Origin of the sequence: Bradyrhizobium sp. CIR18 (genome assembly GCF_014198295.1) — a bacterium.
Taxonomy (GTDB): domain Bacteria; phylum Pseudomonadota; class Alphaproteobacteria; order Rhizobiales; family Xanthobacteraceae; genus Bradyrhizobium.
This window is the reverse complement of sequence record NZ_JACIHF010000014.1, coordinates 171,116-223,654: the sequence shown is the minus strand read 5'-3', so window position 1 is coordinate 223,654 and position 52,539 is coordinate 171,116. Positions and strand designations below refer to the sequence as shown.

General features: G+C 64.2%; 51 protein-coding genes, 1 tRNA gene and 1 pseudogene (1 of these 53 running past the window's edge). 27 read left to right on the top strand and 26 right to left on the bottom strand.

Annotation, left to right across the window (positions count from 1 at the left end; genetic code table 11):
- Positions 1 to 266: 266 nt before the first annotated feature.
- Positions 267 to 1,208, bottom strand: a complete 942-nt coding sequence (locus GGD65_RS32225) for an amino acid ABC transporter substrate-binding protein (RefSeq protein WP_018316428.1) — start codon at positions 1,206 to 1,208, stop codon at positions 267 to 269.
- A gap of 9 nt (positions 1,209 to 1,217) precedes the next feature.
- Positions 1,218 to 2,516, bottom strand: a complete 1,299-nt coding sequence (locus tag GGD65_RS32220; protein WP_179732066.1) for a dicarboxylate/amino acid:cation symporter — start codon at positions 2,514 to 2,516, stop codon at positions 1,218 to 1,220.
- 213 nt (positions 2,517 to 2,729) lie between these two features.
- On the opposite strand from GGD65_RS32220, the gene GGD65_RS32215 reads away from it, so the two are divergent.
- From GGD65_RS32215 to GGD65_RS32195, 5 genes are all read left to right on the top strand, one after another.
- Positions 2,730 to 3,731, top strand: coding sequence for an NADP-dependent oxidoreductase (locus GGD65_RS32215; RefSeq protein WP_183237877.1), 1,002 nt, complete (start codon positions 2,730 to 2,732; stop codon positions 3,729 to 3,731).
- Positions 3,732 to 3,875: 144 nt separating this feature from the next.
- On the top strand, positions 3,876 to 4,721 hold the full coding sequence (locus tag GGD65_RS32210; protein ID WP_179732068.1) for a cysteine rich repeat-containing protein: 846 nt from the start codon (positions 3,876 to 3,878) through the stop codon (positions 4,719 to 4,721).
- Between the two features lie 120 nt (positions 4,722 to 4,841).
- On the top strand, positions 4,842 to 5,057 hold the full coding sequence (locus GGD65_RS32205; protein WP_183237876.1) for a hypothetical protein: 216 nt from the start codon (positions 4,842 to 4,844) through the stop codon (positions 5,055 to 5,057).
- Between the two features lie 191 nt (positions 5,058 to 5,248).
- Positions 5,249 to 6,388 (top strand): FAD-dependent monooxygenase, encoded by a 1,140-nt coding sequence (locus tag GGD65_RS32200; RefSeq protein WP_018316433.1) that lies wholly within the window; start codon positions 5,249 to 5,251, stop codon positions 6,386 to 6,388.
- Complete coding sequence (locus tag GGD65_RS32195; protein ID WP_183237875.1) at positions 6,385 to 7,998, top strand: benzoate-CoA ligase family protein; 1,614 nt, start codon at positions 6,385 to 6,387, stop codon at positions 7,996 to 7,998. Before GGD65_RS32200 ends, GGD65_RS32195 begins: the two co-directional genes overlap by 4 nt.
- A 162-nt stretch (positions 7,999 to 8,160) precedes the next feature.
- On the opposite strand, the gene GGD65_RS32190 is transcribed toward GGD65_RS32195, so the two are convergent.
- Entirely contained in the window at positions 8,161 to 8,673 is a 513-nt protein-coding gene (locus GGD65_RS32190) for a MarR family winged helix-turn-helix transcriptional regulator (RefSeq protein WP_183237874.1), read from the bottom strand.
- Positions 8,663 to 9,295, bottom strand: coding sequence for a maleylacetoacetate isomerase (gene maiA, locus GGD65_RS32185; RefSeq protein WP_183237873.1), 633 nt, complete (start codon positions 9,293 to 9,295; stop codon positions 8,663 to 8,665). The genes GGD65_RS32190 and maiA overlap by 11 nt, the downstream gene beginning before the upstream one ends.
- 180 nt (positions 9,296 to 9,475) lie before the next feature.
- Between maiA and gtdA the strand changes: the two genes are divergently transcribed.
- Positions 9,476 to 10,516 carry a gentisate 1,2-dioxygenase gene (gene gtdA, locus GGD65_RS32180; RefSeq protein ID WP_183237872.1) on the top strand — a complete coding sequence of 347 codons (1,041 nt, stop codon included), beginning with the start codon at positions 9,476 to 9,478 and terminating at the stop codon, positions 10,514 to 10,516.
- Positions 10,517 to 10,637: 121 nt separating this feature from the next.
- On the opposite strand, the gene GGD65_RS32175 is transcribed toward gtdA, so the two are convergent.
- From GGD65_RS32175 to GGD65_RS32160, 4 genes are all read right to left on the bottom strand, one after another.
- Positions 10,638 to 11,459 (bottom strand): ABC transporter permease, encoded by an 822-nt coding sequence (locus tag GGD65_RS32175; RefSeq protein ID WP_026201672.1) that lies wholly within the window; start codon positions 11,457 to 11,459, stop codon positions 10,638 to 10,640.
- Complete coding sequence (locus GGD65_RS32170; protein WP_018316439.1) at positions 11,452 to 12,225, bottom strand: ABC transporter ATP-binding protein; 774 nt, start codon at positions 12,223 to 12,225, stop codon at positions 11,452 to 11,454. The genes GGD65_RS32175 and GGD65_RS32170 overlap by 8 nt, the downstream gene beginning before the upstream one ends.
- Before the next feature lie 187 nt (positions 12,226 to 12,412).
- Complete coding sequence (locus GGD65_RS32165) at positions 12,413 to 13,417, bottom strand: ABC transporter substrate-binding protein (protein ID WP_183232077.1); 1,005 nt, start codon at positions 13,415 to 13,417, stop codon at positions 12,413 to 12,415.
- 35 nt (positions 13,418 to 13,452) lie between these two features.
- On the bottom strand, positions 13,453 to 14,817 hold the full coding sequence (locus tag GGD65_RS32160; RefSeq protein ID WP_183237871.1) for an FAD-dependent oxidoreductase: 1,365 nt from the start codon (positions 14,815 to 14,817) through the stop codon (positions 13,453 to 13,455).
- Positions 14,818 to 14,928: 111 nt separating this feature from the next.
- Between GGD65_RS32160 and GGD65_RS32155 the strand changes: the two genes are divergently transcribed.
- From GGD65_RS32155 to GGD65_RS32145, 3 genes are all read left to right on the top strand, one after another.
- The gene (locus tag GGD65_RS32155; RefSeq protein ID WP_183237870.1) at positions 14,929 to 15,813 is read left to right on the top strand and encodes a LysR family transcriptional regulator; all 885 of its coding nucleotides are present in this window, start codon (positions 14,929 to 14,931) and stop codon (positions 15,811 to 15,813) included.
- Between the two features lie 148 nt (positions 15,814 to 15,961).
- The gene (locus GGD65_RS32150; RefSeq protein ID WP_179732087.1) at positions 15,962 to 16,234 is read left to right on the top strand and encodes a hypothetical protein; all 273 of its coding nucleotides are present in this window, start codon (positions 15,962 to 15,964) and stop codon (positions 16,232 to 16,234) included.
- A 44-nt stretch (positions 16,235 to 16,278) separates the two neighbouring features.
- The gene (locus GGD65_RS32145; protein WP_183237869.1) at positions 16,279 to 16,527 is read left to right on the top strand and encodes a hypothetical protein; all 249 of its coding nucleotides are present in this window, start codon (positions 16,279 to 16,281) and stop codon (positions 16,525 to 16,527) included.
- Between the two features lie 34 nt (positions 16,528 to 16,561).
- On the opposite strand, the pseudogene GGD65_RS32140 reads toward GGD65_RS32145, so the two are convergent.
- Positions 16,562 to 17,361, bottom strand: a pseudogene (locus GGD65_RS32140) (enoyl-CoA hydratase-related protein).
- Positions 17,362 to 17,509: 148 nt separating this feature from the next.
- Here GGD65_RS32140 and GGD65_RS32135 point away from each other — a divergent pair.
- The gene (locus GGD65_RS32135; RefSeq protein ID WP_183232091.1) at positions 17,510 to 18,484 is read left to right on the top strand and encodes a ketopantoate reductase family protein; all 975 of its coding nucleotides are present in this window, start codon (positions 17,510 to 17,512) and stop codon (positions 18,482 to 18,484) included.
- Between the two features lie 3 nt (positions 18,485 to 18,487).
- Here the strand turns inward: GGD65_RS32135 and GGD65_RS32130 are convergent, their stop codons facing one another.
- The gene (locus GGD65_RS32130) at positions 18,488 to 19,165 is read right to left on the bottom strand and encodes an alpha/beta family hydrolase (RefSeq protein ID WP_183237868.1); all 678 of its coding nucleotides are present in this window, start codon (positions 19,163 to 19,165) and stop codon (positions 18,488 to 18,490) included.
- Positions 19,166 to 19,291: 126 nt separating this feature from the next.
- Between GGD65_RS32130 and GGD65_RS32125 the strand changes: the two genes are divergently transcribed.
- Positions 19,292 to 20,437 carry an acyl-CoA dehydrogenase family protein gene (locus GGD65_RS32125; RefSeq protein WP_018316447.1) on the top strand — a complete coding sequence of 382 codons (1,146 nt, stop codon included), beginning with the start codon at positions 19,292 to 19,294 and terminating at the stop codon, positions 20,435 to 20,437.
- Between the two features lie 353 nt (positions 20,438 to 20,790).
- Positions 20,791 to 21,906 carry a hypothetical protein gene (locus GGD65_RS32120; protein WP_183237867.1) on the top strand — a complete coding sequence of 372 codons (1,116 nt, stop codon included), beginning with the start codon at positions 20,791 to 20,793 and terminating at the stop codon, positions 21,904 to 21,906.
- Positions 21,907 to 22,022: 116 nt separating this feature from the next.
- On the opposite strand, the gene GGD65_RS32115 is transcribed toward GGD65_RS32120, so the two are convergent.
- From GGD65_RS32115 to GGD65_RS32105, 3 genes are all read right to left on the bottom strand, one after another.
- Complete coding sequence (locus tag GGD65_RS32115; protein ID WP_183237866.1) at positions 22,023 to 23,162, bottom strand: amidohydrolase/deacetylase family metallohydrolase; 1,140 nt, start codon at positions 23,160 to 23,162, stop codon at positions 22,023 to 22,025.
- Positions 23,163 to 23,292: 130 nt separating this feature from the next.
- Complete coding sequence (locus GGD65_RS32110; RefSeq protein ID WP_183237865.1) at positions 23,293 to 24,420, bottom strand: DUF2252 family protein; 1,128 nt, start codon at positions 24,418 to 24,420, stop codon at positions 23,293 to 23,295.
- A 263-nt stretch (positions 24,421 to 24,683) separates the two neighbouring features.
- A tRNA-Arg gene (locus GGD65_RS32105) sits at positions 24,684 to 24,760 on the bottom strand.
- Positions 24,761 to 24,902: 142 nt separating this feature from the next.
- Here GGD65_RS32105 and GGD65_RS32100 point away from each other — a divergent pair.
- The gene (locus tag GGD65_RS32100) at positions 24,903 to 25,256 is read left to right on the top strand and encodes a VOC family protein (protein WP_183237864.1); all 354 of its coding nucleotides are present in this window, start codon (positions 24,903 to 24,905) and stop codon (positions 25,254 to 25,256) included.
- Between the two features lie 106 nt (positions 25,257 to 25,362).
- On the top strand, positions 25,363 to 25,656 hold the full coding sequence (locus GGD65_RS32095) for a GYD domain-containing protein (RefSeq protein ID WP_018316453.1): 294 nt from the start codon (positions 25,363 to 25,365) through the stop codon (positions 25,654 to 25,656).
- A 57-nt stretch (positions 25,657 to 25,713) separates the two neighbouring features.
- On the opposite strand, the gene GGD65_RS32090 is transcribed toward GGD65_RS32095, so the two are convergent.
- From GGD65_RS32090 to GGD65_RS32070, 5 genes are all read right to left on the bottom strand, one after another.
- Positions 25,714 to 26,670 (bottom strand): tripartite tricarboxylate transporter substrate-binding protein, encoded by a 957-nt coding sequence (locus GGD65_RS32090; protein ID WP_183237863.1) that lies wholly within the window; start codon positions 26,668 to 26,670, stop codon positions 25,714 to 25,716.
- A gap of 125 nt (positions 26,671 to 26,795) precedes the next feature.
- Positions 26,796 to 27,167 carry a dimethylsulfonioproprionate lyase family protein gene (locus GGD65_RS32085; RefSeq protein WP_183237862.1) on the bottom strand — a complete coding sequence of 124 codons (372 nt, stop codon included), beginning with the start codon at positions 27,165 to 27,167 and terminating at the stop codon, positions 26,796 to 26,798.
- Between the two features lie 17 nt (positions 27,168 to 27,184).
- Entirely contained in the window at positions 27,185 to 28,072 is an 888-nt protein-coding gene (locus GGD65_RS32080) for a hypothetical protein (RefSeq protein ID WP_183237861.1), read from the bottom strand.
- 135 nt (positions 28,073 to 28,207) lie between these two features.
- Positions 28,208 to 28,846, bottom strand: coding sequence for an RraA family protein (locus GGD65_RS32075; protein ID WP_092261277.1), 639 nt, complete (start codon positions 28,844 to 28,846; stop codon positions 28,208 to 28,210).
- Positions 28,847 to 28,865: 19 nt separating this feature from the next.
- Positions 28,866 to 30,383 (bottom strand): AMP-binding protein, encoded by a 1,518-nt coding sequence (locus GGD65_RS32070; protein ID WP_183237860.1) that lies wholly within the window; start codon positions 30,381 to 30,383, stop codon positions 28,866 to 28,868.
- 241 nt (positions 30,384 to 30,624) lie between these two features.
- Between GGD65_RS32070 and GGD65_RS32065 the strand changes: the two genes are divergently transcribed.
- Positions 30,625 to 31,245 carry a hypothetical protein gene (locus GGD65_RS32065; protein ID WP_183237859.1) on the top strand — a complete coding sequence of 207 codons (621 nt, stop codon included), beginning with the start codon at positions 30,625 to 30,627 and terminating at the stop codon, positions 31,243 to 31,245.
- A gap of 126 nt (positions 31,246 to 31,371) precedes the next feature.
- On the opposite strand, the gene GGD65_RS32060 is transcribed toward GGD65_RS32065, so the two are convergent.
- Together GGD65_RS32060 and GGD65_RS32055 are read right to left on the bottom strand one after the other, a co-directional pair.
- On the bottom strand, positions 31,372 to 31,584 hold the full coding sequence (locus GGD65_RS32060) for a hypothetical protein (RefSeq protein WP_018316460.1): 213 nt from the start codon (positions 31,582 to 31,584) through the stop codon (positions 31,372 to 31,374).
- Between the two features lie 16 nt (positions 31,585 to 31,600).
- Complete coding sequence (locus tag GGD65_RS32055) at positions 31,601 to 32,608, bottom strand: 2-dehydropantoate 2-reductase (RefSeq protein ID WP_183237858.1); 1,008 nt, start codon at positions 32,606 to 32,608, stop codon at positions 31,601 to 31,603.
- Positions 32,609 to 32,770: 162 nt separating this feature from the next.
- Between GGD65_RS32055 and GGD65_RS32050 the strand changes: the two genes are divergently transcribed.
- Positions 32,771 to 33,352 (top strand): YidB family protein, encoded by a 582-nt coding sequence (locus GGD65_RS32050; protein ID WP_020508623.1) that lies wholly within the window; start codon positions 32,771 to 32,773, stop codon positions 33,350 to 33,352.
- A 42-nt stretch (positions 33,353 to 33,394) separates the two neighbouring features.
- Positions 33,395 to 33,667: a GlsB/YeaQ/YmgE family stress response membrane protein gene (locus GGD65_RS32045; protein ID WP_018316463.1), complete on the top strand. Its 273-nt coding sequence runs from the start codon at positions 33,395 to 33,397 to the stop codon at positions 33,665 to 33,667.
- Positions 33,668 to 33,853: 186 nt separating this feature from the next.
- Here GGD65_RS32045 and GGD65_RS32040 read toward each other — a convergent pair whose 3' ends face one another.
- Positions 33,854 to 34,639: an SDR family NAD(P)-dependent oxidoreductase gene (locus GGD65_RS32040; RefSeq protein WP_183237857.1), complete on the bottom strand. Its 786-nt coding sequence runs from the start codon at positions 34,637 to 34,639 to the stop codon at positions 33,854 to 33,856.
- 260 nt (positions 34,640 to 34,899) lie between these two features.
- On the opposite strand from GGD65_RS32040, the gene GGD65_RS32035 reads away from it, so the two are divergent.
- The 3 genes from GGD65_RS32035 to GGD65_RS32025 are packed head-to-tail and all read left to right on the top strand — an operon-like array spanning position 34,900 to position 37,971.
- Positions 34,900 to 35,964, top strand: coding sequence for an acyl-CoA dehydrogenase family protein (locus tag GGD65_RS32035; protein WP_092261283.1), 1,065 nt, complete (start codon positions 34,900 to 34,902; stop codon positions 35,962 to 35,964).
- Positions 35,965 to 35,980: 16 nt separating this feature from the next.
- A complete protein-coding gene (locus tag GGD65_RS32030) occupies positions 35,981 to 37,141 on the top strand; it encodes an acyl-CoA dehydrogenase family protein (protein WP_183237856.1) in 1,161 nt (386 codons plus the stop codon).
- A gap of 17 nt (positions 37,142 to 37,158) precedes the next feature.
- On the top strand, positions 37,159 to 37,971 hold the full coding sequence (locus GGD65_RS32025) for an enoyl-CoA hydratase/isomerase family protein (RefSeq protein WP_183237855.1): 813 nt from the start codon (positions 37,159 to 37,161) through the stop codon (positions 37,969 to 37,971).
- 195 nt (positions 37,972 to 38,166) lie between these two features.
- Here the strand turns inward: GGD65_RS32025 and GGD65_RS32020 are convergent, their stop codons facing one another.
- The 4 genes from GGD65_RS32020 to GGD65_RS32005 form a co-directional block, all read right to left on the bottom strand.
- The gene (locus tag GGD65_RS32020; RefSeq protein ID WP_183237854.1) at positions 38,167 to 40,281 is read right to left on the bottom strand and encodes an acetate--CoA ligase family protein; all 2,115 of its coding nucleotides are present in this window, start codon (positions 40,279 to 40,281) and stop codon (positions 38,167 to 38,169) included.
- 166 nt (positions 40,282 to 40,447) lie between these two features.
- Positions 40,448 to 41,194 carry a hypothetical protein gene (locus GGD65_RS32015; RefSeq protein WP_183237853.1) on the bottom strand — a complete coding sequence of 249 codons (747 nt, stop codon included), beginning with the start codon at positions 41,192 to 41,194 and terminating at the stop codon, positions 40,448 to 40,450.
- Between the two features lie 2 nt (positions 41,195 to 41,196).
- Positions 41,197 to 41,988: an enoyl-CoA hydratase gene (locus GGD65_RS32010; RefSeq protein WP_179732132.1), complete on the bottom strand. Its 792-nt coding sequence runs from the start codon at positions 41,986 to 41,988 to the stop codon at positions 41,197 to 41,199.
- A gap of 137 nt (positions 41,989 to 42,125) precedes the next feature.
- Positions 42,126 to 43,334: an ABC transporter substrate-binding protein gene (locus GGD65_RS32005; protein WP_018316471.1), complete on the bottom strand. Its 1,209-nt coding sequence runs from the start codon at positions 43,332 to 43,334 to the stop codon at positions 42,126 to 42,128.
- Between the two features lie 309 nt (positions 43,335 to 43,643).
- Here GGD65_RS32005 and GGD65_RS32000 point away from each other — a divergent pair, with 309 nt between their 5' ends.
- The gene (locus GGD65_RS32000) at positions 43,644 to 44,492 is read left to right on the top strand and encodes a thermonuclease family protein (protein WP_183237852.1); all 849 of its coding nucleotides are present in this window, start codon (positions 43,644 to 43,646) and stop codon (positions 44,490 to 44,492) included.
- A 131-nt stretch (positions 44,493 to 44,623) separates the two neighbouring features.
- Positions 44,624 to 46,015 carry a M48 family metalloprotease gene (locus tag GGD65_RS31995; protein WP_244550774.1) on the top strand — a complete coding sequence of 464 codons (1,392 nt, stop codon included), beginning with the start codon at positions 44,624 to 44,626 and terminating at the stop codon, positions 46,013 to 46,015.
- Positions 46,016 to 46,150: 135 nt separating this feature from the next.
- On the opposite strand, the gene GGD65_RS31990 is transcribed toward GGD65_RS31995, so the two are convergent.
- Positions 46,151 to 47,479, bottom strand: a complete 1,329-nt coding sequence (locus GGD65_RS31990) for an MFS transporter (protein WP_183237851.1) — start codon at positions 47,477 to 47,479, stop codon at positions 46,151 to 46,153.
- A gap of 180 nt (positions 47,480 to 47,659) precedes the next feature.
- On the opposite strand from GGD65_RS31990, the gene cyoA reads away from it, so the two are divergent.
- The 5 genes in view from cyoA to GGD65_RS31965 are tightly spaced (at most 12 nt apart) and all read left to right on the top strand, a layout consistent with a single transcriptional unit that may run on beyond the window.
- A complete protein-coding gene (cyoA, locus tag GGD65_RS31985; RefSeq protein ID WP_183237850.1) occupies positions 47,660 to 48,820 on the top strand; it encodes a ubiquinol oxidase subunit II in 1,161 nt (386 codons plus the stop codon).
- A 12-nt stretch (positions 48,821 to 48,832) separates the two neighbouring features.
- On the top strand, positions 48,833 to 50,830 hold the full coding sequence (gene cyoB / locus GGD65_RS31980; protein ID WP_028141835.1) for a cytochrome o ubiquinol oxidase subunit I: 1,998 nt from the start codon (positions 48,833 to 48,835) through the stop codon (positions 50,828 to 50,830).
- Positions 50,831 to 51,460: a cytochrome o ubiquinol oxidase subunit III gene (cyoC, locus tag GGD65_RS31975; protein WP_018316478.1), complete on the top strand. Its 630-nt coding sequence runs from the start codon at positions 50,831 to 50,833 to the stop codon at positions 51,458 to 51,460. It abuts the gene before it with no gap.
- On the top strand, positions 51,457 to 51,837 hold the full coding sequence (gene cyoD / locus GGD65_RS31970; RefSeq protein ID WP_183237849.1) for a cytochrome o ubiquinol oxidase subunit IV: 381 nt from the start codon (positions 51,457 to 51,459) through the stop codon (positions 51,835 to 51,837). Before cyoC ends, cyoD begins: the two co-directional genes overlap by 4 nt.
- On the top strand, positions 51,834 to 52,539 hold the 5' portion of the coding sequence (locus GGD65_RS31965; protein ID WP_183237848.1) for an SURF1 family protein. Its footprint extends 146 nt past the window's final position; the window shows 706 of its 852 coding nt (coding positions 1-706); its start codon is at positions 51,834 to 51,836; its stop codon lies off the right edge, out of view. Before cyoD ends, GGD65_RS31965 begins: the two co-directional genes overlap by 4 nt.

Below are 52,539 nucleotides of genomic sequence, written 5' to 3'. Positions count from 1 at the left end.
CAAAGCTCGGCTGTCCTGTCCGCTTCACCGCCATCGATACCTCCAAGGCTTTGCCCTAGGGAATCACAACTGGCGGATTACGCAACAGGCCCCCTTGTGGGAGAGGGTGGCTCACCGCGTAGCGGTGAGACGGGTGAGGGGTCTCTCTCCGCGAGTGAAACTTCTGCGTCTGAATTTGCGGAGCTAACCCCTCATCCGGCGCTTCGCGCCACCTTCTCCCACAAGGGGAGAAGGGAAGGCATCGAGCCTGCGGCACGACACGAACGCTAATTATTCGCGCTCGCTGAATCGTCCATCGCCCTGAACGCCTCTTCCAGCTGCAGCGAGATCGGCACGTTCAGACGTTCGCCGGTGGGAAGCCTCGCGGTGAACCATTTGTTGTAGAGCGGGACGAGATCGCGGTTGGAGCCGAGCTTGCGGAAGGCACGTTCGACCACGGCGGAGAGCTGCGGCTCGCCCTTCCTGAACATGATGCCGTAGGGGTCATAGGACAAATAGTCCCCGACCACCCGAAAATACTCCTGCGCCTTGTGGCGCGCGATCAGGCCGTAGAGCAGGATGTCGTCGGTCGCGAATGCATCAGCCTTGCCGTCGTTCACCATCTGAAACGACTGCTCGTGATCCGGCGCGGTCACGATGTTGAGGCCGAGCGAGAGCTTCTTGTCGACGGCGTGTATCGCCTGCTCGTTCGTCGTACCCTTGGTCACCACGACGGTCCTGCCCTTCAGGTCCGCAACACCGGAAATTGCCGCTCCCTTCGGCACCATCAGCTTGGTGCCGGCGACGAACATCAGGGGCGAGAAGGCGACGCGCTTGCCGCGCTCGGCATTGGCGGTGGTCGAGCCGCATTCCAGGTCGATCTTGTTCTGCAGCACGGCGTCGATGCGGTCGTCCGAGGTGACCTTGACGTAATCGATCTTCAGATTGGGATCGTCGACCTCGATGCCGATCTCCTCGACGATGGCCTCGCAGAGCTCGAGGCTGTAGCCGATCGGACGGCCCGACTGGTCGAGGAAAGAGAACGGCGGCGAGCTCTCGCGATAGCCGAGCCGCACCGTGTGCGCTTTCTTGACGGCCGCCAGCGTCGGGCTGAGCCCCTCGCCGCCGGTCTGCGCGCGAGCCGAGGTCGCGAACAAGGAGGTCGCGAGCAACGATGCTGCGAGCAACAACCCGCCTGAGGTCAGTGACCTCGCCAGTGTCTGGCGCATGGTTCGCTCCTACCCATGGCTGGCCATCGCGGGCACTTCGCCCGGCACCATATCCTCGGGCACGACGTCGCCGGGTCCGAGCTCGTGCTCGGGCCCGAGCTCGCCTTCCCATTTGGCTACGACCGAGGTCGCGAGCGTGTTGCCGATCACGTTGGTGGCGCTGCGGCCCATGTCGAGGAAGGTATCGATGCCCATGATCATCAACAGGCCCGCCTCGGGAATGTTGAACTGCGCCAGCGTCGAGGCGATCACCACGAGCGAGGCCCGCGGCACGCCGGCGACGCCTTTCGAGGTGATCATCAGCGTCGCCAGCATCGCAAGCTGCGTGCCGAGCGGCATGTCGATGTGGTAGCTCTGCGCGATGAAGACGGCCGCGAAGGTGCAGTACATCATCGTGCCGTCGAGATTGAAGGAATAGCCGAGCGGCAGCACGAAGCTCGAGATCCGCGACGAGGCGCCGAAGCGGTTGAGCGCCTCGAGCGTCTTCGGATAGGCCGCCTCCGAGCTCGCGGTCGAGAACGCGATCATCAGCGGCTCGCGGACCAGCTTCAAGAGATGGCTGTAGCGCGGGCCGATCACGATGAAGCCGACGATGACCAGGATGGTCCACAGGATCGCCAGCGACAGATAGAAGCCGCCCATGAACACGACGAGCTTCCAGAGCACCAGCAGGCCGTTCTTGGCGACCGTCGCCGTGATGGCGGCCCACACCGCGAGCGGCGCGAACAGCATCACGTAGCTCGTCACCTTCAGCATGATGTGGCCGATGTCGTCGATCAGCGCCAGGATCGGCTTGGAGCGCTCGGGCATTGCGCCCATCGCCACCGAGAAGAACACCGCGAAGATCACGATCTGCAGGATCTCGTTCTGCGCCATCGCGTCCGCGATCGAGGTCGGGATCAGATGGGTCAGGAATTTCTCGATCGAGAAGGCCGAGACCGGCAGGCCGGTCGATTGGCCCGCCGCAGGCAGCGTGCCGGGGAAGTTGGCGCCGGGCTGCAGCAGGTTGACCATGATCAGGCCCAGCAGCAGCGAGACGAAGGAGGCGCTGACGAACCAGCCCATTGTCTTGGCGAAGATGCGGCCGAGCTTGGAGCCCGAGCCCATATGCGCGATGCCGCCGACCAGGGTCGCGAACACCAGCGGCGCGATGATCATCTTGATCAGGCGCAGGAACATCATGGCGATCAGGTTGATCGAGGACGCCCAGTCGGCGCGCGTGTCGGGCAGGAAGTTGTAGATTGCCGATCCCATGATGATGCCGAGCACCATCGCGGCCAGAATGTATTGCGTGAACCTGTTCGACATCGCTTACCCCCCACGTACACCGGCGCTTCATGATGTCGCAGTTATCACAACGACGCAACACGCTTTGCGTGTGATCGCGTTTTCAGGATGTTCCCGTTGTGAAATGGAACGCCGCGATCTAGCCTTCATGCAGCGCACAACACATGCGGCCTGCACGTTTTGTTTGCTGCGGCTGCATCAATAATCGTCAAGACAATCAAAGAGGGAAACGCCATGAGCGGCAACATCAATCACCAGATTCTGCTGGTCGAAAAACCCAGCGGCAAGCTCGGCCCCGAACATTTCAAGATGGTGGAGAGCACAGTGCCGGAGCCGAAGGACGGCGAAGCCTTGCTGCGTGTGCGATACATTTCGCTCGACGCCGCCAACCGCGCCTGGATGCACGGCGCGACCTATCGCTCCGCGGTCGAGGCCAACAGCGTGATGGCTGGCGGCGCCATTGCCGAGGTCGTCAGCTCGAAGGCCGAGGGGCTTGCGGCGGGCGACATCGTGTTCGGTGACACCCGCTGGCAGGAATTTGCCGCGGTGCCGGCAAAGCATCTCACCAAGATGCCGAAGCTCGAGCCGATGACGCACCTGCTCAGCGTGTTCGGCATCGCCGGCCTCACCGCCTATTTCGGCCTGCTCGAGATCGGCAAGCCCAAAGAGGGTGAGACCGTCGTGGTCTCCGCGGCCGCGGGCTCGGTCGGCTCAATCGTCGGGCAGATCGCCAAGATCAAAGGATGCCGCGTGATCGGCATTGCCGGCGGCGCGGACAAGTGCAGCTGGCTGACCTCCGAGCTCGGCTTCGATGCCGCCGTCGACTACAAGGACGGCGCGGTGTTCAAGGCGCTGCGCGCAGCTGCACCCAAGGGCATCGACGTCTATTTCGACAATGTCGGCGGCGACATTCTGGAAGCCTGCCTGCCGCAGATGAACAATTATGGCCGCATCGCCTGTTGCGGCGCGATCTCGCAATATGACGGCGCGCCCTCCGCGCACGGCCCGCGCGGCGTGCCCGGGCTGATCGTGGTGAAGCGGCTGGTCATGCAAGGCTTCATCGTGATGGATTACATGAAGGAGAGCCAGCGCGCGCTCGCCGAGCTCCAGGGCTGGGTCAAATCCGGCAAGCTGAAGGTGCAGGAGGACATCATCGATGGCCTCAAGAACACGCCGAAGGCGCTGATCGGATTGCTCGCGGGCGAGAACCGCGGCAAGCGCATGGTCAGGCTCTGACGGCGCAATTGCACCGGCATAATTGACTTGCGGGTGACGTCAAAGCGGCGAATGATGCTGCTTGCGAGGCGTCACTCGCGAAGATTGCGATTACATCACATTTTGAAAGTCGTCGGCGTGACCGACGGGGCAGGAAATCACCAGATGTTCAACACGTTGAAACAGGCATCGACGCGCAAGGCGTTGCTGGCGGCCGCGCTCTTCGCAACTGCAACAGGCGCGTTCGCGCAAGCACCGACCGAGGCCCAGAAGAGCGCCATCCGCTCCGCATGCCGTTCGGATTTCATGGCGCATTGCTCGAGCGTGACGCCCGGCGGCGTGGAAGCGTATCAATGCCTGGCGAAGAACATGTCCAGCCTGTCGGCGGGATGCCAGACCGCGGTTCGCGCCGTCGAACCGGCGAAAACCGAAGCTGCCCCCGCCGCGCCGAAGACCGAGGCCGCGCCCAAGGCGGAAACGGCGCCAGCCGCACCGAAAGCAGATGCCGTCCCCGCGGCAAAGCCGGCTGCCGCACCCGCGCAGAAGGCCGCGGCCACCAAGCAGCCGAGCAGCGCGCAGGTTGCGGCGGTCAAGAGCGCGTGCCGCGCCGACTATCCCAAGGTGTGCGCCAGCGTGCCGCCGGGCGGCGCGGCGGCACTCGAATGCCTTGAAAAGAACAAGGCCAGAGTTTCACCGGCCTGCGAGAAGGCCGTGAGCGCCGCAGCCGGCGGTGGCGCTGCCGCAACGGCGGCGCCCGCGGGTGCGGCTCCCGCAGCAGCAGCCCCGGCGGCGGGAGCCGCGCCGGCGGCAGCGCCAGCCGTGATCGTGTTGCGTCCGTTGCTGCCGCGCGAAGAGCTGTTCATCCTGAGGTCGGCCTGCGGCGCCGACATCCGCACGCTCTGCGCCGGCGTCGCGCCCGGAGGCGGCCGCATCATTCAATGCATTTCCAACAGGGCTGCCTCGCTGTCGCCGGCGTGCAAGGACGTGCTCGCCCCATTCGCGGCGAGATAACGCGGCGCACGCGTCAAGCGCGACAATGACAAACGGCGTGCGCATGAATTTTCGCACGCCTGCAACGACAAATCTTTTGCAGATATCCGATTTCGATCACGACAAGCCCGGGAGGACCACATGCGTTCATTGCTGCTCGTCGCTTCTGCACTGCTTGCCTTCGCTGCGACCATGACCTTCGAGGCCACCGACGCCAATGCGGTGGTGTGCGCACGGGGCGTCTATCGCGCCGGCTGCGCCGGGCCGAACGCGGCCGTCGTGGTCCGCAAGCCGGTTCCCACCGTGCGCTGTACCAGGGTGCTGGTGAACGGGGTCTACGTGAAGCGCTGCGTCTGACGGTGCGGATGGCCAAGCCGGCGCGGTTTGGCTATGATTCGGACCTGACGGTTTCGGACACGCGTAAAAATTGTGTCCGAAGATGCGCTTTGGCGCGCCTGCGCTGGCCGATAATTCCGCTGGCGCGGGACGCCGGAGCACATTAGTCTACCCCTAGATAGTAAGTATACTGTCAATTAGGGAGGCAGACGTTGCGGATCGCCGTGATTGGCGGAGGGCCCGGTGGGCTCTACTTCGCCTATCTCTGGAAGAAGCGTCACCCCGAGGATCAGGTCGACCTGTTCGAACAGAACCCGGCCGACGCGACCTGGGGCTTTGGCGTCGTGTTCTCCGACCAGGCGCTGGAATTCCTGCGTGCCGACGACCCCGAGACGGTCGACGCGATCGCACCGCACATGGAGAGCTGGGAGAACATCACGCTGAACCTCGGCGGCGACAGCGTCGCCATCGACGGGGTCGGTTTCTCCTCGATCGGGCGGCTCGAGCTGCTGCGGTTCCTGCAGCAGCGCGCGCTCGACGTCGGCGTCACCCCGCGCTTCGACACGCAGATTCATGCCATCGACCAGCTCAACGGCCATGATTTGATCGTCGCTGCCGACGGCTTGAACTCGCAGGTGCGCCGCGCCTTCGAGGGAGATTTCGGCACCTCGCTGTCCTACTCCTCCAACAAGTTCGTCTGGTACGGCACCTCGAAGCGCTTCGACACGCTGTCGCAGACCTTCGTGAAGACCGACCGCGGTGCCTTCAACGCCCATCACTACCGCTACTCGCCGGCCATGAGCACCTTCCTGGTCGAATGCGACCACGCGACCTGGCAGGCCTATGGCTTCGCCTACAAGGACGTCGAGCAGTCCAAGGGCGTCTGCGAAGAGGTGTTCGCGGACACGCTTGGCGGCCATTGCCTCGTCTCCAACAAATCGGTCTGGCGCAACTTCCCCTGGGTCTGGAACGAGCATTGGTCGTTCAAGAACATGGTGCTGATCGGCGATGCCCTGCATTCGGCGCACTTCTCGATCGGCTCGGGCACGCGGCTCGCGATCGAGGACGCCATCGCGCTGGTCAAGGCGCTGGAATCGGATGCGCATCTTGCGACCGCCCTGCATCGCTACCAGGCCGCGCGAAAACCGGTGGTGCAGAAGCTCGTCAACGCCGCGCGCACCAGTGCCTTCTGGTACGAGCATTTTGCCCAGCACATGCAGCAGGACCTGATGGACTTCGCCTATAGCTACATCACCCGCTCCGGCCGCATCGACGATGCACGCCTGCGCCACATGTCGCCGGGCTTCATGGCGCGTTACGAGGCCGCCAAGAACGGTGGGGGCGAGGCATGAGCAACGAGATCTTCGACCAGGTGCCTGCCGACAGCGAAGGGGCGCGCGAGATCGGCTTTGCCGTTCCGGAACTCTATAACGCCAGCCGCGTGCTGTTCGACAATCTCACCAAGGGCCGTGGCGACAGGATCGCGCTCATGGGTCCGGCAGGCACACGGACCTATGCCGAACTCTGCGACGAGGCTTGCCGCTGGGGCAACGGTTTTGCATCGCTCGGCCTGAAACGCGGCGACCGCGTGCTGCTGTTCCTCGACGACACGCCGACCTATCCGGCCGCGTTCTTCGGCGCGGTGCGGGCCGGCTTCGTGCCGCTCCTGATCAACACCCTGACGCCGCCGAATTTGCTGCAATTCTACCTCGCCGATTCCGGCGCCAGCGTTGCGGTGGCGGACGCTGAATTCGCGCCACGCTTCAATGCCGAGGCCTGCAAGGATACGCGCCTGCGCACGCTGATCGTCGCCAATGGCGAGGCGGGCGATCACGCCGCGCCGAGCGCGCTCGCGGCGACGGACTGGCTCAAGCAATTCCCGGCCAAGGTGGCGGAAGCGGAGACGCATCGCAACGAGATGGCGTTCTGGATGTACTCGTCCGGCTCGACCGGCCGGCCCAAGGGCATCGTGCATCTCCAGCACGACATGGCCTATAGCGAGCTCGCCTTTGCGCAGAACGTGCTGAAGCTGACGCCTGATGACATCTGCTTCTCGGTGCCAAAGATCTTCTTCGCCTACGGCTTCGGCAACTCCGTCACCTTCCCGTTTTCGGCAGGCGCGGCAACGCTGCTGCTGCCGGGGCAACCGAAACCCGCCGCGATCTTCGCAGCGATCGAGCAGTACAGCCCGACGGTGTTCTTCGGCCTGCCGACGCTCTACACGTCCCTGACCAAGGCCGAGGGCGCGCAACAGACCAACTTCTCGTCGCTGCGCATGTCGCTCTCCGCTGCCGAAGTGCTGTCGGCGGAGGTCTTCAACGGCTGGAAGACGCTCACCGGCCTGGAGATCGTCGAAGGCCTCGGCTCGACCGAGGTGCTGCACATCTACCTCTCCAACAGGCCCGAGCAGAAGAAGTTAGGGGCCGCGGGCCTGCGCGTGCCCGGCTACGAGGTCGCGCTGCGCGACAAGGACGGACGCGATGTCGCCGACAACGAGGAAGGCATCTTGTGGGTGCGTGGCGATTCCAACACGCCGCTGTACTGGAACCGGCCGGACAAATCCGCCGAAACCATCCGCGAGGCGGGGTGGATCTACACCGGCGACCGCTTCATCCGCGACGCCGACGGCTTCCACTTCTTCCGCGGCCGCGCCGACGATCTGATCAAGATCTCGGGCCAATGGGTTTACCCGCTCGAGGTCGAGCTGTGCCTCGCCGACCATCCCGATATTCGCGAATGCGCCGTGTTCGCCACCGAGCTGCCGGACCGTCGCATGACGCTGAAGGCGGTGGTGGTGATGAACAACCGCGCGGCCAACTCGGGCGAGACGACACGGCGGCTGCAGGACTATGTGAAGGGCAAGCTGCTTCCTTACAAATATCCGCGAGAGGTGATCTTCACCGACGAGCTGCCGAAGACGGGCACGGGCAAGATCGATCGGCAGGCGCTGCTGCGGATGTGAGGCGAGGACGGTGACACACGCACAGCAATCGTAGGGTGGGCAAAGCGGAGCGTGCCCACGTCTTCTGATCGTTGGAGAAAGATCGTGGGCACGGCGCAAGGGCGCCTTTGCCCACCCTACGAGATCTGAGTGTCGGGCGCGAACATCGCCTCACACCCCTCCTCAACCCGCCTTCCCGAGATGCTCCAGCGCATCCTCGGCCCGCAGCGGCACGCGTGAGGCCTCGTTGTTGAGATCGACGAGCTGGACCAAGAGCCCCATCAGCGTCTTGCGATCGGCGGGCTTCAGCGGCTCCAGCATCCGCGCCTGGGCGCGTTCGACGGCGGGGATGATCTCGCGCAGGATCGCGGCGCCGGATTTGGTCAGATGAAGCAGCTTGATCCGCTTGTCTTCCAGCGCCGGCTTGCGCTCGACATAGTCCTTGGCCTGGAGACGCTCGATCACGCTGCCGAGCGTGGAGCGGTCGAAGGCGATCACCGCCGACAGCCGCGTCGCGTCGATGCCGGGATGGGTGTGGATCGCGATCAGGGCCGCATATTGCACCGGGGTCAGATCGAACGCCTTGCACTCCTCCATGAAGATCGAGACCGCGATCTGCTGCATGCGCCGGAACAGATAGCCCGGCGCGGCATAGACCGCGTCGATCGTGATCGGCGGAGGCGGCTTACTCGGCATCGGGCTGCTTCTCCGGTGCGGCATTGGCAAACGCGGCGAGCGCCTTTGCGGCCGCCTCTGCCGCGAGCAGGCGCGGATAGGCCGACACGTCGACGCCGAAACGGCGGGCATTGGCGAGCTGCGGCACCAGGCAGAGATCGGCGAGCGTCGGCACATCGCCGAAGCAGAACGGGCCGGGCTCGTCCTTGATCAGAGTCTCGCAAGCCGACAGCCCTTCGCGGTTCACCCAGGCGGCCCAGTCCTGGACCTTTTCTTCGGGCAAGCCAAGCTCGCGCAGCCGGCCCAGCACTTTCAGGTTCTGCACCGGATGGGTGTCGCAGGCGATCGCCAGCGCGAACGCCCTCACCTTGGCACGCCGCAGCGGATCCTTCGGCAGCAGCGGCGGATTGGGATGGGTCTCGTCGAGCCATTCGATGATCGCGACCGATTGCGTCAGCACCGCGCCGCCGTCGTTCTCCAGCGTCGGCACGAGACCTTGCGGGTTAATGGCGAGATAAGCGGGCGCGCATTGCTCGCCCTTGCGCAAATGATGCGGCAGATGCTCGGCTTCAAGGCCCTTGAGGTTCAGCGCGATCCGCACCCGATAGGCAGCGCTGGAGCGGAAATAGCCGTGCAGCTTCATCGGAACCCTCCCTGCTTTTTTGTCATTCCGGGGCGATGCGCCGGCACCGAACCTGGAATCTCGAGGTCCCGGGTTCACGCTTCGCGTGCCCCGGAAAGACAGCCTTATCACTATCCGTCACATTGACGCTACCTAGATCGTCAGTATACTGTCAATCAACAAACGAACGGGAGCGCCGCCATGGAAGCCGTGACCAAGACGCCGGAACGCGAGGCGTTCTACAAGAAGATCGACGGCGAGAATCTCACCGCGCTGTGGACGGTGATGAGCGATCTGATCACACCGGAGCCGAAAAGCGCCTGCCGGCCGCACCTCTGGAGATTTGACGTCATCCGCGACTACATGACGGAGGCCGGCAAGCTGATCACCGCCAAGGAAGCCGAGCGGCGCGTGCTGGTGCTGGAGAATCCCGGCCTGCGCGGCCAGTCCAAGATCACGACCTCACTCTATGCCGGCGTGCAGATGGTGGTGCCCGGCGACGTCGCGCCGGCGCACCGACACAGCCAGTCGGCGCTGCGCTTCGTGCTCGAAGGCAAGGGTGCGCATACCGCGGTTGACGGCGAGCGCACCGCGATGGAGCCCGGCGACTTCATCATCACGCCGTCGATGACCTGGCACGACCATTCCAACGAGACCGATCAGCCGATGTTCTGGCTCGACGGCCTCGACATTCCGCTGGTGCAGTTCTTCGACTGCTCCTTTGCCGAAGGCTCCAAGGAAGACCAGCAGAAGATTACGAGACCGGCCGGCGACAGCTTTGCCCGCTACGGCCACAACCTGCTGCCGGTCGACGTCAAGCGGAGCTCGAAGACCTCGCCGATCTTCAGCTATCCCTACGCCTACACCCGCGAGGCGCTGGAGAAAGCCAGGACGAGCCAGGAGTGGGACGCCTGCCACGGGTTGAAGCTGAAGTTCAGCAACCCCGAGACCGGCGATTTCGCCATGCCGACCATCGGCACGTTCATCCAGCTGCTGCCCAAAGGTTTTAACACCGCGCGCTATCGTTCGACCGATGCCACCGTGTTCTGTCCGATCGAAGGCCGTGGCCGCAGCCGCATCGGCGATGCCGTGTTCGAATGGGGCCCGCGCGATCTGTTCGTGGTGCCGAGCTGGCAATGGGTCACGCACGAAGCGGATGAGGATGCCGTGCTGTTCAGCTTCTCGGATCGTCCGGTGCAGCAGAAGCTGGATTTGTTCCGCGAAGATCGCGGGAACGCGTGAGGCACGCCGGTCTCGTAGGGTGGGCAAAGGCGCACTTGCGCCGTGCCCACGTCTTCGCGACTCATGAAGGAATGGTGGGCACGCTTACGCTTTGCCCACCCTACGGCAGCGCGGATTGTGGCTACCGCCAGTGCAACAGCCTAAGCTCCAGCCAGCCGATCACCTTCCCGACCGCCAACCCGAACACCGACAAAATCACCACGCCCGCGAGCAGCTGATCGGTCTGCATCAGATTGCCGGCCTGGAGCACGAAGGCGCCGATGCCGTATTGGGCGCCGATCATCTCGGCGCTGACGACGAGGAGCAGCGCGACGGAGGCGGTGATGCGGAAGCCGGCGAGGATCGCGGGCAGCGCGCCGGGCCAGACCACCTTGCGCACGATGGTGGCGAAGGGAACATTGAAACTCTGCGCCATGCGGATGAGGTTGCGCGGCACCGCATCGACGCCGCTATAGACCGAGATCGCGGTCGAGAAGAACACGCCGAGCGCGATCGTCGCGATCTTCGGCTCTTCGCCGATGCCGAGCCACAGGATCAACAGCGGCAGCAGCGCGATCTTCGGGATCGGGAACAGCGCCGAGATGAAGGTGATGCCGACACTGCGCGCCAGCCGCGACAGGCCGATGGCAAAGCCGACGGCGACGCCGGCCGCCGTCCCCAGCAGCCAGCCGACGCCGATGCGCAGCAGCGAGGCCGACAGATGCTGCCAGAGCGCGCCTGAGATCGCGAGCTGATAGATCGCCCGTGCGATCGCCGACGGCGCAGGCAGAAACAGGGGATTGACGAGGCCGGTGCTGCCCGCCGCCTGCCAGATCGCGATGACGAAAGCGAGCGCGATCCAGCCGCCGAAACGGCTCGACGCGGGCACGAAGCCTGCGCCACGAAAGCGAACGCGCCGCGTCGCGCTATCCTTCGCCGTGTCAGCCGCCGCGCGATCAAGCATGCTGGACCTCGCGCTCGGCATCGATGGCTTCGTTGCGGATCAGCGACCAGATCTGGTTCTGCAGCGCCAGCAGTTTTTCGCGCGCCGCAGCTTCGCCGCGCTCGCTGCGCGTCATCGGCACCGTCACGACCTCGCGGATGCGGCCGGGCCGCCGCGACAGCACCACGATGCGATCGGCCAGCCGCGCGGCCTCTTCGAGATTATGGGTGACATAGACCGCGCCCATGCCGCCATCGGCGAGCAGGCGGACGAAATCCTCCATCAGGAGTTCGCGGGTCTGCGAATCCAGCGCCGACAGCGGCTCATCCATCAGCAGAATGGCGGGCTTCACCGCGAGCGCGCGCGAGATGCCGACGCGCTGGCGCATGCCGCCGGAGAGCTGCTTTGGGTAGGTTTTGCGGAAATCGGTCAGGCCCGTGCGGCGCAAGGCATCGTCGACCAGCGCGCGGCGCTGCGTGGCCGAGAGCTGGGTGTGCAGCAAAGGGAATTCAACGTTCTCCTCCACGCTCGCCCAGGGCAGCAGCGCAAAATCCTGGAACACGAAGGTGAGCGGATTGAGGCTGTCCGCCGGCGGCGCGCCGCGCAGCTCGGGCGCGCCGGAGGTCGGCTGCAACAGGCCACCCAGTATGGACAGCAGCGTGCTCTTGCCGCAACCGGAGGGCCCGACGATCGCCACCACCTCGCCGGCGCTCACCGTGAAGGAGACGTCGTCGAGCACGGCGAGGTCGCCGAAGCGGTGGGAGATGTGGTTGGCGATCAGGTCCATGGGGAACCTTCAACTCTCAACCCGTCATCCTGAGGTGCGAGCATTGCGATGCGTATGCATCGCGATGAGAGCCTCGAAGGATGAACGGCCGAGGCGCATCCGGGCCGTACGCCCTTCGAGGCCCACCTTGCGGCACGCCGCAAGGTGGGCACCTCAGGGTGACGGGGATAGTTGGGAGTACGGGGCATCAATCCGCCTTCACATAGTCCTTCGCGATGATCGCATTCGCGTCAAAACCCTTGTCGGCAAAGCCCTGCTCCTGGAGCCATTTGATCTGGTTGTCGACGTTCTTCACGTCGAGCTTGCCGTCGGGATCGATATAGGCGCAATTGCCGACCACCTGCTCGACCGGGAGATTGGTGTACTTCGCGATGATCTCCAGCAGCGGCTTGGTCTTGTCGTTGATCGGGGCGACGCCGTCCTTCATCGCGGCGAGGATGACGTCGTGATATTCGCGGTCGGCCTTGGCGAGTGCGCCGAGCAGCTTTGTCACCAGCGCCTTGTTGGTCAGCGTCTTCGGCGAGGCGAACACCGCACCCAGCTGCCAGGGCGTCTCGTCCCCGACCCACCCTAAGAATTTCGCGCCGCCTTCATCCGTGAGCTTGCGCGCGGTCGAGATCGGCAACAGCGCCGCATCGACGGTCTCGCCTTTCAGTGCGGCCGCCGCATTCGACAGCGATTGCAGCGGCACGATCTTCACGTCCGCAAGCTTGAAGCCGTATTTGTCGGCGAGCAGGCCGAGCGAATAGTGAAAGCTGGATCCGACCTGCGTCATCGCCACGCGCTTGCCGGCAAGATCCTTCGGCGTCTTCAATCCGGCCGCGTAAGCGTTGTTGCTGGCGAAATAGCCGATCAGGGGGTAGCCGGGCTTCTCGCGGCTCATGCCGCCGATGACCTTCAGCACGCCCTTGCCGGCGAGATTGTAGAGACCGGCGGTGAAGGCGGTGATGCCGAAATCGACGTCGCCCGAGGTCGTCGCGACCGCGATCGGCTGCGCCGCGTCGAAGAATTTCAGCTCCACCTCGAGGCCGGCCTCGCGGAAATAGCCCTTGTCCTGCGCGATGAAGACAGGCGCGGAGGACGACAGACGGAGCACGCCGATCCTGGCCTTCAGCGCATCCTCGGCATGGGCTGTGCCCATCGCCATGATCGCCAAAAGACTGGCTGCCGCGAGCCGCGCAATTCCGATCATCCCGTTTCCTCCGCCGTCGTTTATCTTGCAGTCCGTTACAGGCCCTCGGGCACCGGCTGGTCCCGTCCGATGAAGGCGCCCTGTTGTTTCAACGTTTCCTGCAACTTTTCAATGGGGATTTCGCGCGGGATCCGGTTTCCGGAGAGCGCCAGCGCAGCGGCGGAACCGGCCGCCTCGCCCATCACGAAACAGGCACCGGAGACCCGCGCCGCCGACTGCCCCTCATGGGTCATGGAGGCGCAGCGGCCGGCAACCAGCAGGTTGTCGACGCCTTCGGGCACCAGCATGCGGTAGGGCAGCTCGTTATAGCCGCGCGATTCCGGGATCGGCGGGAAGGTGAAGACGACGTCGCCGGGAACATGGGCCTCGATCGGCCAGCCATTGACGCCGATGGAATCCTCGAAGGAGGCACAGCCGAGCACGTCCTCGCCGCTGAGCTGGTAGCCGCCCTGGATGCGACGGGTCTCGCGGATGCCGAGCTGCGGCGGCAAATCGACGATGTAGGATTTTTCAAAGCCCGGCACGGTGCGCAGGAACTCGTACGCGGCGAGCGCCTGCTTGCGGCCCTCGATCTCGCCGCGGGTGAGATCGTCAGGCTCGACGCCGTTGATGGCGTGGCCATCCTCGCGCGCCACTTGCGTAAAGTTCACCCGCCATTCGATCCCGGATTTCTGCGGCCGCACGATCGCGCTTTTGCGCGGGAATGTGTGCGTGCCGGCCGCGAGCGCCTTCTCCATCAATTGCGGGATGGTGCGCCAGGCATCGCCGGCCTTGTCGGGGTCGATGCCGTTGAGACGGAGCATCATCGAGGGGTACATGGGATGGCCGTGCGCGTCGCCGATCTCGAACGGTGCGCCGGCCCAGACCGCGAGGTCACCATCGCCGGAGCAGTCGATGAAAATCTCCGATCGCACCGCCTGCCGGCCGGCCTTGGTCTCGACCATCAGCGCGTCGATGCGGCTGTTGTCGCCCATCACGACGCCGGCGCCGAGCGCGTGGAAGAGGATGTGCACCCTGTGGCTTGCGAGAAGTTGATCGGCCGCGATCTTGTAGGCCGCGGTGTCATAGGCCTGCGCAAAAACCTTGCCGAGAATCAGATGCGGGGTGTTGAGGCCGTTCAGCCGATCGATCCGCGCCAGCAGCTCGGACGCCATGCCCTGCACGAGGCGATGGGCCTGACCGTAGACATTGCCATGCAGACCGCAAAAATTTGTGACACCGGCCGCGGTGCCCATGCCACCGAGAAAGCCGTAGCGTTCGACCAGCAGCGTCTTTCGCCCCGCGCGCGCCGCTGAAGCCGCAGCCACGATGCCGGCCGGGCCGCCGCCGAGGACGACGACTTCATATTCGCCATAGAGCGGCACCTGGCGTGCCGGTTCTTCGATCATTGTGGCCCGCATGGCGCGTCCCTTCCCAAATTCCTTTGCTTGGGAGCGACTATGAATTAGCTCGCACCGAGGTACAATCCACCAAAATACGCGATCAGCTTTTGCAAATCGAGAAAGGTCGACATGGACATCCTCGTGAACCTGCAAGCCTTTCTCGCCACCGCGGATGCCGCCGGCTTCTCGGCCGCAGCACGCAAACTCAATGTCTCGACCTCGGTGGTGGCAAAACGCGTCACGCAGCTCGAGGCGCGGATCGGCACGGCACTGTTTCACCGCTCGACCCGGCAGTTGCGACTGACCGAGGCCGGACAGCGCTATGTGCATCGCGCACGCGGCGTGGTGACCGATGCGACCGACCTGCTCTCACGCATGGGCGAGAAGGGCCACGATCTCGTCGATCACCTGCGCATCAAGGCACCGACCTCGCTGACCGTCGCTCGGCTCGCCGACGCCTTCAGCGCGTTCCAGACCCAGAACCCGAAGCTGAAGCTCGACATCGTGCTGATCGATCGCCCGGTCGATCCCGTCACCGAAGGATTCGACATCGCCATCGGCGCCTTCCCGCATTCCTTCGGCGGCGTCGTCGACGAGCCGCTCTGCGCATTGAAGCGGCTGCTTTGCGCCTCGCCCGCTTATTTGAAAAAGCACGGCACGCCAAAGCATCCGCGCGATCTCGTCGAGCATCGCTGCCTCAGCTTTCTGCCCACCGGCCCGGAATGGATCTTCGACGGACCGCGCGGCCGCATCAGCATCCAGGTCAGTCCGCTGCTCTCCTCCAACGAGGGCCATGTGCTGGCGCGCAGCGCGATCGCCGGCAATGGTATCGCGCTGATGTCGCATTACCTCGTCGCGGATGCCTTGCGCGACGGCACGCTCAAGCCGGTGCTGCGCGACTTCCCGATTCCGGAATTGTGGGTGAAGGCCGCGATCCCCGAGCGGCGCCGCAACGCAGCGGCGGTGCAGGCGCTGCTGACGCTGCTGAAAACGTCACTGGCGCCATCGCTGTAGGCCGGATCATTTGTGAGAGGGCCGTAGCCCGCATGGAGCGCAGCGGAATGCGGGGACACCGGCCCCGGATTACGCTTCGCTTCATCCGGGCTACACGCCCGCCAAAAGACGGTTGCCCGGGAATGACAGACCTGACAGAAGTGCCCGCATGGATTCGCTACTCTTGAAATTCGCCTTGCCCGCCCTGACCGCTCTCGCGATCTCAACCACCGCTGCCTCGGCCCTGGAGCAGAACTGCCGCTTCATTCAAACCAAACCCGAGCGTGAAGCCTGCTACAAGCGGCAGGAGGACGAACTCGCCGCAAAGCGCAAGCCCGTTGCGCCTGCCAATGACGGCCAAACACTCGAAACGCTGCGCCAGATGCGGCAGGACGACGACGCCGTCTATCGCAGCATCAACAACATCTGCCGCGGCTGCTGAGCGGACCGCATTTCCTTCATATTGGCGATTGCTGAGACCACAAAATGAAGCTGGTGAAGGTGTTGGACCCGATAGAGATCGTCTCTCCCTCTACGGGGAAACCGGAGCAACGGCGTATCGCAATACTACAGCGCGACGATGGGCATTTCACCTTCGCTGAAGAATACTCGTATAGATCGGAACATGAAGATGAAGTCATTGCCGAAGGTTGGCAACAGCTTCCTCCCGAGGGTATCTTTGAGAGTGCAGAGGTAGCAGAGGTCGAAGGTCGGTCCGCTCCTCGACAGACATAAGCGATAGTCAAGGAAGGCCGGAGGCCTGCAGGCTTCATGAGCCACCACTCCAATTCCCCGCCCGCTTCTCGGCGAACGAGGCCAGCCCTTCTGCAGCCTCCGCGCTCTGGCGCTTGAGTGAATGCAGCTGCACGAGCCGCGTGTAGGCGGCATCGTCCACCGCCATGCCGCCGAACGAGCTTTCCAGCGCGAGCTTCTTGGTCTCGGACATCGCCTCCGGTCCGTTGGCGAGCAGCTGCTCGACGACCTTCGCGCCTGCGGCTTCGAGATCGGCGAGCGGCACCACCTCGTGGACAAGGCCGATGCGGCGGGCGTCCTCAGCGCCGAAACGCTCGCCGGTCAGCGCGTAACGCCGCACTTGCCGGACGCCGATGGCGTCGCAAAGCTGCGGGATGATGATCGCGGCGGTCAGGCCCCAGCGCACCTCGGTGATCGAGAACAGGGCATTGTCCGCGGCGATCACGACGTCGCAGGCCGCGATCACGCCGGTGCCGCCGCCGAAGCAGCCGCCTTGCACCAAAGCGACCGTCGGGATCGGCAGCGTGTTGAGCCGCTGCACGGCTTCGAAGGTCGCGCGCGAGGCCGCCTCGTTCGCCTCTGCCGATTGCGGCCGCACGCCGTTGATCCATTTCAGGTCGGCGCCGGCCTGGAAATGCTTGCCGTTCCCCTCAGCACGACGACGCGAAGATTCGGCTTTTTGCCGAGATCGTCCATCGCCGCGAGCACGCCCGCGATCAACGCGCCGTCATAGGCGTTGTTGACCTCCGGCCGGTTCAACGTGACGGTCGCAACCCCACGCTCATCGAGGGTCCACAGCACGGGGCTGGCAGTCATCGGCGATCCTCCGGTTGTTTGCTGCGCACTATGGCCGATGCAGCGCATGCCGATCCATATCTTTCCAGCGTGGGGCGGCCGCGTCCATCGCATGGCGGCTTGTGTCATGCTGCCGCCCGGTGGCACCAAGGGACAGGACGGAATCATCATGCGCATCTGCATTTTCGGCGCGGGCGCCGTCGGCAGCCACATCGCGGTCCGGCTGGCGCGCGCCGGTCATGACGTTTCGTGCGTGATGCGGGGGGCGCATCTGGAGGCGGTCCGGGCAGGTGGCCTCAAACTGCGCGTCGGTGATTCCGAGGTCTCCGCCAAGGTGAACGCCTCGGGCGATCCGGCCCAGCTCGGGCCGCAGGACGTCGTGATCTCGACGTTGAAGGCCACCGCGCTCCCGGGGTTGGTCGCCAGCATCAAGCCGCTGCTTCAGGACGACACCGCCATCGTCTTTGCCCAGAACGGTATTCCCTGGTGGTACGGGATCGGCCTGCCGCCGCGGCATCCGACACCGCCGGACATTTCCTTCCTCGATCCCGGCGGGCGCTTGCGCAGCTGCATCCCGAAGGAGCGGATCATCGGCGGCGTCGTCTTCTCCTCCAACGAGGTGACGGCGCCAGGCGTGGTGCACAACCTCACCCCGGACCGAAACCGCCTCTTGATCGGCGAATGCGACGACCGCAATTGCGAGCGCATCACCAGGCTTCGCGGCGTCTTCAACGACGCGCGGCTGGAATCACCGCCGGTCGCCGAAATCCGCGAGGCGATCTGGTCAAAGCTGCTGACCAACATGTCGCTGTCGGTGCTGTGCCTGCTGACAGGCCAGACCGCACGCGGCGTGCGCGACGATGCCGCCTTTGCGGAGGTCATCCCGCGCATGCTGAACGAGGCCAACGACATCGCCCAGCACTTCATTCCCGAGGTCAAGCGCGTAACGCGCAGCGGGCCCGCCCCCAACCACAAGCCCTCGCTGCTGCAGGATTACGAGCTTGGCCGCGCCATGGAGATCGACGTGCTGGTGAGGGCGCCCGCCGCCTTCGCGCGCACCGCCGGCCTGTCGACGCCGACGCTCGACCTGATCGCCGCGCTGGCAATCCAGAAGGCGCGCGACAAGGGGCTTTATGCGGCGTGAAGCTCAGGCGAGTTGGTCAATCCAGGCCGCGAGCGTGTCGAGCACTTCTGTGAGCGCCTCTTCATTCGTCCGGCCGGACTTCTTCAGCACCGCGAAGGAATGATCGCCGCCTTCGACCGCGTGCAGAGTCGCCTTCGCGCCGAGCGCCGTGACGACGGGCCTGAGATGGCCGAGATCGGCAAGCCCGTCCCGCGTGCCCTGCAGGAACAGCATGGGGATCGTGACCCCCGCGAGGTGCTCGGCACGCTCGGACGACGGCTTCTTGGCGGCATGCAGGGGGAAGCCGAGGAAGGCGAGCCCTTTGACGCCTTGCAGCGGCGCCTTCGACTGCGCCTGCGAGGTCATGCGCCCGCCGAACGATTTTCCGCCGGCGACAAGCGGCACCTCTGGACACAGCCGCGCCGCCTCCGCGACCGCCGCACGGATGGCGGAGTGCGCGACCGCCGGCTGGTCGGGGCGCCCCTTCTTCTCTTCCATGTAGAGGAAATTGAAGCGGAGCGCCGCGATGCCGCGATCCGCGAGTCCTTCTGCGGTCTTCGCCATGAAGGCATGCCGCATGTCGGCGCCCGCACCATGTGCCAGCACGTAACAGGCCCTCGCGCCGTCAGGCTGCGTCAGGATCGCTGACACCGTGCCGATGTTTTCGATGTCGAGCTTGAGCTCTTGAGTTTTGACAGCCACAATCGATCATCCCGACAGACGCGTTTCCGGCCGCCTTGGTAGCGTCACCGGCGCAGCCTGAAAACACAATAATTGCCGCGCCCGGCTGGCCTACCAAGCCGGAACTGCGCATCAACCGAGGTAACCATGTCCTACCGCTCCTCCTGGATGACCGAAGAGCTCGACGTCTTTCGCGACCAGTTCCGGAAATACCTCGCCAAGGACCTGGCGCCGCATGCCGAAAAATGGCGCGAGCAGAAGATGGTCGACCGCTTCGCCTGGCGCGGCCTCGGCGAGATGGGCGCGCTGCTGGCGAGCGTCCCGGAGGAATATGGCGGCCTGGGCGCCACCTTCGCCTATGACGCGGCGGTGCTGGACGATCTCGAAAGCACGGTGCCGGAGATGACGACCGGCGTCTCCGTGCACAGCGCCATCGTCGCGCATTACATCCTCAATTACGGCTCGGAGGAGCAGAAGAAGCGCTGGCTGCCGAAGATGGCCTCGGGCGAGATGGTCGGCGCCATCGCCATGACGGAGCCCGGCACTGGTTCGGACCTGCAGGCCGTCAAGACCACGGCGAAGAAGCAGGGCAATTCCTACGTCATCAACGGCCAGAAGACGTTCATCACCAACGGCCAGGCCGCCGATCTCGTCATCGTGGTCGCGCGCACCGGCGACGCCGGCGCCAAGGGCATCTCGCTGATCGTGGTCGAGACCGCAGGCGCGGACGGCTATAAGCGCGGGCGCAACCTCGACAAGATCGGCCTGCATGCCTCCGACACCTCGGAACTGTTCTTCGACAACGTCACCGTGCCGCCCGAGAATTTGCTCGGCAAGGAGGAAGGCCAGGGTTTTGTCCAGCTGATGCAGCAATTGCCGCAGGAGCGCCTTGCGCTCGCGGTCGGCGCCGTCGCCTCGATGGAGCGCGCGGTCAAGCTCACCACCGACTACACCAAGGAGCGGAAAGCGTTCGGCAAGCCCCTGATGGATTTCCAGAACACCGCCTTCAAGCTCGCCGAGCGCAAGACCGAAGCCATGATAGCGCGCGTCTTCGTCGACTGGTGCATCGAGCGCCTGGTCGCCGGGGATCTCGACACCGTCACGGCGTCGATGGCGAAATACTGGTGCTCGGAGAAGCAGGTCGAGACCGCCGACGAATGCCTCCAGCTGTTCGGCGGCTACGGCTACATGCAGGAATACCCGATCTCGCGCATCTTCATCGATTCCCGCATCCAGAAGATCTATGGCGGCACCAACGAGATCATGAAGCTGCTGATCGCGAGGTCGTTGTAGGTATCCCGGCAACTCCGAGCAGAATGAGCAAGAGCAACGATAAGTCGTCATGCCCGGCCTGGTCCCAGGCATCAACGTTCTTCTTGCACGCGCGATGCTCAATCGGATGCCACCAGCAGCCGCCCAATGGCGCCTCGCTCCGGGCGACCTGCGGCCGCGATCGGGTGCTCGACCAGGCCATGACAGCTGGGCTGCTCTCAGACTAAGTCGGTGCGGCCCTCTGCGAACGTCTGGGGCCCAATCGCGCTTGCATCTCAAGGTTACTTTTCATAAAATTGCTCGCGAATATCAATTCTTTATTCCAAACAGCATTTTTTCGATGAGCTGATCATTAACACCAAAGGATTTCATCCATGGCTACTGCAAGTGATCTAGAGATTTCAACCTTCAAACAATGCGGTCCATTGATAAAGTTTGCCGCCCAAACGATAACGGACAACGAAAAGAAAAAAGCCCTGGCCGAAGTTATAACGACTGTTCAAGAAAGTCTGGATGCACACTCAGCTAACGGTTGGACGCCGGCAATAGCTTCAAAGTTCTGGATCAGCTTCAATTCGCTTTGTTCGCTCATAAGTCCGGTCAACACCGATACGCTCATTACGAGCACGGACCAAATCCCATCCAGATTCTGGCTTGCGCCGGCGGGGGCGATGACGACCGCCCCACAGCGCGCTGCATTTTGGTACATGTCGCTTCTGTTCGTGTTGTTGATCGTTTCGGCAACGCTAATGTTTCTCACGTCAAATACCACAACCATAAACGACGACGTGAAAAACCTGGTGAAGGCGACAGATCCGATAGCAGACGATATCGTGAAGCAGATTTCAATTTTGAGGGATAAAGGTCTCACCAAAGACGACGACTTTGTTGCTCCTGGAAAAGCGGAACTGCAGAAGGATGCCGAGTACCGAAATGCTGCTGGAAAACTAGCGAGTGCACTGCCGACATTGTATGCCAACGCAGATACACTTTATGCGAAAACCGATTCAGTCGTTTACCTAAACTGGAAGCGTTTTCCCACTTGCGAAAGAGACAAGGAATTCTCGAAATCGTCATTCTGTTACGAAAAAGGTGATGGCGGCATTCCGACAAGACTGGACGTCGTGCAAGATACGGTCGACAACTATCGATTATTGTCGCGTCGCGCCCAACCCATAACTCAGCGCGCGCAAGATGTTGGAAGCATGATCAGGGCAACCATCTTGCCCATTTTATTGGGATTGACTGGCTCCTGTGCCTACGTTGTCCGGATGCTATCAGAGCAGATTAGAAGCAGCTCATATTCTAGCACGTCCGGAATTCGCAATTTAGTCCGCGTAACACTAGGAGCTCTAGCAGGCGTCGCCATCGGCTTCGGCGGTGTCTTGTCGCAGAGTTCGGTGTCTGCCTTTGCTCTGTCGTTTCTCGCCGGGTACGCCATCGAACCCGTATTCGCAACGTTCGACAGCATTGCGAATAAGCTCAAATAGCGCGTTCCGGGGCATCGAAGAACACGGTCGGTCGCGCTTCCGTCTTGGCAAGCTCGTCGCGCCGAATGGCGCGACGGCAGCAGCGAGGTACGCTCCCGATTCCCCACGTGTAGCGCTCAGTTCGGATGCCACCAGCGGCTGCCGATGACGACGCCTTCGGAGACGATCTTGCGGTCGCCGATCAAATGCTCGCCGACGACGTCCTCGTAGTCGAACTGGCCCTGCCTGACCGCAACAAGCGTGGCGTCGCCGACGCAGCCGGGCTTGAGGCTGCCGAGCTCGGGGCGGCGCAATGCCATCGCCGCATTCACCGTCGAGGCTGCGATCACGTCGGATAGCTCCATGCCCATGCACAGAAACTTCGACATCGTCGTGACCTGGTCGAAGGCGGGGCCGTCGATGCAGAGCTGGTGGATGTCGGAGGAGATGGTATCCGGATAGAAGCCGTTCGCGAGCATCGCGCGCGCGGTCTTGAACGCGAACGAGCCCTTGCCGTGGCCGATGTCGAACAGCACGCCGCGCTCGCGCGCGTCCAGCACCGCCTTCTTCACCGTGCCTTGCGCCGTTGCCGGCGTGTTCGGGAACGGGCGGAACGCATGGGTCAGCACGTCCCCGGGACGGAGGCGTGCCAGCACCTCCTCATAGCTCGGCGGCGGATGGTCGATATGCGCCATCAGCGGCATGCCGACCTCGTTGGCAACCTCGAGCGCGATGTCGAGCGGTACCGCCCCCGACGTGCCCGAGGAGTGCAGGCCGACACGCACCTTGATGCCGACGATGAGGTCGCGGTTGGCATCGGCCACCTTGGCCGCCTCGATCGGGTTCATCAGCCGCAACTCTTCGCTTTCACCGACCATGATCCGGTGCGAGAAGCCGAAGATGCCGGCATGCGACACGTGCAAATATGCGAGGATGCGGACCTGGCTCGGCTCGATCACATGCTTGCGGAAGCCGGCGAAATTGCCAGGTCCGGCGCTGCCGGTGTCGACCGCGGTAGTGACGCCGGAAAGGCGGCAGAATTCCTCGGCATCGATGCCGAGCGAGGTGCCGCCCCAATAGACATGGGTGTGGAGATCGATCAGCCCCGGCGTCACGATGTATTTCGAAGCGTCGCGCACATCCGTGCCCGGATCCGCCTTGAGCCCGGTCCCGACCGCCGCCACCTTGCCACCGGCAAAGGCGACGTCCATCACGGCATCGAGCTTCTGGGAGGGGTCGATCACTCGGCCCCCGCGCAGGATCAAGTCGAAAGTCATTTTTGTCTCCGGACGTGGCATGGCGGGCGCGGGCCAAGCCGCTTCCTGCCTCTTTCAATGGCCTATAGCAAATCTTGCACCAATCGAGCAAAGCACAGGGACAATCGAGAACGGGGCCGGCGCTCGCCGGTCAACCGTGCCTGCGCCACGCCCTGAAATCGTCCTCGACGAATGCGGCGGCGGCCTTTGCAGCGGCATGGAGCCAATCATTGTCGCGCTTGCTCAGATCTGCAGCGATCCTCTCCGATGCACCCTTGGCGGCATGAATGGCGCCGATGTCGAAGCCCATGACGTTGAGCAGATCGAGCTCCAGGCTCATGTTCGCGTGATCCCCGAGATTGATCTTGCGGGAGTCGGGCGCAAGGCGCCGGATCACGAAGCCGCTCCGACGTTCGAGCGCGAGGTGTGGATCGGGAGCTCGATACGGAGCTTTGGCGAGGTCAAGGAAGCGCAGCTTGCCCTGCTGGTCGTGCGCCCAATCCCAGGCCGACGGCACCAGCGCCTTGGCTTCCCTGACGATCTGGCCGCCGCACCAGTCGGCGATGACGAGAAAACGGGGCCGGCCCAGGCTGCCGACACCTGCCACGCGCGTCGCGAAGCGACCGGATGAGGCGCCGGGTGGTAGTTTCTTGCGGAGGGCTGCGGCAACAGGGGACGGTGGCTTCGCCCGCGGGTAGTTCTTCACGTCGTCCCAGAACTCCTGACGTTCCTCGTCGGTGCATGCCACATAAGCGCGCATCCAACTCGCCTGCTCATCCAGCAGCGAGGGCAGCGGCTTCTTGAGACCCTTCTTGTAACCATCGAGAATCGCCATGGCGGCGTCGCCATTGCCGACATGGGTCATGGCCCTCGCCTTCTTTTTCCTGGCCTTTGGCGCCAGCCGCGCGCTCGTCGCCAGGCGTACGAGATCGAAGGGATAGGCGATGCTCGCGGCCTCGTCGAAATCGTTGACGCCCCAGACGAGACGTCCCTCCGCGTCGCGCCAGGTGCCGAAATTCTCGATATGAGTGTCGCCCACGGACGGCACCCGCGGCGCGTCCTTCAACTCCGGGCAGAGCGCTTCGATACACCTGGCCCAGCGGAAGAAAGTTGCACGAAGGAAGACGAACGGGTCATCTTTCATCTTCTTGTGCTTTTCGTCGAGGTCGGGCTCGACGACAGTGCATTGGGAACGCAGCCAGCGCTCGAACGCCTTGTTGTCGTCCAGAAATGAACGCGGCTCGATCCCGCCGCTTCTGTTTGACGTTTGCTTGATCACGGCCAGAGCTTCCTGAAGCGAGTGATGATGAGCGAGCCCTGTGGAAATGATTGCTGCGAGCTGCTGCGCAGGGCGTCCAGATCTTCAATTACAAAGCGAGCAGGATAGCCCCGCCGCTACCCTTCCGCTAGCCGGGACGACATGACCTCGCCATCGTCAGCGGCGGGATGACGGGCGAACACGAGGGCGAAGCCGAAGGATTGGGGAAGGCGCACGCAAGCCCCCTGGGGGCGGCCCGCAATCACGTCAAGTATCTGAGATATTGGCGATCCCGGGAAGACTCGAACTTCCGACCTACGGTTTAGGAAACCGTCGCTCTATCCGGCTGAGCTACGGGACCGCGGAACCCGTGGGTACGGGTTCGATCCCGTCATAGCAGAGCAAAATGCGGTTCGCCAGCCGTCAGGCGGGCCAGACCATCGTCAACCTGAACGGGGCGGCTATACAATCGCTGCCGGGCCCCCCTCAGCGGAGCAGCTCACATGATCGAAAGCATCAGCGCCATCACGCTCGGCACGCATGACATGGAGCTCGCCGTGCACTTCTACCGATCGCTGGGGTTCGAGCTCCTGTATGGTGGCGAAGCCGCCGCATTCACGAGCTTCCGCGCCGGCAGCGGCTATCTCAATCTGACTGCGCAACCGGAAGACAAGCGCTGGTCCTGGTGGGGCCGCGTCATCTTCTACGTGGCCGATGTCGACGAGACCTACGCACAGGCGCGCGCTGCCGGGTGGCAGCCGTCGACCACGCCGCGCGATGCGGAATGGGGTGAGCGCTACTTCCATCTCACCGACCCCGACGGCCATGAGCTCAGTTTCGCACGGCCGTTGTCCTGACCGAATAAGTCGCATCTGCTGACGTTCCAACGCGCAAGTAGCGCTGTCTCAGCCGCCGTGGCAAGCTCAGCGCGGTTTCCTCAAGTTCTAACCAGGGAGGACGACCATGGTAACCTATGTTGTGCTGTCGAACTTCACGGATCAGGGAGTCCGCAACGTCAAGGACTCGCCGAAGCGGGCAGACGCCTTCAAGGAGATGGCCAAAACGTTCGGCGTGACTGTGAAAGAGATCGTCTGGACGCAGGGCCGATATGACGTTGTGACCGTTCTCGAGGCTCCAGATGAGGCTGCCGCGATGTCGCTCAGCCTGAGTCTCAGCGCACTCGGCAACGTCCGCACCGAAACGCTGCGCGCGTTTTCGGCAGCGGATATGACAAAGATCGTCGGCAAGATGCTCTGACGCTCAGGCCCGCGCGAGCGCACCGGACCCGGGATGGCAATCCCGGGCAGAGGCCTCTCACGCCCTGATATTGTTGTCCTTCACGACCTTGCCCCAAGTGGCGACCTGCTTGTCGAAGAAGGTCTTGAAGGCGGCGCCGTCCTGGAGCAGCAGCGTCATGTGCTGGGTGTCCTTGAGCTGGGCGGCGGTCGCGGGCTCGCTCAGTATCTCCTTGGACGCCGCCGCGAAGGCTGCGACGATATCGGGCGGCGTGCCTGCGGGCGCGAAGATGCCCCACCAGGCCAGCGTCTCGAAATCGGGAAAGCCCGCCTCGATCGCGGTCTGCGTATCCCCCAAGGCCGGCAGCCGCTCGCGGCCGAGCTGCAGGATCGGACGCAGCATGTTGGTGCCAAGCTGGGCGGCGACCAGCGCGGCCGATCCCGCGATGAGATCGACATGGCCGCCGAGCACGTCGTTCATGGCCGGCCCGCCGCCGCGATAGGGCACGTGCATGATCTCGACCCCGGCCTTGCTGCCGAGCACGGTCATGGCGAGATGGCCGAGCGTGCCGATGCCGACGGACGCATATTTCACCGCGCCCGGAGTCGCCTTGCAGGCGGCCACCACATCGGCAAAGCTCTTGTAGGGGCGGCCGGCGCCGGCGGCGATCACATAGGGCGCAGTGCCGATCAGCAGCACCGGCATCAGCTCGCGCTCGACGTCGACCGGCGGCTTGTCGAGGATCGACGGAATCACAGCATGGGAATCGAACGTCACCAGGAACGAGGTGCCGTCCGCCGGGCTCTTGGCGACTTGCGCCGCGCCGAGCGCGCCCGCGGCGCCCGACTTGTTCTCGACTACGACGATGCGACTGAGCTTGGTTTGCAGGCTGGCCTGCAGCAGCCGCGCCATCGCATCGGTCGAGCCGCCCGGCGGAAACGGCACCACCAGCGTGATCTTGCCGGCCTGCGCCATCGCCGGCGTCAATGCGAGAATGGCTGGTGCAGCCAGCAGCGTGCGTCGTGTGATCGTCATGGTCCCCTCCCTTTTTGGTTTCAGCGCCCGGCTTTTGCTCTTTGGCGCTACAGCATGATCCGGAAAAGTGTGCAGCGGTTTTCCGATAAGATCATGCTCAAGAAAATACCCTAAGCGCGAAGCGCTTAAGTCGTCCCGAAGCCCGACCCCGCTTTCTTGTATTCTGGCCGAGGCGGACTGAAGATGTCCAGCACCCGGGCCCCATTGGGGCCGGCGCGCATGGTGTGCGGCACATTGCCCGGGGTGCGCCAGAAATCGCCCTTCGTCACGGCAATTTCCTCATCGCCCTGGACGCGGATGGCGGAGCCATCGAGCAGCACGCCCCATTGCTCCTCGGGATGATGGTGCAGCGTGCCCTGCGCATGCGGCGCCAATGTCACCACCGACAGCATCGCCTGCTCGCCGGAGAAGATGCGCGTGGTCACCCCCGCCGCGAGCTCGCGGAACAGCCCGTCGCTGGGATCATTGATATTGTGGAATTCTTCCTTCTGACTCACGTCATTCTCCCTTCGTTTCATCTTGCTGCCGACTGACGTACGGCGGCCACGAGCCGGTCTTTGAACTCGCCCCTTAAGGTCACAAACAAGCTCGACCATTTCCGGCTCTTGAACTCGCAGCCGCCTCGTGGACAATATTCTTCGTCGTGATAGTCCCCGAAAACGACGCCAAGCAAAGTCATTCGACGGCCCCACTGGCGAAAGAGGGCGCTTCCTGATGCCCCGAACTCGAACTCGCAGTTCGTTTCAAATGTCTGCCAATCCCTCACGTCGCGGATTTGGCACTCCTGGATCGTCTTGTTGAACGGCCCGTCCTTGTCCCTCTTTCCTGTGGCTTCGATATCATAACCGACAACTGCCAGAACACGCTCCAGCTCCACGAGAGTTTCGGGCTGCTCATATATTTCGTACGGCGTCACATCTGCGGGAAATCTAAGTCTTGCGACGGCCCAATCGACGCTGCCCTGCCTCGGTGCAGCATCGACGCAGGTGCCCATCCATAGAGCTGCCGACAAGGGAATGATCCGCTTCTCCGCTCCCAAATAGTATTCGAATATGCACTTCTCTGGTGACGTATGAGGCTTGCAAGCGTCCCGAAACGCGTGAGCCACCGTCGTGATCACGTCGCGCGCTCCGGTGACTTGAGCGCTGCTGGCTCCGCCGGGACATCGCAAGACACCACTTGCCGCGAAGCGCTTTCCCACCTCACCTCGGGACAGCCCCGTTACCTTTGCATAGGTCGCCTCCGTCATCCGCCGTTCCGCATCCGTCAAAGCGACAGTGCCGATCGCCGGCGTGGGATGAGTGTTGGTCGCCTCGCGCATTTTCGCCGAGCTGACCTCGTCGCTTCCGGACATCCACAGAAGGAGGAAGCTGGGCAGGACGATCGCGTAATTCCTCATCATGTAAAGTAGCCTCAGCATCAAAAAGCATGAGAGAACTTTGGCCGAAACAAAGGTCGTGAACACTTTCGAAAATAGCAAATGGCTGACGTCGGCTTTCGATCAGTTCAGCCATTGCCTTGACTTAAGCCCGCCTGATCAAGTCTTGCCATAAGAGCCCTGATAACGGCCCTCGCGGATCGCCTTCAGGGTCTCTTCCTCGCGCGCGACCTGGGCGCGCACGGCTTCGAGCAGCGCTGCTGCTCCCGCGGCGGGAAACGACACCACGCCGTCCTCGTCGCCAACCACGATGTCGCCGGGCGCAATCACGCTGCCGCCGATCGTGACAGGCACGTTGATCTCGCCGGGACCGTTCTTGTAAGGACCGCGGTGGATCACCGCACGGGCGTAGCAGGGGAAGTCGTCGGCCGCGAAGGCCGCGACATCGCGGATCGCACCGTCGATCACATAGCCTTCCGCTTTGCGCCATTGCGCGATGTTCTTCATGATCTCGCCGACCAGCGCGCGCGTCTCGTCACCACCGCCATCGACCACGATGACGTCGCCGGGGCCGACCAACTCGAGCGCGCGGTGGATGGCGAGATTGTCGCCGGGGCGCGTGCGCACAGTGAAGGCAGTGCCCACCAGCTTAGCCCCGCGATGATAGGGCTTTAGCCCGACCGCGCCGGGCAGCCGGGCGAGATTGTCTGAGATGACCGAGGTCGGCGCACCGCGAAAACCCTCGATGATCTCGGCCGGCGGTTTCGGCACGCTGTTGGCTGCGATCGTGATGGTCATGTCCAAAAATCCTTCCTTCTTAATCGGCGTGCGCCCGCGCCTTCGCCGGCATGATCCGGAAGGCGCGCCCTTCCTTCATCCACGCCGCGCGCTCGTCGCGCAACAGTGTTCTGCGAACCTTGCCTGAATCATCGCGCGGCGGGGCGCCGACGATCTCGAAGCTTTCCGGATGCTTGTAGCGGCTGAGCCTGTCCTTCAAGAACTGCGCCATGCCGTCGGCGATCGCCTGGCCGTCGGCATCGCCCTCCGGCTCGATGATGGCGTGCACGCGCTGGCCCAATTCCGGATCGGGCAGTCCCACCACGACGCAGGATCGCACGCCGGGAGACTCGGAGACGGCAGCCTCGACCTCGGCCGGATAGATGTTGGCGCCGCCGCGCAGCACCATGTCGGCGAGGCGGTCGCCGAGATAGAGATAGCCTTCCGCATCCAGCCTGCCGATATCACCGAGTGATTCCCAACCATCGCTGCGGCGCTTCGGCTCGGCGCCGAGATAATGATAGGTGGCGTCCCTGCCGTCATTGTTGAGGAAATAGATCTCGCCGGTCTCGCCGGGCGCGACGTCGTTGCCGTCCTCGCCGATAATGCGTAAGCGCGCCATCTCGCCGATCTTGCCCACCGAGCCCTTGTGCGTCAGCCATTCCGTGCCGGAGATGATGCATGAGCCTTGCCGCTCGGTGCCGCCATAGAGCTCCCAGATCCGCTCGGGGCCGAGCCAGGCGATCCAGTTCTCCTTCAGCCAGGGCGGCATCGGCGCCGCCATGTGGAAGACGGTCTGAAGGCTCGACAGATCGTAGGCGTTGCGCACCTGCTCCGGCAGCGCCCAGATCCGGTGCATCATGGTCGGCACGAAATTGACCCATTGCACGCGCTCGCGTTCGATCTGCCGCAATGTCTCCTCGGCGTCGAACTTGACGAGACCGGTGAGCTGGCCGCCAGTGAACAGGGCGTAGTGCGACACGATGAACGGCGCATTGTGGTAGAGCGGCCCCGGATTGAGCAGCGAGACCCCGAAGGGGATGTTGAGCGGCGGCGCGGCGTCCGTGTCGGTCACGGCCGGCTGATGATCGAGGATCACTTTCGGCCGGCCGGTCGAGCCGCCCGAGGTCATGGCTTTCCAGTAGCGCGCCACCGGCAGCGTCAGCGCCTGGTCCGAAAATCCCTCCGGTACGAAATCCGCAGGCAGGCGGTTCGGCGCGTTCCAGTCAGCCTCGCCGCCGACCACCAGCGCCGGCTTGAGGATGTCGAGCACCGCGGCGGCCTCGCCGCGCGGCAGCCGCCATGACAGCGAGGTCGGCGTCGCACCGCACTTCCACACCGCAAAGGAGGTCTCGAAAAACGCATTGCCGTTGGGCAATCCGATCGCGACGAAGTCGCCGGGCTTGACGCCTTTGGCCATGAACGCCCGCGCGCGCCGGTTGGCGCCGCGCTCGAGCTCGTCCCATGTCAGCGTGTCCTGCCCGTGACGGATTGCAATCGTGCCATGTGGTTTGCGTTCAGCGTACCAGCGCGGCACGTCAGACAGGGGCAGCAGCATCGGGCGTTTCCATTTCGTTTCTTGGGGTCTTTCTTGGCGCCGCCTCAGGTGAGGCGCTCGCAAGGCGAAGTGTAGCAGCCCGCCGGGGCGGCGCTGTGACCCACGCGCCACGTCAAGCACAAAATGTCAGCATCCCAGCCATGAAATTCCCGGGTTCCATGGGTGACAAGCCGGCGATAAAGAGGCAAAAATCTGGCTCGACTCAGTTCGGGTTGAGTTTTGCAAGGAATGCTCTCGTAGAATGTCGTCCGTGATAGCATTGCGTCGTGCGGCGCTGGTTCTTGTTGCCGCGGCAGGATTTTTCCTGCTGATGCACGCGCATGCCCAGGCGCAATGGTGGAAACGCGCGCCGGTCGATTTCGAGGAATGCGCCGACGCGGCCGAGAAGGCTGCGACCAAGTCCGAGAAGACATCCGCGCTTGCCGATTGCAACGCCAAGTTCGCCGGCCGCCGCAAGGCAGGCGGGGGCTATTCCTATTACGACTTCCTGCAGGATCGCACCTTCGACATCGCCGGCCCCAATCCGACGCCGGAGGAGCAAAAGAAGATCGACGCAGCTTACACGGCCTATCTCGCCAAAGAGCGCCGCAGCAACGAAGCGGCCGAGGCCGCCGCCCGTCAACAGCGCGAGCAGCAGGAACTGCAGGCGCGGCAACTCCAGCAGGTCGCGCTGCGAACCGACGTCGCGCGCGTGCCCGTCCCGGTCGAGCGGCCAAAGGTGCAGCAGACCGTCGGTCAGCGCCCGAAGGGCGCGTGCACCAAAGGCTCATTCTCCTGCGAATGGCCGCGGCTGTCGGAGAGCTTGAACGATTTGAAAAAGCTGTTCAATCCGACCCCGAGCAAGCCGGCGAAGAAGGGTTAAGCTCCTCGCACTGACTTGTAGGATGGGCAAAGGCGCGCAAGCGCCGTGCCCACCACCCTGGCAAGACAAAGAAAGTTGGTGGGCACGCTCCGCTTTGCCCACCCTACGACAGCGGGGTGTGGAACGTCAGTTCGGTTGCTTCTTCTTGCCGCGCTTCGATTTGACCGTTGGCGCATCCACCGGCGCAGTCGTCGGCGAGCTGCCCAACTGCGACCTGCTCTCCTGCAACCGCCTATCATAGCCGGGCGAGTTCACGACCGTCGGCGGTCTCGCAAGAGCGAGCGTCGATGCGCCGCAAAGCGCGGCAAGCGCGAGCCCGATCATCAAGCTACGTTTCATCGGTCCCTCCTTGCACTCAAACCACCGCGCGAATCTGCTGCGGCGTCAGCCGCGGCGGACCGTTGCCGGCGGCTTCGGCCTCCTTGATCAGCGCAACAATACGGCGCATCAGCGGCACCTCGACATGGTTTTGCTCGGCGAGCGCGATGACGGCACCCTGGAGATAGTCGATCTCGGTCTTGCGTCCCTGTTTCAAATCCTGCCACATCGAGGAGCGCGCCTCGGGATCGATCTTCATGGTCCGTCCCAGGATCGCATTGAAGATCATGTCGGGCAGCCGTAGCAAGGCCGGCGTCCAGTTCATCGGGATCGGCGTCGCCGAGAGCGGCGCGATGCCGGCGGCCTTCAGCGCGGCCAGCCCTTCGGCCATCTGGTCGGCGAACAGCCTGCGCCAGTCGCGGTTTGCCAGTTGCGCGGCGAGGGGCATGTCGGACAATGCGCTGAGCGCGTTGTTCAGATTGATGATCAGCTTGCCCCATTGCACGCCGGTGATGTCGCGGCTCGCGCGCATGGCGAGGCCGGATACCGACAATGCCGCGGCCGTGTTCCCAGCGTCCTCTCCGACATGGATGTCGCCGGAGGTCGAGCGGTGGAAACGGCCCTCGCCCATCGCGATCACGTTGAACGGCACCATGCCCGCGAGCACGCGGCGGCCACCGAGACGCTCGCGCAGCACCGCGATATTGCCGATGCCGTTCTGCAGCGAAACGATGACGGCATCCTCAGGCGCATGCTGCGCGATCTGATCCGCGACGTCGGCGGTGTCGGCGCTCTTCACCGTGACCAGCACGATGCCGGCGCTGTGGAAGATCGCGGGGTCCTCGGACAGCGCGAGCTGCCCTGCGCCGAGCTTCGTCTCCGAGCCGTCGAAATCCGTCAATCGCAGGCCGAACCGCTCGATCTCGGTCTTCACCCGCGGCCGCACCAGCAGCGCGACACGGCGGCCACTGGCGGCCAGCATGCCGCCGACGAAACAGCCGATGGCGCCCGCGCCGGCCACCACGATCGGTCGATCCGTCATCACCTCGCCTTGCTCCCTGAACGATCGCCCCTCGATAGCAGAGGCGTGGCCGGCTGCCCATCGCTGCGCAGCCGCCTTGTAACCGTCATGAGAGCCCCATATGTTTTCGGCCCAGGGGCAGTCAGCGGCGAGCGCTCGCCGAACGACACGCCAAAGGAGAGCACCATGGGTCTACTCGACGTCCTCAACGGCATGCAGAACGGCCCGCGCGGCCCCTCTACACCCAGCTCCGAGAAATCCTCCGGCGGCATGTCGCCGATGACCATGGCGCTGCTCGGCCTGCTTGCCTGGAAGGCGTTCAAGCACATGACGGCAAACCAGTCCGGTACGGCGCCGCAGCCGTCGCCGACGCCGGCCCCTCCGCCGGTGAACGCGAACACCGCGGACAGCGGCGGTCTTGGCGGTCTCGGAGGCCTGCTCAAAGGCGGCCTCGGCGGCCTGCTTGCAGGCGGCGCGGCCGGCACCGTGCTCAGCGGCGGCCTCGGCGATCTCCTCAACCAGCTTCAGCAGGGCGGCCACGGCGACGCTGCGAACTCCTGGGTCGGCAAGGGTCAGAACAAGCCGATCGCGCCGGGCGATCTTGCGAGCGCACTCGGCGCCGACCAGATCGACAGCCTGTCCGCCCAAAGCGGCCTGTCGCGCGACGAGTTGCTCAACGGCCTCAGCCAGTATCTGCCGCAGGTGGTCGACCATTTGACCCCGGACGGACGGCTGCCGACCGAGAACGAGATCTCGGGCAGACTTTAATCGGACGTTGATCGACGCGCTTTCGGGAAGGGGAGCACACTCATGAGCATGGGCGGCCTGTTGTGGATCATCGTCGTCGGCTTCGTCGCCGGCCTCATCGCGCGCTGGCTGGCGCCGGGACCGAACAACCCGAGCGGCTTCATCCTCACCACCATCCTCGGCATCGCCGGCGCGTTTCTCGCGACCTTCATCGGCCAGGCGATCGGCCATTACAGCCCAGACCAGGGCGCCGGCTTTATCATGGCCACACTCGGCGCGGTGGTGGTGCTGTTCATCTGGCACCGGCTGGTCGCGAGCGGTGTGATCAAGGGGTAGTCACTGTCGCGTTGTGGCGCGACCTATAAGCGCGCGCCGATCCGGGGCCCATAACCACAGGGAGTGGTTTGGCAAGACACGGAGTGACCGGAGTCGCGCCAAACTTCTCCCTGTGGCTATGGATCCCCGCGCCCCGTGCGCAATTGCGCACTAGGCGGGGATGACACCGGAGATTGGAACGCGATCTCACGTCATCAGATGCATCCCCGCATCCATGCGCACGACCTCGCCGGTCATGTTGCTGGAGGCCGGCATCGCCAGGAAGCAGACGAGCTGCGCGATGTCCTCGGCTGATGATGCGACCTTGAGCGGCACCTTCGCCACCACGCTGTCGCGCACCTGCTTGGCGCCGGCTTCGCCGCGGCCCTTGGTGAACCAGGGCGTGTCGATATAGCCGGGGCAGACGGTGTTGACGCGGATCAGCGGCGCCAGCGCGCGCGACAGCGACAGCGTCATGGTGTTGAGCGCGCCCTTGCTCGCGGCGTAGGCGATCGACGAGCCGACGCCGCTGATGCCGGCGACCGAGGACACGTTGACCACGGCGGAGGGCCGCTCCGAGGCCTTTGCGCCGGCTTCGAGCAGGCTGCGCGCGGCACGCACCATCTGGAACGGGCCGATGGTGTTGACGCCATACACGCGCTGGAAATCTTCAGCCGACAATCCGTCGAGATCGGCATGGGCGACATGCTTGGTGGTGCCGGCATTGTTGACGAGGATGTCGAGCCGGCCCCAGGCGCTGGCCGCCGCAACGATCTTGCGGCAATCGTCGTCCTTTGAAACGTCGCCCTGCGCAACCAGGACTTCCGGAGAGCCCGCCTTGCGGCAGACGTCCGCGGTGGCCTCGGCTTCTTTCTGGCTAGAGGAATAGTTGATGACGAGCCGCGCCCCGCTTCGCGCGAGGATTTCCGCGGTTGCTGCGCCAAGTCCGGATGCGGACCCCGTCACGATTGCGCACAGACTGTCTTTGGCCATCCGGATTTCCTTCCCCTGGTTCTGATGCGAGCCTTAAGTCGCTGGCCTTGTTTAGCGAGTTTGCGGCGCCCTGCAAATCAAGCAAACTCCGCTAAGCGGAATTAGCCTCCTATTGGTCCTTGCCCCATGCCCGCGCCGCAGGTTGACCTGCGATCAACGCTTGTCAGGGCCATGGCTTTTTCGGATCATCGGGCGCAAGAAGACCTGCGCGGTTCGCTCCACCAGGCGGGCCGCGCCAACGGCAAAACACGGGGAACGCTGTGGCGGAGAGTGACAACATCGTCGTCGAGACTGCGGAGAAGATCTTCGCCGATCTCGCCGATCCGCAAACCATCAACAACGACAAGAAGGATGCCTGGCAGGCGCCGCTGTGGCGGGCGCTGAGCGAAGCCGGCCTGCCATTGTCCTGGGTGCCCGACGATCTCGGCGGCTCCGGCGCGAGCCTTGCCGACGGCTTTGCGCTTCTGAACGCCGCCGGCCGTTTCGCCGTCGCGGTTCCGCTGGCCGAGACCATGCTGGCGGGCTGGCTGCTGGCGCAAGCGAAGATCGCATCGCCCGAGGGCGAGATGACGGTGCTGCCGGCATCGCCGAAGGACCGCATCACCCTCGATGCCGATGGCTCGCTTTCCGGCCGCGCCCGCGGCGTGCCCTTTGCGAAAGCGGCAAAGCATTTTGCGGTGCTGGCGCACGGCAAGGATGGCGTCTCGATCGCGCTGGTCGATGCCGGCAAGGTCCGGATCGAGTCCGGCCTCAATGTCGGCTACGACCACAGCGACACCGTGACGCTCGACAAGGTCCAGCCCGTCACGCGCAAGGCCGCGCCGAAGGGCTTTGACCAGACCACGATGATGCTGATGGGCGGCGTTGCCCGCAGCCTGCAGATCGCGGGTGCGCTGGAATCGATGCTCGACATCTCCGTGCGCTATTCCAACGAACGCGTCGCCTTCGAGAAGAAGATCTCGAAATTCCAGGCCGTGCAGCACAATCTCGCCCGCCTCGCCGGCGAATCCGCCGCGGCTCTTGCCGCCGCAACCTCGGCCGCCGACGCCATCGCGAATGCGTCGCGTTTCGACGACGAGGTCTATCTCGAAGCCGCCTCGGCAAAGATCCGCTGCGCGGAAGCCGCGGAAAAGGGCGGCGCCATCGCACATCAGGTGCACGGCGCGATCGGCTTCACCCTCGAGCACATCCTGCACCGCTATTCGCTGCGGGCGCTGGCCTGGCGCGACGATTTCGGCTCGGAGAGCCACTGGGCCGTCGAGCTTGGCAAGCTGGTCGCAAACCGCGGCGCCGACGAATTGTGGCCGCTCGTGGCGTCGCGCTGATCAGGGAGAGAAACACATGACCGCTGCCCTCCGTTTCGATCCGATCCGCCTGCCCGAGAAGTGCGAGCAATTGCGTAAGGAAGTGCGCGCCTTCCTCGCCGAAGAGATCGCCGCCGGCACCTTCGATCCGCACAAGCCCAATCGCGAGGACACCGACGCGCCGGAATTTTCCCGCCGGGTCGGCGCCAAGGGCTGGCTCGGGATGACCTGGCCGAAAAAATATGGCGGCCAGGAGCGCTCCTTCCTCGAACGCTACGTGGTGACCGAGGAGATGCGCGTCGCGAATGCGCCCACGCGGCGCTTCTTCGTCGCCGACCGCCAGAGCGGACCGGTGCTGCTGAAATACGCGCCCGAGCACATCAAGATGGAGATCCTGCCGCGGATCTGTCGCGGCGAAATCTGCTTTGCGATCGGCATGAGCGAGCCGAATTCGGGCTCCGACCTGTTCGCGGCAAAGACGCGCGCGACCAAGACCGACGGCGGCTATCTGATCAACGGCACCAAGATCTGGACCTCGTCGGCCCACATCGCCGACTACATGATCGCGATCTTCCGGACGTCACAGCCGACCAAGGAAAACCGCCGCCACGGCCTGACGCAATTCCTGGTCAAGATGAAGCAGCCGGGCATCAAGGTGAACCCGATCGGCCAGATCACCGGCCAGTACGAGTTCAACGAGGTCGTCTTCACCGACTTCTTCGTGCCTGACGATCACGTGCTCGGCGAGGTCGACGGCGCCTGGAAGCAGGCGACGAGCGAACTCGCCTATGAGCGTTCGGGCCCCGAGCGTTTCCTCGAAACCTATTACGTGCTGACCGAGCTGGTCCGCGCAGTCGGTCCGAACCCCGACACGCGCAGCGCCGAAGGCATCGGGCGCCTGGTGGCGCAGCTCCATACCATGCGGCGCATGTCGGTCTCGGTCGCCGGCATGCTGCAGGCCGGCAAGGAGCCTGTGGTCGAGGCCTCCATCGTCAAGGATATCGGCACGGTGTGGGAGCAGCAGCTTCCGCATCGCGTCCGCGACCTTGCTGCCTTCGTCGAGGAGACCGCGACCAACCGCGAGACCTTGGAGCGACAGCTCGACTTCGCCATCAAGACCGCACCGAAACTCACCATCCAGGGCGGCACCACCGAGGTGCTGCGCGGCATCATCGCCCGCGGATTGGGCCTGCGCTAAATCATTCGAGGATCATCATGACCACCTACAAAGACATCGGCGTCGAGAAAGTCGGACATGTCGGCACCATCGAGATCCGCCGCCCGCCGCTGAACTTCTTCGACATCTCGCTGATCAACCAGATCGCGGATGCGCTCGACGAATTCGACCGCGACATCGAGATCCGCAGCTCGGTGCTCTCGGCGCAGGGCAAGGCGTTCTGCGCCGGCGCGAACTTTGGCGACCCGGCGCGGCAGGCGCAGGAGGCGCGCGAGGCCGAGAAGAAGGGCGACCCCGCCGACAATCTCGGGCCGATCAACCATCTCTACATCCAGGCCGTGCGCATCTTCCGCGCCAAGAAGCCGATCGTCGCCGCCGTGCAGGGCGCCGCCATCGGCGGCGGATTGGGTCTCGCGGTGTCGGCGGACTTCCGCGTCACCTGCCCCGAAGCGCGCTTCTCAGCCAACTTCACCAAGCTCGGCTTCCATCCCGGCTTCGGCCTGACGACGACTCTTCCTGAGCTGATCGGCAAGAACAACGCCGAGCTGATGTTCTACACCAGCCGCCGCGTCACCGGCGAAGAAGCCGTGAAGTGGGGCCTCGCCAACGAGCTGGTGCCGCAGGATCAGGTCAAGGCGGCCGCGATGAAGCTCGCCGGCGAGATCGCCGAATGCTCCCCGCTCGGCCTGCTCTCCACCCGCGCCACGATGCGCAATGGCCTCGCCGACCGCGTCATGGCCGCGACCAACCACGAGCTCGCCGAGCAGACCCGGCTGCGCGCGACGGAGGATTTCAAAGAAGGCGTGAAGGCCACGGAAGAACGGCGCGCGGCGAATTTTAGGGGGAGGTGATCACGGCGGCGCTAGCCGTATCACTCCACCGCGACCACAACTTCCCCTGTCATCCCCGCGAACGCGGGGATCCATAACTACAGGGAGAAGTTGTGGCGCAGCTGGTCACTCCGCGTCTTCGCCAAACTCCTCCCTGTGGTTATGGGTCCCGGGTTCGCTTCGCGCCCCGGGACGACAGTGGTGTTTGTGGCCTCGCTACTTCCTCCCCACCACCAGCGCATCGACGATCGTCACGCCCTGCCCCTCGGGGTGCACCAGCACCGGATTGAGCTCGATCTCGGCGATCTCCTTTGCATGCCGCGCGGCGAGCACTGAAACGTCGGCGATCAACCGCGACAAAGCCGCAACATCCGCCTTCACCGCTCCACGAAACCCATTGAGGAGCGGCGCAGCCTTCAAGCCCGCCAGCATCGCACCCGCTTCCTCCGCACTCACCGGCGCCGGGCGATAGACGACATCGCGGAACAGCTCGGTGGTGATACCGCCGAGTCCCACCATCACCATGGGACCGAACGTCTCGTCGGTCATCGTACCCACGATGATCTCGACGCCCTTCTTCGCCATCGGGCCGACCAGCACGCCTTGGATATCCGCCTCCGGCCGGTGCCGGCGCGCATTGTCCAGCAGCGCCTCGAATGCCAGAAACACCTCGCCCTTGGTCGTGATGTTGACGCGCACGCCGCCAACTTCGCTCTTATGGGCGATATCAGGCGACTGGATCTTCATGGCCAGCGGAAAGCCGACGCGGGTGACGGCTTCGTCGAGCTCGCTCTTGTCTCTCACCAGCACCTCATCCGGCAACGCAATGCCGGCGGTGCGGAGCAACGACTTGCTGTCGGCCTCGGACAGAACCGGCGATTTCAGATGCGCAGAAAGATCGCGCGCCGGCAGCCGCGCTGTGTCCGCAGGTAGCGGCAGCTTGAAACTGGCGTAGTCGACCAGCCGACGCATCGCGACGCCGACATGGGTGAGGCCCGAGAGCACGACGACGCCGGATTTGGCGAGCTCGCGGCGGGCGAAGTCGGACGGCACCGTATAGGAATAGAACACCACCGGCTTGCGTTGCGCCGACAGCACCGGCGTCAGCTCCTCCTCCTTGAAGGGCTTGCGCACCTCGCTCGACAGCGACAGCACCACCAGGATTGCATCGACCTCGTCCGAGGCAGTGAGCACATCGACGCTCTTCTGCAAGCCGCCAGAGGTGACGCCTTGCGCCGTGACATCGATCGGGTTCCGCGCCGTGCCATAGGACGGCATCAGCGACTTGATCCCCGCCTGGACCTTTTCGGACAGCTCCGGCACCTGCAAGCCTTGCAGCGCCACCGCATCGGCGCCCCAGATGCCGGCACCGCCCGAAACGGTGACGACGGCAACGCGATCGCCCTTCGGCAGCGGATTGTTGGCAAGCACCGCCGCGATCGTCAGCGCTTCGTCCAGATCGTTGGAGACGATGAAGCCGTATTTCGCGAACACCGCGTCATAGGCCGCCGACCAGCCGGCCATGCTCGCGGTATGCGAGGCAGCCGCGCGCTGGCCTGCGCCGGAGCGGCCGACTTTTGTCACGATCACCGGCTTTTTCATCTCCGCAGCGCGCCGGGCGGCGACGAGAAATTTGTCGACGTCGCGGATGCCCTCGATGAACAGCAGGATCACGTCGGTCGAGGAATCCTGCACCATGAAATCCAGGAACTCGCCGGCGCCGAGATCGGATTCATTGCCGGTGCTGACGACATAGCTGACGGCGATTCCGAGGGCCCGCGCGCGATGATAATAGGCGAAGCCGATGCCGCCGCTCTGCGCGACGATGCCGATCCGTTTTTTGCTGGCAACAAGCGGCACCACGCCTGGCTTGACATCGACGGCCGGACTGAATGTCGCCGCCACGCGCTGCACCTGGCTGAAGAAGCCCTCGGCGTTCGGCCCGGATATCCGCATGCCGGCGCGCTTCGCCAGCGCCGCGATCGCGTCCTGCATCGCCGCGCTGTCGCCGCCCTCCTCGGCAAAGCCGGAGGAGATGATCACGGCGTTCCTGACGCCGGCGGCAGCGCATTGCTCGAGCGCGGGAAGCACGGCGCGGGCGGGGATGATGATGACGGCAAGGTCGATCGGCGCGCCGATCTCGCCAATCGATTTGTAGCAGGCGAGCCCGTCGATATCGGCGTAGTTCGGGTTCACCGGGTAGATCGTCCCGGGATATTCGTTCTTGCGCAGCATCGACAACAGCCGCCCCGGGATCTTCTCGTGGTCGCGCGAGGCGCCGATCAGCGCGATGCTGGCGGGCGCGAAGAAGCTGTCGAGCGGATGCGGCATAGGACGAGTCCTTCTTATTGTTGACTGCACCGCATCTCTCACCGTCATCCTGAGGCGCCGGAGCGCAGCGGAGGCCTCGAAGGATGAACGGCCCCACCGTGGCCGTCGCCCTTCGAGGCTCGCCGAAGAGGCGAGCACCTCAGGGTGACGGATAACGGTCGAGGGATCAACTGACGCGGAACGTCACCCCGCCCAGCAAGAATTCATTGTCCGCCACCGCAAGCCCCCTCGCCTTCGCGGCATGCAGCACGCTCGCCCGATCCGCCACCCGAAACTCCAGCGCGCTCATGATCTCGCTGGCGCCTTTCACGAAGCGAAAGGTCGCGTTGGGGAGCCTCAACTCGGCACCTTCAGCCGCAACGCCGATGATCCTCCCCCAATGCTCCGCCAGCCCCTTCGGATCCGGGCTCTGCATCTCCACGCCGGTCAGCGCCTGCGTCACGTCCTTGCGGATGAATTTCTGCCAGTCCGGTCCGGCCGGCGGATATGGCCCCAAAACATCGTCGCTGCCTTCGGTGTGGTTGAACTCGATGAAGGCGGCACGGCAGTCGCGGGGATGGAGCTGGACGCCATGATAGAGCGCGTGGTCGATCACGTTGGCGGTGCGCACGCCAAGCGCATTGGCGTTGCGACCGCGCTCGTCGGGATCATTGCAGCAGAAGATCGCCATATAGCCGCCGCGGCCGCCGGTCTTCTCGATGAAGCGGCCGGCCGTGGTACCGCCCTTGAAGGGTGCGACCACCTCCAGCAAAATCGTGTCGACCGGAAGCAGCGCATTCTCCAGGCCGTATTTTGCGACATTGCCGTCGCGGTAGCACACGGCGAGGCCCATGATCTCCGCGATGTCGGAGATCACGGGCGCGAGCTGCGGCGCGACCAGGCAGATCTGCCGCAACCGCATATAGGGCGCCATGGTCATGCGCCCCTGAAGGTCGGCTTGCGCTTCTCGACGAAGGCCTTTGCGGCCTCCTTGTGATCCTCGGTGTCGCCGCAGCGGGTGTGATGGATCGCCTCGCCGTCGAAGCAGTCCTCCAGCGGCAGATGCTCGGCATTGTTGATGTTGCGCTTGATGAAGCCGAGCGCGATCGACGGCCCTTGCGCCAGCGACAGCGCGACCTCGTGCGCGGCGGCATCGATCTCGGCGTCGGGCACGACCTTGGTCACCATGCCGATTGCATGCGCTTCCTTGGCCGTGAGCACCGGCGACATCAGATAGAGCTCGCGCGCCCGCGCGCTGCCGAGCAGCTGGGTGAGAAAATAGGTGCCGCCGTAATCGCCGGAGAAGCCGACCTTGGCGAAGGCTGTCGTGATCTTGCAGGATTCCGAGGCGATGCGCAGGTCGCAGGACAGCGCCATCGACAGGCCGGCGCCAGCCGCGGCGCCGTCGAGCTGCGCCACCACGGGCTTCGGCATCTGGTGCAGGATGCGCGAGACCTCCATGCCGCGGCGCAGATTCGCAAGCTTCTGCTCGAACGGCAGCGGCGCGCGGCCCGCGGCCATCGACTTGACGTCGCCGCCGACGCAGAACGATCCGCCGGCCCCCTTGAACAGCACCGCGCGCACCTCCGGATCGTCAGCGGCGCGCCGCGCGGCCTCGACCAGCCCGGCCACCATCTCGGGGTTGAGCGCGTTCTTCCGCTCCGGACGGTTCATGGTGATGGTGAGCAGCCCGCCTTCGAGCTTTTGCAGGACCATGTCGTTGCTCATAGGGCGTCTCCCTTGTTGTTTTGCTCCGTCGTTCCGGGGCGCGCGAAGCGCGAACCCGGAATCCATTTGTCGACAATCACTGCGGCCCGATGGATCCCAAGTTCGCGCTTACGCGCGCCCCGGGATGACGCTTCGCGTCACTTCTTCACCAGCGGGCAGCGTGACTGCTCCAGCGACTGGAACGCTTCGCTGCCGGGCACGGTGGCGAGCAGCTTGTAGTCGTCCCAGCGGCCCTTCGACTCCGACGGCTTCTTCACCTCGAACAGGTACATGTCGTGGATCATGCGGCCGTCCTCGCGGATCTTGCCACCCTTGGCGAAGAAGTCGTTGATCGGCGTCTCCTTCATCACCTTCATGACAGTCGCTGCATCGGTCGTGCCGGCCGCCTTCACCGCCTTCAGGTAGTGCGTGACGGAGGAGTAGACGCCGGCCTGCGCCGAGGTCGGCGGCCGCTTCACGCGCTCCTGAAAGCGCTTGGAGAAGGCGCGCGTCTCGTCGTTCATGTCCCAATAGAAGGCTTCCGCCAGCAGCAACCCCTGCGCGGTCTCCAGGCCGATCGAGTCGATATCGGTGACGAAGACGAGCAGCGGCGAGACTTTCTGACCGCCCTTCATGATCCCGAACTCCGCCGCCTGCTTGATGGCGTTGACGGTGTCGCCGCCGGCGTTCGCAAGCCCGATCACCTTGGCCTTCGAAGCCTGCGCCTGAAGCAGGAACGACGAGAAATCCGACGTGTTGAGCGGATGGCGCACGCTGCCTAGCACCTTGCCGCCGGTCTTGGTGACGACGGCACTGGTGTCCTTCTCCAGATCCTGGCCGAAGGCGTAATCGGCGGTGAGGAAGTACCAGCTGTCGAGGCCGGACTTCACGGCCGCAAGGCCGGTCACGTTGGCCTGGCCGTAGGTGTCGAACACGTAGTGGATGGTATAGGGACCGCAGGCCTCGTTGGTGAGACGGATTGAACCCGGACCGTTGAAGATGATGATCTTGTTGCGCGCTTTCGCGATCTCGCCTGCCGCAAGCGCGGTCGCGGAGGCCGCGACGTCGTAGATCATCTCGACGCCCTGGTTGTCGAGCATGTCGCGGGCGATGTTGGCGGAGAGATCGGCCTTGTTTTGATGATCGGCCGCCAGCACCTGGATCTTGCGCCCCAGCACCTCGCCGCCGAAATCCTCCACCGCCATCTTGGCTGCGGTCTCGCTGCCGGGTCCGGTGATGTCGGCATAGAGGCTCGACATGTCGAGGATGCCGCCGATCTTGAGAGGTGGCTTGTCCTGGGCCTGCGCGGCGGCGCTCGCACTGAGGGCAAACGCGGCGGCAAAAATGCCCGACAAAATTGTCTTCATGGAAAACGATCTCCCTTATCGCGCCGTACTCTGATGGCGGCTTGGTTATTGCTCTTGGCGAAAGCTGTTGCCGCAATCATGCCGCATGCGCAAGAGCGCAGCAAGCGCGAGAGCGCCATGCGAGTCTTGCGGTGGCGGCATGTTTTCCGCAAAGCGGAATGGTGAGATGCGGAAACATGTTTCCACGTCATTGCGAGCGTGTGAGATGACATCAAAGCCCGCACTCGCTGCCGTAGGGTGGGCAAAGGCGCGCTCTTCGCGCCGTGCCCACGGCCTGCGCGATCGGCAAAGACGTGGGCACGCTTCGCTTTGCCCACCCTACGAGAGCCTTCGCGGTTCGCCACGTTTGCGTTACAACTCGAACACAACGCAACCTCTCCGGGTCACGTGACGCGACTGTTTCACCTCATCGTCGCATTCCTTCTCCTCGCGAGTCGCACCGCGCTCGCGACGCCGTGCCAGTTCGAGTCGCAAGGCGAAGGCCGCGTCGCCGCGATCGTCGATGCGCGCAGCGTTCGTCTCGACGATGGCCGCGAGATCCGCCTCGCAGGCATCGAGACGACGGCGACGACGAAGCAGGCGCTGGCCTCGCTGCTCGCGAGCCGCGACGTGACACTCCGCGGCAACGACGACACGCCCGACCGCTACGGCCGCCAGGGCGCGCTGGTCTTCATCGGCGAGAGCGACACCTCGGTGCAGGCCATGCTGCTCGCCCAGGGCGACGCCCTGGTGTCGGCCGAAATCACGGACAAGGACTGCGCGGCGGCCCTGATGGCGTCGGAAGCAGCGGCACGGCGCCAAAAAAAGGGCAGTTGGGCTGACCCGTCGGCCATAAAAAACGCGGAAAGTCCGGACGATATTTTGGCGGGGATCGGGCGCTTTATGGTGGTCGAGGGCAAAGTCCTGTCGGTCCGGCAAGCTGGGGCAATGACCTACCTCAACTTCGGACGGAACTGGACACGTGGCTTTGCCGTGACTATTTCAAAGCGCACGCTACCGGCGTTCGAAAATGCCGGGATCACCCCTAAGTCATTGGAAAGTAAGCGTATTCGAGTCCGAGGCTGGGTCGAGGGAAGTACGGGGCCGCGCATCGATGTGCGTCTCTTGGGACAGGTTGAATTGCTGGGCGCAAACGAGCCTACTGGGGTAAGGCCTTAACGGCCGGGCACGGGTTAATCGAAGTGAATGGGGTGCTAGAACGGCACGGACTGGGCGATTGCCGCCGCCTGCGGGCGGCGCCGGCCGCGCTTTGCCTTGCGCTGGGCGGGCTTCTCGCCGGCTGCGGCGACATGGGCCGGTTCCAGGCTGCCGCGACCCCACCGACCGTTGCGATGCCCAAGCCGAAGCCGGCCGTCGCGCAGACCCCCGCCACCGAGAAGGAGCACGAGCGCATCCTGGCGAGCTACGGCGGCACCTATGACGATCCCAGGCTCGAATCGCTCGTCAGCAAGACCGTCGACCGGCTGGTCGCAGCGTCCGACCGTCCCGACCAGGGCTACAAGGTCACCATCCTCAATTCCGGCGCGGTGAACGCCTTCGCGCTGCCGAACGGCCAGCTCTATGTCACCCGCGGACTTCTCGCGCTCGCCAGCGACACCTCGGAATTGTCCTCCGTGCTCAGCCACGAGATGGCGCACGTGCTGTCCAAGCATGCCGCGATGCGCGAGGACCAGGCGCGCCAGGCCGCGATCGTCACCCGCGTCGTCACCGACATGAGCAACGACCCCGATCTCACCGCGCTCGCGCTGGCCAAGACCAAGCTCACCATGGCGAGCTTTTCGCGCAAGCAGGAGTTCGAGGCCGACGGCATCGGCGTCGGCATTTCCGCCAAGGCGCATTTCGATCCCTACGGTGCTGCGCGCTTCCTCTCCGCGATGGAGCGCAATGCCGAGCTGAAGGCCGGCAAGAGCTCGCTCGATCCGCGCGCGCAGGATTTCACCTCCTCGCATCCGGCGACCCCGGAGCGCGTGCAGAACGCGCAGACCATCGCGCGGCAATACACGGCGCCTGAAGGCGCCGAGCGCGACCGCGAGAGCTATCTCGCTGCGATCGACAACCTCGTCTACGGCGAAGACCCCAGCGAAGGTTTCGTCCGCGGCCGCCGCTTCCTGCATCCGAAGCTGGGCTTCACCTTCCAGGCGCCGGACAATTTCACGCTCGACAACACCGCGCAGGCGGTGATCGGCGTGCGCGAGGGCGGCGCACAGGCGATGCGTTTCGACGTGGTGCGCGTGCCGGCCGAGCAGTCGCTCGGCGACTACCTCAATTCCGGCTGGATGGAGGGCGTCGAGAAGGCGTCCACCGAGGACATCACCATCAACGGTTTCCCGGCTGCGTCCGCCACCGCCAAAGGCGACCAGTGGCAGTTCAAGGTCTACGCGCTGCGCTTCGGCAGCGACGTCTACCGCTTCATCTTCGCGGCACGGCAGAAGTCGACCGAGAGCGAGCGCAACGCGCGCGAGACCGTCAATTCATTCCGCCGCCTGACGCTCGACGAGATTCAGGCCGCGCGCCCGCTCCGCATCAAGGTCATCACCGTGCAGCCCGGCGACACCGTGGAATCGCTCTCCCACCGCATGGCCGGCGTCGACCATCCCGCCGAACGCTTCCGCGTGCTGAACGGCCTCGATCGCACCGCGCAGGTGAAGGTGCGCGATCGCGTGAAGATCGTGGCGGATTAGCGAAACGGGTGGTGCCGTAGGGTGGGCAAAGCGCAAGCGTGCCCACGCATCTTTTGCGATCGAGAGAGATGGTGGGCAGGCGCAAGGGCGCCTTTGCCCACCCTACCGCACCTGTGATGTGGCTACAGCTCGAGCTTAGCGCCCCGTATCCATATCGCCCTTCTCGCGCTGGCCGCTGAGCCAGAGCGCCAGCAGGGTCCAGAACGCACCGGACAACAGATACGCACCCGAGGCGATGACGCCGAGATTGGTCGCGAGCAGCAATGCGACCAGCGGCGCGAAGCCGGCACCGAACAGCCAGGCCATGTCCGAGGTCAGCGCGGACGCCGTGTAGCGGTACGCCTGCTTGAAGTTCGAGGCGATCGCGCCCGAGGACTGGCCGAACGACAGGCCGAGCAGGATGAAGCCGATCACCATATAGATGGTCTCGCCGAACGCGCCGGCATCGAGCAGCTGCGGGGCAAAGCCGCTATAGATCGCGATCGCGATCGCCGATCCCATCAGCAGCGACTTGCGGCCGACGCGGTCGGCGATGATGCCGGACATCACGATCGCGCCAACGCCGAACACGGCGGCGACGATCTCGATGATCAGGAAGCGTACCGGGCTTTCGCGGGTGAACAGGAACACCCAGGACAGCGGAAACACTGTAACCATGTGGAACAGCGCAAAGCTCGCCAGCGGCGCGAACGCTCCCAGCATGATGTTCTGGCCTTCCCTCGCGACGGTGTCGGAGATGCGCGCGGGCTGCAACTCGCGGGTCTCGAACAGCGAGGCATATTCCTCCGTCGTCACCATGCGCAGGCGCGCGAACAGCGCCACGACGTTGATGGCAAAGGCGACGAAGAACGGATAGCGCCAGCCCCAGTCGAAGAAATCGTCGGCCGAGAGATTGCCGGCGAAATAGGCGAACAGCGCGCTCGCCACGATCAGCCCGAGCGGAGCGCCGAGCTGCGGCACCATCGCGTACCAGCCGCGCTTGGAGGGCGGCGCGTTCAGCGCCAGCAGCGAGGCCATGCCGTCCCAGGCACCGCCCCAGGCCAGACCCTGCGCGATGCGCGCCAGCGCCAGCAGCCAGATCGCGGCGACGCCGATGTCGTGATAGCCGGGCAGGAACGCCAGCGCGACCGTGGCGGTGCCGAGCAGGAACAGCGCCGAGATCAGCTTGGCGGTCTTGCCGTAGGCACGGTCCACCGTCATGAAAATGACGGTGCCGATCGGCCGCGCCATGAAGGCCAGCGCGAAGATCATGAAGGAATAGAGCGTGCCGGTCAGCTCGCTCGCGAACGGGAACACCAGGCGCGGGAACACGATCACCGAGGCGATCGCGAAGACGAAGAAGTCGAAGAATTCCGAGGTGCGGCCGATGATGACGCCGATGGCGATCTCGCCGGGACTGGCCTGGTCGTGGCCGTGCTCGCCCGTGTGGAGGTCTGCCATTGCGGGGGTCTGTGCCGTCGCCATTCGTGCGCCCTTAACGTCCTGAAAACCAAAGCCGACCGCCCGGCGGGCGCCGGGCAATCTGGCCCTCTCTGACCCAACATTCCGCACTGCAACATTGGACAAATTGTCCAATGTCCGGATTGTTGCGCCGCAGCTACCCGTTGGCCCCGCAAAAGAAACTCATTCTCAAAGGCTCGGCCCGTGTCTCGTCTCAAGATCCTGGCGCTACTACCTCTGGCTGCTGCGCTCAGCGGCTGCGACTACGTCGTGCTGGCGCCAGCCGGCGATATCGCTGCCCAGCAGCGCGACCTCGTCATCATCTCCACCGTCCTGATGCTCCTGATCGTCGTCCCCGTGATGGCGCTGACGGTGCTGTTCGCCTGGCGCTATCGCCAGTCCAACACGGCTGCTCGCTATGAGCCGGAATGGGACCACTCGACCAAGCTCGAGCTGGTGATCTGGTCGGCGCCGCTGCTGATCATCGTCTGCCTGGGCGCACTGACCTGGATGGGCACGCATCTGCTCGACCCCTATCGCACGCTCGGCCGCATCCATGCCGACCGCGCCGTGGACCAGTCCAAGGCCCCGCTCGAGGTCGACGTCGTCGCGCTCGACTGGAAGTGGCTCTTTATCTATCCGGATTACGGCATCGCCACCGTCAACGAGCTCGCAGCACCGGTCGACCGTCCGGTCAACTTCCGCATCACCGCATCCTCGGTGATGAACTCGTTCTACATCCCCGCGCTTGCCGGCCAGATCTACGCGATGCCGGGCATGGAGACGAAGCTCCACGCGGTGGTGAACCACGCCGGCACGTATAAGGGCTTCTCGGCGAACTACAGCGGCGCCGGCTTCTCCGGCATGCACTTCAACTTTAGGGGACTCGACGACAAGGGCTTTGACGCCTGGATCGCCAGCGCCAAGTCCGCCGGCGGCTCGCTCGGCCGCGCCGAATATCTCCAGCTCGAAAAGCCCAGCCAGAACGAGCCGGTGCGCCGCTACGGCACGATCGACTCCGATCTCTACCGCCTGATCCTCAACATGTGTGTCGAGACCGGCAAGATGTGCCAGAGCGAAATGATGGCGATCGACGCCAAGGGCGGCAACGGTCATCAGGGCCTGAACAACACCCTGCCGCTCACTTACGACAAGTACGCCCGCCGCGGCACCCCGCTCGGGCCGGAGCCGAGCTTCGTCGCCGGCACCTGCACGCCCGATGCACCGCAGGGCAAGACCACGGCGTCGATCACGGCTCCCGTCGACACCGCGCCGCTGCTCGGCGCCGGCCTGAAGCGGCCGAGCTTCGCGCCGCTCAAGTCCTCGTCCTTCTTCCTCGGACTGCGTCCGAAGTCAGACTCCTAAAGAGATCCCCGCATGTCTCCTGATCTTCTCAAGCTCATCTTCGGCCGGCTCGGCTTCGAATCGCTGCCGCTGCACGAGCCGATCGTCGTCGGCACCTTCGCGGTGGTCGCGCTCGGCGGCGCCGCACTGCTCGGCGGCCTCACCTATTTCCGCCTCTGGGGCTATCTCTGGCGCGAATGGTTCACCACGGTGGACCACAAGCGCATCGGCATCATGTACATGATCCTCGGCATCGTAATGCTGCTGCGGGGCTTTGCCGACGCGCTGATGATGCGCGGCCAGCAGATGCTCGCCTTTGGCGGCTCCGAAGGCTATCTCAACGCCCATCACTACGACCAGGTCTTCACCGCCCACGGCGTGATCATGATCTTCTTCGTGGCGATGCCGCTCGTCACGGGCCTGATGAACTACGTCGTGCCGCTCCAGATCGGCGCGCGCGACGTGTCGTTCCCGTTCCTGAACAATTTCAGCTTCTGGATGACGGTCGGCGGCGCAGTGCTGGTGATGGCTTCGCTGTTCATCGGCGAATTCGCCCGCACCGGCTGGCTGGCTTATCCGCCGCTGTCGAACATCGGCTACAGCCCCGATGTCGGCGTCGACTATTACATCTGGGCGCTGCAGGTCGCGGGCGTCGGCACGACGTTGTCAGGCATCAACCTGATCTGCACCATCGTCAAGCTGCGGTGTCCCGGCATGACCATGATGAAGATGCCGGTCTTCACCTGGACTTCGCTCTGCACCAACGTCCTGATCGTCGCCTCCTTCCCGGTTCTGACCGTCGTGCTCGCGCTGCTCTCGCTCGACCGCTATGTCGGCACCAACTTCTTCACGAACGATTTCGGCGGCAGCCCGATGATGTACGTGAACCTGATCTGGATCTGGGGTCATCCCGAAGTCTACATCCTGGTTCTCCCGGCGTTCGGCATCTTCTCGGAAGTGACCTCGACCTTCTCCGGCAAGCGGCTGTTCGGCTACACCTCGATGGTCTACGCCACGGTCGTCATCACCATCCTGTCGTACCTGGTCTGGCTGCACCACTTCTTCACGATGGGCTCCGGCGCCAGCGTCAACTCGTTCTTCGGCATCACCACGATGATCATCTCGATCCCGACGGGAGCAAAGATGTTCAACTGGCTGTTCACGATGTATCGCGGCCGCATCCGCTACGAGCTGCCGATGATGTGGACGATCGCCTTCATGCTGACCTTCGTGATCGGCGGCATGACCGGCGTGCTGCTGGCGGTGCCGCCGGCCGACTTCGTGCTGCACAACAGCCTGTTCCTGATCGCGCACTTCCACAACGTGATCATCGGCGGCGTGGTGTTCGGCGCCTTCGCCGGCATCTCCTACTGGTTCCCGAAAGCGTTCGGCTTCAAGCTCGATCCGTTCTGGGGCAAGATGTCGTTCTGGTTCTGGGTCACCGGCTTCTACCTCGCCTTCATGCCGCTCTACGTGCTCGGCCTGATGGGCGTGACCCGCCGCCTGCGCGTGTTCGACGATCCGTCCTTGCAGATCTGGTTCGTCATCGCCGCGATCGGGGCCTTCCTCGTCCTGCTCGGTATCCTCAGCATGCTGATGCAGTTCGCGGTCAGCTTCCTCAGGCGCGAGCAGCTCAAGGACGTCACCGGCGATCCCTGGGACGCGCGCACGCTGGAATGGGCGACCTCCTCGCCCCCGCCGGACTACAACTTCGCCTTCACCCCCGTCGTTCACGACAATGACGCGTGGTGGGACATGAAGAAGCGCGGCTACCAGCGTCCGCTCACCGGGTTCAGGCCGATCCACATGCCCAGCAGCACCGGCACCGGCATCATCCTCGCCGGCCTCGCCACCGCGATGGGATTCGGCCTGATCTGGTACATCTGGTGGCTCGCCGCCGTGAGCTTCGCCGCGCTGCTCGTCGTCGGCATCGGCCACACCTTCAACTATCACCGCGACTTCGACATTCCGGCTGAAGACGTCATCCGGACCGAGGACGCGCGCACCAAACTGCTCGCCGGAGCCAAGTAAATGACTGTCGCTGTCAATCCCGCCCAGACCGGCGAGCCGGTCTTCTATCTCGCCGACGAGCACCCGCATCCGGAAGGCTGGAGCACCTCGCTCGGCTTCTGGATCTACCTGATGAGCGACTGTCTCATCTTCGCGATCCTGTTCGCCACCTTTGGCGTGCTCGGTGGCAACTACGCCGCAGGCCCCGCACCGAAGGACCTGTTCGACCTGAACCTGGTCGCGGTGAACACCTCGATGCTGCTGCTGTCGTCGATCACGTATGGCTTTGCCATGCTGACGATGCAGCAGAACAAGGTCGCACAGACGCAAATCTGGCTGGCGATCACCGGCCTGTTCGGTCTCGCCTTCATCGGCATCGAACTCACCGAGTTCGCTCACATGATCCATGAAGGCGCCACGCCCCAGCGCAGCGCCTTCCTGTCGGCGTTCTTCACCCTGGTCGGCACCCACGGCCTGCACGTTTCCTGCGGCCTGATCTGGCTGGTGACGCTGATGGTGCAGGTCCAGAAGTTCGGCCTGATCGAAGCCAACCGCCGCCGCCTGATGTGCCTGTCGATGTTCTGGCACTTCCTCGACGTGGTCTGGATCGGCGTCTTCACCTTCGTCTATCTCCTGGGAGTTCTGCGATGAGCACCGATACCCACGCAGCCGGCGCGCACGACCATCACCACGAAGGCGGCCACGCCCACAGCACGTTCTCGGGCTACATGCTCGGCTTCGTGCTCTCGGTCGTGCTGACCGCGATCCCGTTCTGGCTGGTGATGAGCGGCGTGCTGCCGAGCAAGCAGATCACCGCGCTTGTCATCATGGCCTTCGCGGTCGTGCAGATCGTCGTGCACATGATCTACTTCCTGCACATGAACACGACGTCCGAGAACGGCTGGAGCATGATGGCGCTGATCTTCACCATCGTGATGGTGGTGATCGCGCTGTCGGGTTCGCTGTGGGTGATGAGCCACCTCAACAGCAACATGATGCCGATCCACCAGATGAGCGGAATGAAGTGAGCGAAGTCAGGACCGTGACCAGCAAGACGAGCGGGGCGCGCAGCGAGGCTGTGCGGTCCCCGTCCCTGTGGCTCACGGTCCTCTCGCTGACGGCCTTTGTTCTTCTGATCGCACTCGGCATCTGGCAGATCGAGCGCCGCGCCTGGAAGCTGGCGCTGATCGACCGTGTCGAGCAGCGCGTCCATGCCCCGGCCCAGCCGATCCCCTCGCCCGATTCATGGCCTGCGGTTTCCAGGGCAAATGACGAATACAGGCATGTCAGCCTCACCGGCCGCTTCCTGCATGACCGCGAGACGCTGGTCCAGGCGGTCACCGAGGAAGGCCCGGGCTATTGGGTGCTGACACCGCTCCAGCGCAACGACGGCACACAGGTCCTGGTCAACCGCGGCTTCGTGCCGTCCGAGCGGCGCGACGCATCGACGCGCCGGGACGGCAATCCGGACGGCCAGGTCGAGATCACCGGCCTGCTCCGCATGACAGAGCCGAAAGGCGGATTTCTCCGGAACAACGTGCCCCAGCACAACCGCTGGTATTCGCGGGATGTCGCCGCGATTGCGACGGCTCGCGGTCTGTACGATGTCGCGCCGTTCTTCGTCGATGCCGATGCCGGATCACAATCCGGCAGCGGTCCAATCGGCGGATTGACCGTGGTCAGCTTTCCCAATAACCACCTGATCTACGCGCTGACGTGGTTCGCCCTGG

Bases quoted from the DNA above. Each gene is read 5' to 3' on its own strand.
- GGD65_RS32225 (WP_018316428.1), bottom strand. From the start codon at position 1,208: ATGCGCCAGACACTGGCGAGGTCACTGACCTCAGGCGGGTTGTTGCTC.
- GGD65_RS32220 (WP_179732066.1), bottom strand. From the start codon at position 2,516: ATGTCGAACAGGTTCACGCAATACATTCTGGCCGCGATGGTGCTCGGC.
- GGD65_RS32215 (WP_183237877.1), top strand. From the start codon at position 2,730: ATGAGCGGCAACATCAATCACCAGATTCTGCTGGTCGAAAAACCCAGC.
- GGD65_RS32210 (WP_179732068.1), top strand. From the start codon at position 3,876: ATGTTCAACACGTTGAAACAGGCATCGACGCGCAAGGCGTTGCTGGCG.
- GGD65_RS32205 (WP_183237876.1), top strand. From the start codon at position 4,842: ATGCGTTCATTGCTGCTCGTCGCTTCTGCACTGCTTGCCTTCGCTGCG.
- GGD65_RS32195 (WP_183237875.1), top strand. From the start codon at position 6,385: ATGAGCAACGAGATCTTCGACCAGGTGCCTGCCGACAGCGAAGGGGCG.
- GGD65_RS32190 (WP_183237874.1), bottom strand. From the start codon at position 8,673: ATGCCGAGTAAGCCGCCTCCGCCGATCACGATCGACGCGGTCTATGCC.
- maiA (WP_183237873.1), bottom strand. From the start codon at position 9,295: ATGAAGCTGCACGGCTATTTCCGCTCCAGCGCTGCCTATCGGGTGCGG.
- gtdA (WP_183237872.1), top strand. From the start codon at position 9,476: ATGGAAGCCGTGACCAAGACGCCGGAACGCGAGGCGTTCTACAAGAAG.
- GGD65_RS32175 (WP_026201672.1), bottom strand. From the start codon at position 11,459: ATGCTTGATCGCGCGGCGGCTGACACGGCGAAGGATAGCGCGACGCGG.
- GGD65_RS32170 (WP_018316439.1), bottom strand. From the start codon at position 12,225: ATGGACCTGATCGCCAACCACATCTCCCACCGCTTCGGCGACCTCGCC.
- GGD65_RS32165 (WP_183232077.1), bottom strand. From the start codon at position 13,417: ATGATCGGAATTGCGCGGCTCGCGGCAGCCAGTCTTTTGGCGATCATG.
- GGD65_RS32160 (WP_183237871.1), bottom strand. From the start codon at position 14,817: ATGCGGGCCACAATGATCGAAGAACCGGCACGCCAGGTGCCGCTCTAT.
- GGD65_RS32155 (WP_183237870.1), top strand. From the start codon at position 14,929: ATGGACATCCTCGTGAACCTGCAAGCCTTTCTCGCCACCGCGGATGCC.
- GGD65_RS32150 (WP_179732087.1), top strand. From the start codon at position 15,962: ATGGATTCGCTACTCTTGAAATTCGCCTTGCCCGCCCTGACCGCTCTC.
- GGD65_RS32145 (WP_183237869.1), top strand. From the start codon at position 16,279: ATGAAGCTGGTGAAGGTGTTGGACCCGATAGAGATCGTCTCTCCCTCT.
- GGD65_RS32135 (WP_183232091.1), top strand. From the start codon at position 17,510: ATGCGCATCTGCATTTTCGGCGCGGGCGCCGTCGGCAGCCACATCGCG.
- GGD65_RS32125 (WP_018316447.1), top strand. From the start codon at position 19,292: ATGTCCTACCGCTCCTCCTGGATGACCGAAGAGCTCGACGTCTTTCGC.
- GGD65_RS32120 (WP_183237867.1), top strand. From the start codon at position 20,791: ATGGCTACTGCAAGTGATCTAGAGATTTCAACCTTCAAACAATGCGGT.
- GGD65_RS32115 (WP_183237866.1), bottom strand. From the start codon at position 23,162: ATGACTTTCGACTTGATCCTGCGCGGGGGCCGAGTGATCGACCCCTCC.
- GGD65_RS32100 (WP_183237864.1), top strand. From the start codon at position 24,903: ATGATCGAAAGCATCAGCGCCATCACGCTCGGCACGCATGACATGGAG.
- GGD65_RS32095 (WP_018316453.1), top strand. From the start codon at position 25,363: ATGGTAACCTATGTTGTGCTGTCGAACTTCACGGATCAGGGAGTCCGC.
- GGD65_RS32090 (WP_183237863.1), bottom strand. From the start codon at position 26,670: ATGACGATCACACGACGCACGCTGCTGGCTGCACCAGCCATTCTCGCA.
- GGD65_RS32080 (WP_183237861.1), bottom strand. From the start codon at position 28,072: ATGATGAGGAATTACGCGATCGTCCTGCCCAGCTTCCTCCTTCTGTGG.
- GGD65_RS32075 (WP_092261277.1), bottom strand. From the start codon at position 28,846: ATGACCATCACGATCGCAGCCAACAGCGTGCCGAAACCGCCGGCCGAG.
- GGD65_RS32070 (WP_183237860.1), bottom strand. From the start codon at position 30,383: ATGCTGCTGCCCCTGTCTGACGTGCCGCGCTGGTACGCTGAACGCAAA.
- GGD65_RS32065 (WP_183237859.1), top strand. From the start codon at position 30,625: ATGTCGTCCGTGATAGCATTGCGTCGTGCGGCGCTGGTTCTTGTTGCC.
- GGD65_RS32060 (WP_018316460.1), bottom strand. From the start codon at position 31,584: ATGAAACGTAGCTTGATGATCGGGCTCGCGCTTGCCGCGCTTTGCGGC.
- GGD65_RS32050 (WP_020508623.1), top strand. From the start codon at position 32,771: ATGGGTCTACTCGACGTCCTCAACGGCATGCAGAACGGCCCGCGCGGC.
- GGD65_RS32045 (WP_018316463.1), top strand. From the start codon at position 33,395: ATGAGCATGGGCGGCCTGTTGTGGATCATCGTCGTCGGCTTCGTCGCC.
- GGD65_RS32040 (WP_183237857.1), bottom strand. From the start codon at position 34,639: ATGGCCAAAGACAGTCTGTGCGCAATCGTGACGGGGTCCGCATCCGGA.
- GGD65_RS32030 (WP_183237856.1), top strand. From the start codon at position 35,981: ATGACCGCTGCCCTCCGTTTCGATCCGATCCGCCTGCCCGAGAAGTGC.
- GGD65_RS32025 (WP_183237855.1), top strand. From the start codon at position 37,159: ATGACCACCTACAAAGACATCGGCGTCGAGAAAGTCGGACATGTCGGC.
- GGD65_RS32020 (WP_183237854.1), bottom strand. From the start codon at position 40,281: ATGCCGCATCCGCTCGACAGCTTCTTCGCGCCCGCCAGCATCGCGCTG.
- GGD65_RS32015 (WP_183237853.1), bottom strand. From the start codon at position 41,194: ATGGCGCCCTATATGCGGTTGCGGCAGATCTGCCTGGTCGCGCCGCAG.
- GGD65_RS32010 (WP_179732132.1), bottom strand. From the start codon at position 41,988: ATGAGCAACGACATGGTCCTGCAAAAGCTCGAAGGCGGGCTGCTCACC.
- GGD65_RS32005 (WP_018316471.1), bottom strand. From the start codon at position 43,334: ATGAAGACAATTTTGTCGGGCATTTTTGCCGCCGCGTTTGCCCTCAGT.
- GGD65_RS31995 (WP_244550774.1), top strand. From the start codon at position 44,624: ATGGGCCGGTTCCAGGCTGCCGCGACCCCACCGACCGTTGCGATGCCC.
- GGD65_RS31990 (WP_183237851.1), bottom strand. From the start codon at position 47,479: ATGGCGACGGCACAGACCCCCGCAATGGCAGACCTCCACACGGGCGAG.
- cyoB (WP_028141835.1), top strand. From the start codon at position 48,833: ATGTCTCCTGATCTTCTCAAGCTCATCTTCGGCCGGCTCGGCTTCGAA.
- cyoC (WP_018316478.1), top strand. From the start codon at position 50,831: ATGACTGTCGCTGTCAATCCCGCCCAGACCGGCGAGCCGGTCTTCTAT.
- cyoD (WP_183237849.1), top strand. From the start codon at position 51,457: ATGAGCACCGATACCCACGCAGCCGGCGCGCACGACCATCACCACGAA.